Source organism: Roseateles sp. P2_H4, assembly GCF_056403315.1.
Genome location: NZ_JBFUFR010000005.1, coordinates 1 through 53,017, shown reverse-complemented (window position 1 = coordinate 53,017; position 53,017 = coordinate 1). Strand labels below are relative to the sequence as shown.

General features: G+C 69.4%; 56 protein-coding genes. 28 read left to right on the top strand and 28 right to left on the bottom strand.

Going from position 1 to position 53,017, the window contains the following annotated elements:
* Positions 1–143 precede the first annotated feature (143 nt).
* Entirely contained in the window at positions 144–344 is a 201-nt protein-coding gene (locus AC1DW3_RS05275; protein ID WP_477929279.1) for a hypothetical protein, read from the bottom strand.
* Between the two features lie 308 nt (positions 345–652).
* Here AC1DW3_RS05275 and AC1DW3_RS05270 point away from each other — a divergent pair, with 308 nt between their 5' ends.
* Genes AC1DW3_RS05270 through AC1DW3_RS05260 form a run of 3 tightly spaced genes read left to right on the top strand, consistent with a single transcriptional unit; the run spans position 653 to position 3,475 of the window.
* The gene (locus AC1DW3_RS05270; protein ID WP_477929277.1) at positions 653–1,441 is read left to right on the top strand and encodes a MipA/OmpV family protein; all 789 of its coding nucleotides are present in this window, start codon (positions 653–655) and stop codon (positions 1,439–1,441) included.
* Positions 1,441–2,127, top strand: a complete 687-nt coding sequence (locus AC1DW3_RS05265) for a response regulator transcription factor (protein WP_477929275.1) — start codon at positions 1,441–1,443, stop codon at positions 2,125–2,127. The genes AC1DW3_RS05270 and AC1DW3_RS05265 overlap by 1 nt, the downstream gene beginning before the upstream one ends.
* Positions 2,096–3,475: a sensor histidine kinase gene (locus AC1DW3_RS05260; RefSeq protein WP_477929273.1), complete on the top strand. Its 1,380-nt coding sequence runs from the start codon at positions 2,096–2,098 to the stop codon at positions 3,473–3,475. Before AC1DW3_RS05265 ends, AC1DW3_RS05260 begins: the two co-directional genes overlap by 32 nt.
* A gap of 22 nt (positions 3,476–3,497) precedes the next feature.
* Here the strand turns inward: AC1DW3_RS05260 and AC1DW3_RS05255 are convergent, their stop codons facing one another.
* The gene (locus tag AC1DW3_RS05255) at positions 3,498–3,710 is read right to left on the bottom strand and encodes a hypothetical protein (RefSeq protein WP_477929271.1); all 213 of its coding nucleotides are present in this window, start codon (positions 3,708–3,710) and stop codon (positions 3,498–3,500) included.
* Between the two features lie 232 nt (positions 3,711–3,942).
* On the opposite strand from AC1DW3_RS05255, the gene AC1DW3_RS05250 reads away from it, so the two are divergent.
* Positions 3,943–4,401, top strand: coding sequence for a phage tail protein (locus tag AC1DW3_RS05250; RefSeq protein WP_477929269.1), 459 nt, complete (start codon positions 3,943–3,945; stop codon positions 4,399–4,401).
* Between the two features lies 1 nt (position 4,402).
* Here AC1DW3_RS05250 and AC1DW3_RS05245 read toward each other — a convergent pair whose 3' ends face one another.
* Positions 4,403–5,692: an MFS transporter gene (locus AC1DW3_RS05245; RefSeq protein WP_477929267.1), complete on the bottom strand. Its 1,290-nt coding sequence runs from the start codon at positions 5,690–5,692 to the stop codon at positions 4,403–4,405.
* 93 nt (positions 5,693–5,785) lie between these two features.
* Between AC1DW3_RS05245 and AC1DW3_RS05240 the strand changes: the two genes are divergently transcribed.
* The 3 genes from AC1DW3_RS05240 to AC1DW3_RS05230 all read left to right on the top strand — a co-directional run bounded on the left by AC1DW3_RS05240 (position 5,786) and on the right by AC1DW3_RS05230 (position 8,587).
* Positions 5,786–6,358, top strand: a complete 573-nt coding sequence (locus AC1DW3_RS05240) for a TetR/AcrR family transcriptional regulator (RefSeq protein ID WP_477929265.1) — start codon at positions 5,786–5,788, stop codon at positions 6,356–6,358.
* 83 nt (positions 6,359–6,441) lie between these two features.
* Positions 6,442–6,864: a thioredoxin TrxC gene (gene trxC, locus AC1DW3_RS05235; RefSeq protein ID WP_477929263.1), complete on the top strand. Its 423-nt coding sequence runs from the start codon at positions 6,442–6,444 to the stop codon at positions 6,862–6,864.
* A 172-nt stretch (positions 6,865–7,036) separates the two neighbouring features.
* Positions 7,037–8,587, top strand: coding sequence for a PEP-CTERM sorting domain-containing protein (locus AC1DW3_RS05230; protein WP_477929261.1), 1,551 nt, complete (start codon positions 7,037–7,039; stop codon positions 8,585–8,587).
* 51 nt (positions 8,588–8,638) lie between these two features.
* Here the strand turns inward: AC1DW3_RS05230 and AC1DW3_RS05225 are convergent, their stop codons facing one another.
* The 4 genes from AC1DW3_RS05225 to AC1DW3_RS05210 form a co-directional block, all read right to left on the bottom strand.
* Positions 8,639–9,706 carry an alpha/beta hydrolase family protein gene (locus AC1DW3_RS05225; protein WP_477929259.1) on the bottom strand — a complete coding sequence of 356 codons (1,068 nt, stop codon included), beginning with the start codon at positions 9,704–9,706 and terminating at the stop codon, positions 8,639–8,641.
* Between the two features lie 94 nt (positions 9,707–9,800).
* A complete protein-coding gene (locus AC1DW3_RS05220; protein WP_477929257.1) occupies positions 9,801–10,847 on the bottom strand; it encodes an AraC family transcriptional regulator in 1,047 nt (348 codons plus the stop codon).
* Entirely contained in the window at positions 10,834–11,616 is a 783-nt protein-coding gene (locus AC1DW3_RS05215) for a ZIP family metal transporter (RefSeq protein ID WP_477929255.1), read from the bottom strand. The genes AC1DW3_RS05220 and AC1DW3_RS05215 overlap by 14 nt, the downstream gene beginning before the upstream one ends.
* A 69-nt stretch (positions 11,617–11,685) precedes the next feature.
* Positions 11,686–12,549 (bottom strand): dienelactone hydrolase family protein, encoded by an 864-nt coding sequence (locus tag AC1DW3_RS05210; RefSeq protein WP_477929253.1) that lies wholly within the window; start codon positions 12,547–12,549, stop codon positions 11,686–11,688.
* Positions 12,550–12,609: 60 nt separating this feature from the next.
* On the opposite strand from AC1DW3_RS05210, the gene AC1DW3_RS05205 reads away from it, so the two are divergent.
* Together AC1DW3_RS05205 and AC1DW3_RS05200 are read left to right on the top strand one after the other, a co-directional pair.
* Positions 12,610–14,103 (top strand): Ppx/GppA phosphatase family protein, encoded by a 1,494-nt coding sequence (locus tag AC1DW3_RS05205; RefSeq protein ID WP_477929251.1) that lies wholly within the window; start codon positions 12,610–12,612, stop codon positions 14,101–14,103.
* A 112-nt stretch (positions 14,104–14,215) separates the two neighbouring features.
* Positions 14,216–14,620, top strand: coding sequence for a GFA family protein (locus AC1DW3_RS05200; RefSeq protein ID WP_477929249.1), 405 nt, complete (start codon positions 14,216–14,218; stop codon positions 14,618–14,620).
* Between the two features lie 143 nt (positions 14,621–14,763).
* Here AC1DW3_RS05200 and AC1DW3_RS05195 read toward each other — a convergent pair whose 3' ends face one another.
* Positions 14,764–15,225, bottom strand: coding sequence for a SixA phosphatase family protein (locus tag AC1DW3_RS05195; protein ID WP_477929247.1), 462 nt, complete (start codon positions 15,223–15,225; stop codon positions 14,764–14,766).
* 82 nt (positions 15,226–15,307) lie between these two features.
* The gene (gene ppk1, locus AC1DW3_RS05190; protein ID WP_477929246.1) at positions 15,308–17,359 is read right to left on the bottom strand and encodes a polyphosphate kinase 1; all 2,052 of its coding nucleotides are present in this window, start codon (positions 17,357–17,359) and stop codon (positions 15,308–15,310) included.
* Positions 17,360–17,422: 63 nt separating this feature from the next.
* On the opposite strand from ppk1, the gene AC1DW3_RS05185 reads away from it, so the two are divergent.
* From AC1DW3_RS05185 to AC1DW3_RS05155, 7 genes are all read left to right on the top strand, one after another.
* A complete protein-coding gene (locus AC1DW3_RS05185) occupies positions 17,423–18,298 on the top strand; it encodes a hypothetical protein (protein ID WP_477929245.1) in 876 nt (291 codons plus the stop codon).
* A complete protein-coding gene (recJ, locus tag AC1DW3_RS05180; protein ID WP_477929243.1) occupies positions 18,295–20,022 on the top strand; it encodes a single-stranded-DNA-specific exonuclease RecJ in 1,728 nt (575 codons plus the stop codon). Before AC1DW3_RS05185 ends, recJ begins: the two co-directional genes overlap by 4 nt.
* A gap of 98 nt (positions 20,023–20,120) precedes the next feature.
* The gene (locus AC1DW3_RS05175) at positions 20,121–21,680 is read left to right on the top strand and encodes a methyl-accepting chemotaxis protein (RefSeq protein WP_477929241.1); all 1,560 of its coding nucleotides are present in this window, start codon (positions 20,121–20,123) and stop codon (positions 21,678–21,680) included.
* A gap of 29 nt (positions 21,681–21,709) precedes the next feature.
* Positions 21,710–22,573 carry a 3',5'-nucleoside bisphosphate phosphatase gene (locus AC1DW3_RS05170; protein WP_477929239.1) on the top strand — a complete coding sequence of 288 codons (864 nt, stop codon included), beginning with the start codon at positions 21,710–21,712 and terminating at the stop codon, positions 22,571–22,573.
* A complete protein-coding gene (locus tag AC1DW3_RS05165; RefSeq protein WP_477929237.1) occupies positions 22,573–23,208 on the top strand; it encodes an L-threonylcarbamoyladenylate synthase in 636 nt (211 codons plus the stop codon). The genes AC1DW3_RS05170 and AC1DW3_RS05165 overlap by 1 nt, the downstream gene beginning before the upstream one ends.
* 174 nt (positions 23,209–23,382) lie before the next feature.
* Entirely contained in the window at positions 23,383–23,664 is a 282-nt protein-coding gene (locus AC1DW3_RS05160; RefSeq protein ID WP_477929235.1) for a hypothetical protein, read from the top strand.
* 343 nt (positions 23,665–24,007) lie between these two features.
* Positions 24,008–24,232: a hypothetical protein gene (locus AC1DW3_RS05155; protein WP_477929234.1), complete on the top strand. Its 225-nt coding sequence runs from the start codon at positions 24,008–24,010 to the stop codon at positions 24,230–24,232.
* 96 nt (positions 24,233–24,328) lie between these two features.
* Here the strand turns inward: AC1DW3_RS05155 and AC1DW3_RS05150 are convergent, their stop codons facing one another.
* A complete protein-coding gene (locus AC1DW3_RS05150; protein WP_477929232.1) occupies positions 24,329–24,673 on the bottom strand; it encodes a glutaredoxin family protein in 345 nt (114 codons plus the stop codon).
* A 61-nt stretch (positions 24,674–24,734) separates the two neighbouring features.
* A complete protein-coding gene (gene ppk2, locus AC1DW3_RS05145) occupies positions 24,735–25,640 on the bottom strand; it encodes a polyphosphate kinase 2 (protein ID WP_477929230.1) in 906 nt (301 codons plus the stop codon).
* Between the two features lie 128 nt (positions 25,641–25,768).
* Here ppk2 and AC1DW3_RS05140 point away from each other — a divergent pair, with 128 nt between their 5' ends.
* Genes AC1DW3_RS05140 through AC1DW3_RS05130 form a run of 3 tightly spaced genes read left to right on the top strand, consistent with a single transcriptional unit; the run spans position 25,769 to position 29,495 of the window.
* A complete protein-coding gene (locus tag AC1DW3_RS05140; RefSeq protein WP_477929228.1) occupies positions 25,769–26,149 on the top strand; it encodes a BlaI/MecI/CopY family transcriptional regulator in 381 nt (126 codons plus the stop codon).
* Entirely contained in the window at positions 26,142–27,425 is a 1,284-nt protein-coding gene (locus AC1DW3_RS05135; protein WP_477929226.1) for a M56 family metallopeptidase, read from the top strand. The genes AC1DW3_RS05140 and AC1DW3_RS05135 overlap by 8 nt, the downstream gene beginning before the upstream one ends.
* A 51-nt stretch (positions 27,426–27,476) precedes the next feature.
* Positions 27,477–29,495: a DEAD/DEAH box helicase gene (locus AC1DW3_RS05130; RefSeq protein ID WP_477929224.1), complete on the top strand. Its 2,019-nt coding sequence runs from the start codon at positions 27,477–27,479 to the stop codon at positions 29,493–29,495.
* On the opposite strand, the gene AC1DW3_RS05125 is transcribed toward AC1DW3_RS05130, so the two are convergent.
* From AC1DW3_RS05125 to ybaK, 4 genes are all read right to left on the bottom strand, one after another.
* Entirely contained in the window at positions 29,492–29,851 is a 360-nt protein-coding gene (locus AC1DW3_RS05125; RefSeq protein ID WP_477929222.1) for a RidA family protein, read from the bottom strand. The two genes, AC1DW3_RS05130 and AC1DW3_RS05125, sit on opposite strands and share 4 nt — an antisense overlap.
* Positions 29,848–30,528, bottom strand: coding sequence for a glycerol-3-phosphate 1-O-acyltransferase PlsY (gene plsY, locus AC1DW3_RS05120; RefSeq protein WP_477929220.1), 681 nt, complete (start codon positions 30,526–30,528; stop codon positions 29,848–29,850). Before plsY ends, AC1DW3_RS05125 begins: the two co-directional genes overlap by 4 nt.
* 118 nt (positions 30,529–30,646) lie before the next feature.
* Complete coding sequence (locus AC1DW3_RS05115) at positions 30,647–31,648, bottom strand: PEP-CTERM sorting domain-containing protein (protein ID WP_477929218.1); 1,002 nt, start codon at positions 31,646–31,648, stop codon at positions 30,647–30,649.
* 214 nt (positions 31,649–31,862) lie between these two features.
* On the bottom strand, positions 31,863–32,351 hold the full coding sequence (gene ybaK, locus AC1DW3_RS05110) for a Cys-tRNA(Pro) deacylase (protein WP_477929216.1): 489 nt from the start codon (positions 32,349–32,351) through the stop codon (positions 31,863–31,865).
* Positions 32,352–32,441: 90 nt separating this feature from the next.
* Between ybaK and AC1DW3_RS05105 the strand changes: the two genes are divergently transcribed.
* Genes AC1DW3_RS05105 through AC1DW3_RS05090 form a run of 4 tightly spaced genes read left to right on the top strand, consistent with a single transcriptional unit; the run spans position 32,442 to position 34,607 of the window.
* A complete protein-coding gene (locus AC1DW3_RS05105) occupies positions 32,442–32,990 on the top strand; it encodes a DUF2975 domain-containing protein (RefSeq protein WP_477929214.1) in 549 nt (182 codons plus the stop codon).
* A gap of 4 nt (positions 32,991–32,994) precedes the next feature.
* Positions 32,995–33,225: a helix-turn-helix domain-containing protein gene (locus tag AC1DW3_RS05100; protein WP_477929212.1), complete on the top strand. Its 231-nt coding sequence runs from the start codon at positions 32,995–32,997 to the stop codon at positions 33,223–33,225.
* Positions 33,226–33,228: 3 nt separating this feature from the next.
* Positions 33,229–33,948 carry a hypothetical protein gene (locus AC1DW3_RS05095; protein WP_477929210.1) on the top strand — a complete coding sequence of 240 codons (720 nt, stop codon included), beginning with the start codon at positions 33,229–33,231 and terminating at the stop codon, positions 33,946–33,948.
* A 5-nt stretch (positions 33,949–33,953) separates the two neighbouring features.
* Positions 33,954–34,607 (top strand): hypothetical protein, encoded by a 654-nt coding sequence (locus AC1DW3_RS05090; protein WP_477929208.1) that lies wholly within the window; start codon positions 33,954–33,956, stop codon positions 34,605–34,607.
* Here AC1DW3_RS05090 and AC1DW3_RS05085 read toward each other — a convergent pair.
* The 10 genes from AC1DW3_RS05085 to AC1DW3_RS05040 all read right to left on the bottom strand — a co-directional run bounded on the left by AC1DW3_RS05085 (position 34,592) and on the right by AC1DW3_RS05040 (position 46,044).
* Positions 34,592–35,572 (bottom strand): AraC family transcriptional regulator, encoded by a 981-nt coding sequence (locus AC1DW3_RS05085; protein ID WP_477929206.1) that lies wholly within the window; start codon positions 35,570–35,572, stop codon positions 34,592–34,594. The two genes, AC1DW3_RS05090 and AC1DW3_RS05085, sit on opposite strands and share 16 nt — an antisense overlap.
* Positions 35,573–35,590: 18 nt before the next feature.
* The gene (locus AC1DW3_RS05080) at positions 35,591–35,872 is read right to left on the bottom strand and encodes a hypothetical protein (protein WP_477929204.1); all 282 of its coding nucleotides are present in this window, start codon (positions 35,870–35,872) and stop codon (positions 35,591–35,593) included.
* 73 nt (positions 35,873–35,945) lie between these two features.
* A complete protein-coding gene (locus AC1DW3_RS05075) occupies positions 35,946–37,295 on the bottom strand; it encodes a mannitol dehydrogenase family protein (protein ID WP_477929202.1) in 1,350 nt (449 codons plus the stop codon).
* A complete protein-coding gene (locus AC1DW3_RS05070) occupies positions 37,292–38,575 on the bottom strand; it encodes an MFS transporter (protein WP_477929200.1) in 1,284 nt (427 codons plus the stop codon). The genes AC1DW3_RS05075 and AC1DW3_RS05070 overlap by 4 nt, the downstream gene beginning before the upstream one ends.
* Positions 38,572–39,471: an alpha/beta hydrolase gene (locus AC1DW3_RS05065; RefSeq protein ID WP_477929198.1), complete on the bottom strand. Its 900-nt coding sequence runs from the start codon at positions 39,469–39,471 to the stop codon at positions 38,572–38,574. The genes AC1DW3_RS05070 and AC1DW3_RS05065 overlap by 4 nt, the downstream gene beginning before the upstream one ends.
* Positions 39,468–40,343, bottom strand: a complete 876-nt coding sequence (locus AC1DW3_RS05060; RefSeq protein WP_477929196.1) for an alpha/beta fold hydrolase — start codon at positions 40,341–40,343, stop codon at positions 39,468–39,470. Before AC1DW3_RS05060 ends, AC1DW3_RS05065 begins: the two co-directional genes overlap by 4 nt.
* A gap of 1 nt (position 40,344) precedes the next feature.
* Complete coding sequence (locus AC1DW3_RS05055; protein WP_477929194.1) at positions 40,345–41,361, bottom strand: alpha/beta fold hydrolase; 1,017 nt, start codon at positions 41,359–41,361, stop codon at positions 40,345–40,347.
* A gap of 164 nt (positions 41,362–41,525) precedes the next feature.
* On the bottom strand, positions 41,526–43,796 hold the full coding sequence (locus AC1DW3_RS05050; protein WP_477929192.1) for a TonB-dependent receptor: 2,271 nt from the start codon (positions 43,794–43,796) through the stop codon (positions 41,526–41,528).
* Between the two features lie 29 nt (positions 43,797–43,825).
* Positions 43,826–45,223, bottom strand: a complete 1,398-nt coding sequence (locus AC1DW3_RS05045) for an FAD-binding oxidoreductase (RefSeq protein WP_477929190.1) — start codon at positions 45,221–45,223, stop codon at positions 43,826–43,828.
* 44 nt (positions 45,224–45,267) lie between these two features.
* Positions 45,268–46,044 (bottom strand): FadR/GntR family transcriptional regulator, encoded by a 777-nt coding sequence (locus tag AC1DW3_RS05040; protein WP_477929188.1) that lies wholly within the window; start codon positions 46,042–46,044, stop codon positions 45,268–45,270.
* Between the two features lie 235 nt (positions 46,045–46,279).
* Here AC1DW3_RS05040 and AC1DW3_RS05035 point away from each other — a divergent pair, with 235 nt between their 5' ends.
* Positions 46,280–47,080, top strand: a complete 801-nt coding sequence (locus AC1DW3_RS05035; protein ID WP_477929186.1) for an alpha/beta fold hydrolase — start codon at positions 46,280–46,282, stop codon at positions 47,078–47,080.
* Here AC1DW3_RS05035 and AC1DW3_RS05030 read toward each other — a convergent pair.
* Positions 47,002–47,463 carry a GyrI-like domain-containing protein gene (locus AC1DW3_RS05030; protein WP_477929184.1) on the bottom strand — a complete coding sequence of 154 codons (462 nt, stop codon included), beginning with the start codon at positions 47,461–47,463 and terminating at the stop codon, positions 47,002–47,004. The genes AC1DW3_RS05035 and AC1DW3_RS05030 overlap by 79 nt on opposite strands.
* A 131-nt stretch (positions 47,464–47,594) precedes the next feature.
* On the opposite strand from AC1DW3_RS05030, the gene AC1DW3_RS05025 reads away from it, so the two are divergent.
* Positions 47,595–48,101 (top strand): hypothetical protein, encoded by a 507-nt coding sequence (locus tag AC1DW3_RS05025; protein WP_477929182.1) that lies wholly within the window; start codon positions 47,595–47,597, stop codon positions 48,099–48,101.
* A gap of 50 nt (positions 48,102–48,151) precedes the next feature.
* Positions 48,152–48,784 (top strand): LysE family translocator, encoded by a 633-nt coding sequence (locus AC1DW3_RS05020; RefSeq protein WP_477929180.1) that lies wholly within the window; start codon positions 48,152–48,154, stop codon positions 48,782–48,784.
* On the opposite strand, the gene AC1DW3_RS05015 is transcribed toward AC1DW3_RS05020, so the two are convergent.
* Together AC1DW3_RS05015 and AC1DW3_RS05010 are read right to left on the bottom strand one after the other, a co-directional pair.
* Complete coding sequence (locus AC1DW3_RS05015; RefSeq protein ID WP_477929179.1) at positions 48,764–50,452, bottom strand: acetate--CoA ligase; 1,689 nt, start codon at positions 50,450–50,452, stop codon at positions 48,764–48,766. The genes AC1DW3_RS05020 and AC1DW3_RS05015 overlap by 21 nt on opposite strands.
* 211 nt (positions 50,453–50,663) lie before the next feature.
* Positions 50,664–51,194 carry an N-acetyltransferase family protein gene (locus AC1DW3_RS05010; protein WP_477929177.1) on the bottom strand — a complete coding sequence of 177 codons (531 nt, stop codon included), beginning with the start codon at positions 51,192–51,194 and terminating at the stop codon, positions 50,664–50,666.
* A gap of 44 nt (positions 51,195–51,238) precedes the next feature.
* On the opposite strand from AC1DW3_RS05010, the gene AC1DW3_RS05005 reads away from it, so the two are divergent.
* Together AC1DW3_RS05005 and AC1DW3_RS05000 are read left to right on the top strand one after the other, a co-directional pair.
* On the top strand, positions 51,239–52,138 hold the full coding sequence (locus AC1DW3_RS05005; RefSeq protein ID WP_477929175.1) for an alpha/beta fold hydrolase: 900 nt from the start codon (positions 51,239–51,241) through the stop codon (positions 52,136–52,138).
* Positions 52,135–52,926, top strand: a complete 792-nt coding sequence (locus AC1DW3_RS05000) for a substrate-binding periplasmic protein (RefSeq protein ID WP_477929173.1) — start codon at positions 52,135–52,137, stop codon at positions 52,924–52,926. Before AC1DW3_RS05005 ends, AC1DW3_RS05000 begins: the two co-directional genes overlap by 4 nt.
* Positions 52,927–53,017: the final 91 nt, after the last annotated feature.

Below are 53,017 nucleotides of genomic sequence, written 5' to 3'. Positions count from 1 at the left end.
TCGTTGAAGGCCAAGGTCTTTCGGTTGACCGACTCCAGGGGTCGGGGTTCCGCGTCGTGGCGCAGCCCGACAGCTGTGCGGCGGCGCCCAGCAGCAGGCCGGGCAGGTGGGCTTTGAAAGGCGGATGCGAGATCTCGCTTCATTCATCGTGACCCGGGCCTCGTGGCCAGGGTCTTCTTGCTGGGAACTTGCCGCGGCGCCAGGCTGACCTGGGCCAGCAGGCCGCAAGCCACGGGCGCGTGCTGCTCCGGCAGCGGCGCATGCACTACACCGACGAGCGAGAAGGCCGCGCCGGCAATGGCGATGAAGAAGGTCGACAGGAGTCGCTGGGTGGAGGCTTGCATGTCGTGTCCTCGGTGAAATGCGTGGGGCAGTCGTTCGCGGCGCATGGCGCTGCACAGGCGCCCTGCGATGGCTTGGCGGCGGCCGCACGCAACAGGCCGGCAGCGGCCCAGGCCATGCGGGAAGGGGGTGCGAATCTCATGGCGCCGACTGTTCGGCCGCCTGACTTTCCTGGCACTTACCGCGCCATGCCCTGCAGCACGGCTGCCCGGTAAGGACACGGTAAGACGGCCGCGTCGACGATGGGCGCCCCTTCACCCTGCCCGCCCCTGGAATGCTCATGCGACAGCTGTACCTCTCTCCCTCCCGATTGCCTGCGACCCTGCTGCGCCTGGCCCTGGCCAGTGCGGCGTTGGCACCGCTGGCTGCCGCGGCAGCTCCCGCAGACAACGGTGGCAAGGACGGCGAAGCCTCGTCCTGGGGCCTCGGGCTCGCGGCGATCTCCAAGCAACAGCCCTATGCCGGCATGGACCGCGAGACCCGCGTGTTGCCCATGCTGAGCTACGAGAACGCATGGTTCAAGTTCAGCGGACTGAGCGCCGAGGTCAAGCTGCCGCGCCTGGGCCTCAACGAAAGGCAATCCATCGATGTCCGCCTGGTGGGCCGCTTCGACATGGGCGGCTACGAGGCCGACGATGCCCCCATCCTGAACGGCATGGATGAGCGCAAGGGCGGCTTCTGGCTTGGGGCCAAGGCCACCTGGCGCAACGACATCGCCCACCTGAGCGCCGACTGGTCGACGGACGCCTCGGGCCACAGCAAGGGCCAGCGTTTCGGCCTGAGCCTGGAGAAGAACTTCCGCCTCGGCCAGCAGCTGATGCTGACGCCGCGCCTGGGCGCCGTGTGGCTGGACAAGAAGTACGTCGACTACTATTTCGGCGTTCGCGCCCATGAGGTCCAGGCGGGCCGCGCGGCGTACTCGGGCAAGGCCGGCATCAACACCGAGCTGGGCCTGCGCGGCGCCTATCTGTTCGACCGCCACCACTCCATGTTCGTCGACGTCGGCGTCACCAGCCTGGCCAAGGAAATCAAGAACAGTCCGCTGGTGGACCGCTCGACCGAGAACCGCGTGCTGCTGGGCTATCTCTACCGCTTCTGATGAATCGCATTCTCCTGGTCGAGGATCACGAACGACTGGCACAGCTGATCAGCAAGGGGCTGGCGAATGCCGGCGTCGCCGTCGATGTGGTCGACCGGGTGAGCGCGGCCTGGGCAGCGCTGCAGCAGATTCCCTACCGCGCACTGGTGCTCGACCGCGGCCTGCCCGGCGGTGATGGCCTGGAGCTGCTGAAGCGGCTGCGCGACGCAGGGCTGGGCACGCCCTGCCTCGTGCTGACCGCCCGCGACGCGCTGCATGACCGCGTCGAAGGGCTGGAGGCCGGCGCCGACGACTACCTCGCCAAGCCCTTCGCGATGGACGAGATGGTGGCGCGCGTGCGGGCGCTGCTGCGCCGGCCGATGCAGAGCCGCACGCTCGCGCCTCAGCTCGGCGACCTGCAGTTGCGCCCGGATGCCGGCACGATCTGCTGCGGTGAGGAAGGCGTCACGCTGGCGGCGGCCGAGATGCAGATCATGCTGCTGCTGGTGGAGAAAGGCGGCGAGACCGTCAGGCGCGGCGCGCTGGAGGCGGCCGGCTGGGGGCTGGACGAGGCCGTGACGCCCAACGCGCTGGATGTGGCCCTGCACCGGCTGCGCCGCAAGCTGGGGGCCATCGGGTCGCGGCAACGCATCGTCAACGTGAGGAACCTGGGATATGCGCTTCGTGAATCGGGCGTGGACGAATAGCCTCAGCTTCAAGGTCATCCTGGCCTATGTGGCCGGTGTCGTCCTGAGCGTGCTGATCATCGTGCTGGTCATCAAGGGCCTGCTGGCCTTCAGAAGCCCCATCCTGCTGGAAGAAGACGTCAACCAGAACGCCGAAGGGTTGGGGAAGCACCTGAGGTTCGACGCGTCAGGGGCGCCCGTCGGTTTTGACGAGAAGCATTCCTGGGTCTTCGAGACCATGAGGGAAGAGGTTGCGTATCGCGTCCTGGACAGCTCGGGACGGGTCGTCCTGCAGTCGCAGGCGGGCGATGCCTTCTGGCCGTCGAGCAACGGCCAGGTGGGAGCGCCAAAGCCTGGACGCCTTGATTTCACCCGGACAGGCATCCCGTTCCAGGGCGCCACCGCAGTCCTGGAACACGGCGGTCGACAGTGGTTTTTTCAGATGGCCAACAGCGCGAGGCTGGCCGAGCTGATCAGGCTCGAGTTCGCGCTGCCCTTCATGGGCATAGGCATCGGCCTGTTCAGCGCGGTGCTGCTGTTCGTGTTCGGCGTCTGCGCCTTCATCACGATGCGCCACGTGCAAAAGCCCTTGCAGGCGCTGTCGGCCTCGGCCGCCGCCATCTCGCCGCGCTCGCTGCACGCCCGGCTGCAGAGCGAACGCGCGCCGACGGAGATCGCGCCGCTGGTGGAGAGCTTCAACCGCGTGCTGGAGCGCCTGGAGCGCGGCTATCGCGTGCAGCAGGAGTTCCTGGCCACGGCGGCCCACGAGCTGAAGACGCCGCTCGCCCTGATCCGCGCACAGATCGAGCTGACGAATGCAGGCGGGGAACGTGACGCGCTGCTGCGCGACGTGGCGCACATGACGCGGCAGGTACAGCAGCTCCTGCTGCTGGCCGAAGCCAGCGAAGCGAACAACTACGGCTTCGCGCCGACGAACGTCATGGACGTGGCCCGCGAGGCCGCCGACTACCTCGACCGCATGGCCCAGGCCGCCCAGATCCGCATCGAGCTGACTGGCCCGGACGATCCGGTCTCATGGAACGCTGACCGCGGCGCGCTCTTCACGCTGTTGAAAAACCTGCTGGAGAACGCCATCCAGCACGCGCCGGCCGGCACGCCTGTCTTCATCGAGGTGGACGCCGTGACCTTGTCGGTCCGGGACTTCGGCCCGGGCGTGACGCCCGATCAGCTCCCCAAGCTGTTCGCGAGGTTCTGGCGCGGCGCCCACAGGCGTGACCACGGCGCCGGCCTGGGTCTGGCCATCTGCCAGGAGATCACCCAGGCCCATGGCTGGTCGCTGGCCGCCCAGCGCGCCGAACCGGGACAGGGCTTGCGTCTGGTGGTGTCGAGCTCAGTGGCGGCGGCCTGATCGGGCGGCGGAAGGAACCAGCTCAGTCCTCGGCAGCAACCAGCAGCGTACTGGCCTCTACGGCCTGCCACGCCGGCATCGCCACATCGAACGACGCGGGCACCGGCTCGCTGCCCGCCACCAGCTCGGGCGGCATGGCGGCCACGACGACGGCGCAGCTCAGGGCGAAACACAGGGCAACGATCGACGTGTCGAACAGGGCGACGAAGAACTCGACGGCGGACAGGCTTTTCATGGGGGGCTTTCGGCGAGGCGCTCACGCAAGCGGCGCGGATGGAAAGCCGTCACTGTCGCCAGTGCAGGTATCAGCCTCGTTCCCTGGAGCGGCAGCCGCGTTTCAATTGTTCTTGCCGCGCTTGGACGGGGAGAGATCCTCAACCAAGCCTTACCCCGAAGTCTGTGGCGCCTGCCGGCCCGCAGTGACACAGGCCTAACATGGCACGGCTCTGACCTCGGAGAACACTGCCATGGCTGACGATGGATCCTCGCAAGGCGCGAACGCCTGGCCGATGCCGAAATTCTTCTTCCGGGTCCAGTGGGGCTCGCAGGCGCTGTCCTTCCAGGAGGTCAGCGGCCTGGACATCGAGGCCCAGGCCATCGAGTACCGGCATGGCGACAGCAAGCAGTTCTCGACCGTCAAGATGCCGGGGCTGACGAAGTTCGGCAACGTGACGATGAAGAAGGGCATCTTCAAGAACGACCCAGGCTACCTGAGTTGGTTGGACAAGCTCCGCGCCGGCACCGCTCAACGCGGGGTGGTCACGATCAGCCTGCTGGATGAGTCCGGCAGTCCGACCATGGTGTGGACGCTCACCAACGCCTGGCCCACCAAGATCACTGGCACCGATCTGAAGTCCGACGGCAACGAGGTCGCCGTCGAGTCCATCGAGGTGGCCCATGAAGGCATGAGCGTGGTCGCCGCCTAGCTCAGGAGGCCGTCGCCGCAACCACTCGCACCGGCGCCGAGCGCACGCCCATCACCGCCACCGCCGCGATGAGGCAAGCCCCGCCCGCCACGAACAGCGCCGGCGAGTAGGACAGGGTCACCGAACGCGCGAACCCGGCGCCGAAGGCTGCCGTGGCGGCGCCGAGCTGGTGGAAGGCGAACACCCAGCCGAACACCAGCCCCGCACGCGCCGGGCCGAAGACCTGGGCGGCGAGCTTGACCGTCGGCGGCACCGTGGCAATCCAGTCCAGGCCGTAGAACACCGCGAAGGTCGAGAGACCCGCGACCGTGAAGTCCGAGTACGGCAGCCAGAACAGCGACAGGCCGCGCAGGCCGTAGTACCAGAACAGCAGCTTGCGGTTGTCGAAACGGTCCGACAGCCAACCCGACAGCGTGGTGCCGACGAGGTCGAACACGCCCATCATGGCCAGCACCGACGCCGCCGGCACCGGCCCCAGGCCGCGGTCGCTGCACAGCGAAATGAAGTGGGTCTGCACCAGGCCGTTGGTGCTCAGGCCGCAGATGAAGAAACTGCCCGCCAGCACCCAGAAGGCGGGCACGCGCGCGGCGCTGGCCAGGGTCTCGAAGGGCAGCTTCCAGGTGGGCTTGGGCGCATTCGCGGCCACAGGCGTGTCCGCCGTGGCGCCATAGGGCGGCAAGCCCAGGTCGGACGGCGAGTTGCGCACCAGGAGCATCACCAGCGTGGCCACGACGCCGGTGGCGACGACGACAGGCCACAGCGCCGAGCGCCAGCCATGGTTCTCGATCAGCCAGGTGGCCAGCGGCAGGAAGACGAGCTGGCCGGTCGCGCTGCTGCCCGCGAGCAGGCCCATGACCAGGCCCTTGCGCTCGACGAACCAGCGGTTCACGACGGTGGCGCCCAGCACCATGGCCGTCATGCCTGTGCCCAGGCCCAGCACCACGCCCCACAGCACGAAGGCCTGCGTCAGGCTGTGCATGAACATGCCCAGCAGCAGCGTGCCGCCGATGGTCAACGAGGCCAGCGCGACGACGTGGCGCACACCGAAGCGCATCAGCACCACGGCCGCGAACGGTCCCAGCAGCCCGAAGAGGGCAAAGCGCGTCGCGAACACTGACGACAGCTCCGTCGTGCTCCAACCGAACTCCTTGGTCAGCGGCTGCAGCAGCGCGCCCGGCAGGCCGAGCGCCGCCGACGTGATCAGCATGGCCAAAAAGGTCAGGGCGGCAACGACCCAGGCGTAATGGATGCCGCGGCGCTGCAGCAACTGGGCAAGACGGGGAGCGAGCATCAGTTCACCTTTTGATTGCGAGTGATTTCATTAAAGCAATGATATCAACCATAATCAAAACCCCACAAGCACCTCTTCCCTTCAGGTGATTTGATGAAAGTGACCAAGGAACAGTCCGAACTGAACCGCCAGGCGCTGCTGGATGCGGCGGCGCGGCTGTTCAAGCAGCACGGCATCGACGGCGTGGGTGTGGCCGACATCTGCAAGGCCGCCGGCCTCACGCATGGCGCGCTGTACAAGCACTTCACCGACAAGCAGGACCTGGCGGCCCAGGCCTTCGCCCACAGCTTCCGCAAGGGTTTCGACAAGACGACCAAGGCCGACAGCGGCAAGACACCGACGCTGGCCACCTACCTCGACCAATACCTGAGCCGCCGCGTGCGCGACGACCAGGCGGCCGGCTGCCCGGTCGTCACGTCCGCCTGCGACACCGGCCGCCAGAGCGAGGCCGTGAGCCAGAGCTACACGGCCGGTTTCCTGGAACTGCGCGAGGGCCTGCAGGCCGTGCTGGACCCAGAAGGAAAAGACCCCGCCAAGGCCACGCTGGCCGTGGCCGCCCTCATCGGCGCCATGGCCATCTCGCGCGGCGTCGCCAAGACCGACGCGGCCCTGGCCAACGAGGTGCTGAAGCAGGTGCGCCAGCAGATCGAACAGCTGGCGGATTGAAAACATGCTGTCGGGCCCGACCTACGTCCGCATGCGGCGCCGCGCACGGCGCCGTCCCGCGACCCTTGCACTAAATTCCATTCATGATCCTCGTCTGCCCCCAATGCGGCACCCGCAACCGCGTGCCGGATGAGCGCCTCGCCGACGGCCCAACCTGCGGGCATTGCGGCGGCCCCGTCGCACCGCGCAAGCCCGTCGCTCTCGGCGATGCTGACCTCAGCGCCTATCTGCAAGGCACCGAGGCGCCGGTCCTCGTCGACTTCTGGGCGGCCTGGTGCGGCCCCTGCCGCTCGTATGCACCGCACTTCGAGCAGCTCGCCGCCAGCCGGCCGGACATCCGCTTTGTCAAGGTGGACAGCGATGCGGCCCAACACAGCAGCGCCAGCCTGCAGATCCGCAGCATTCCGACGACGGTGCTGTTCGTCGGTGGGCGTGAGGTCGCGCGGCAGAGTGGTGCGATGACGGCGGCGCAGCTTGGAGCTTGGGTGAACGGCGCGTTGCGCTGACCGACTCCGGTGTGTTGGCTGGTCCTGGGGCCAACTGGTTCGCCGTTCCCCGTCCTCGCTTGTATGCGCTCACCCCCGCGATCAGGTGATTCGGTCCTGCAGTGATCAGGGCGGAATGCAACTCCTGCTGGCTATATTTCGCGGACTTCTAAAAGTAGCAGGGAGAGGGGTCATGGGCGCGAACAAGAGTCTCAATAAATTCCGGTCGCCGGTCACGACTGCTGTCGCGGCATTGCTGCTCAGTGGCGCCGCGCAAGCTGATACCGTGAGCTGGCTTGGTAGCAATGGCTCCTGGCAGGACGCGTGGCATTGGACCAACTTCGGGCGCCCCGGTGCCAATGACGACGTTTCGCTGGCCTGGCCCTATGCCATGGGCGCGACCGCCTATCTGTCGAAAGGGTACTCGTCCTCCTACGGACCAGCGCAGATCGGCAGCTTGACGATTGGCGCCAGCAACCGCGTCCAGATCTGGGCCGAAACACTGCAGGTCAGCGGAGCCATCGTCAACGACGGCGAACTGTTGCTGGACACCAGCAACGGCGTCCCCAGTTCCCTGAAGATCGGGACAGACACGACGCTGGCCGGCACGGGCACGCTCACACTCAAATACGGCGGCTTGCTGGACCTCAATGCACGGACGCTGACGATAGGCAGCGCACAGACGGTCCACGGCACGGGCGGCGACATCGGCAACGGCAACCTCATCAACCAAGGCCACCTGATGGCCGATGGCGTCCTGAGCTTCTATCCCGGCGCCGGCTCGGTCGACAACAGCGCGGGCAGGATCAGCGTCGGCGCCCAGGGCATTCTTTCGGCCAACCAGGCCAGCTTCACGGGCGGCCGGATCACCACCGCAAGCGGCGGAGCCATCTACGGCTCGGGGGGAGCTGCCAGCGCGACCTTCTCGAAGCTGACTTTCGAAGGCGACGCGAGGTTCGGCGGCGCCATGACGCTTGTCGATGCGGCTAACAAGGGAACGCTTTCTATCAACGGCACTGCCGCAGTCACCTCGGTAAAGGGTGCACTCGTCAACGACGGCAGTATTTACGTAGAGAAGACGCTTGCCATCCAGGGCGACACGAGGCTCACGGGCAGCGGTACGGTATGGCTAAGGCGAGACAGCGGCCCGTTCCAGACGTTCATCGGATTTCTCGACGTAGCTGCGAACAGCACGCTCACGATCGACAGCACCCAGACCGTGCGCGGTGCCGGGCGCATCCGCGGCTCCGCCAACAGCCGCATCGTCAATCAAGGCTCTCTCATTGCCGAAGGCGGAACGCTGTCGCTGTTCGCAGGGGATGGCATCTTGGACAACAGCGCAGGGCACATCACCGTCGCGCACGATGCCGTGATCGGTAGCAACGGAACCCTGATCCTGGGCGACGCCTCGACGCTCGCCTTCGACGTAGGCAGCAGCGCCGCCGACCATGGCGCGCTGTACATCATGTCCAGCGCGCCGCAGGCTCTGGACGGCACCCTCCGGCTCAACATCGGCTACGGCGCCAAGGTCGGCGACAGCTTCACGCTGCTGTCTTACATCGGCGGCGAGACGGGTACCTTCGACCAGGTCATTGCCACGGGCTACACCCTCACCACGAGCTACAGCGCCAGCGACATGACCGTGACCATCTCCGGGATCACCGCGGTGCCAGAGCCGGCAAGCTGGCTGCTGGCCGGCGCGGGATTGGTCGTGGTTGGGCGCCGCGTGCGCAAGCAAGCCTGACACGGAGTGCAATCGCTGGAGACCAACGAGCAGGACGGCTGAACAGCAGTGCTAGCTCTGCGGGCTGGCGCGTGCCGCTGAATTGGCGCCTATCAGATGCATGCGAAAGAAGTCCACCGTGGCGCTCACCCACAGCGCCGTCGCTGCCGCCCGGTCAAAGCCCGGTGGGTCGCACAGCAGGTCGCATTCCAACCGGCCAAGATTGCTGGCCGGCGGGGACGGGGCGAGCAGCGCGCCATGACCGGCGCCGGGTAGCGCGGCGACGAGCTTGCAGCTCTGGCAGGCCGCCAGCAAGGGGTCGCTGTGGAAACGCGGCAGCAGCCAGCGGTCGCCGTCGGCGGTGATGAGGCCCAGCGGCACGCGGGGCCGGGCCAAGGTGGCGAGGTCGAAGTCGGCAGCGGCCGGCACGGCAGCGACGATGGCGGCAATGCGCGGGTCGGCGTGGGTCTGGGGCGCGGCGTCGCCGCGGAACTTCCAGTCGAGCACGTGGCGGGCCACCCAGAGCTTGAGGCCGTCCAGCGAGCCACCGGTCAGGCGGGTGGCCAGGCCGACGCAGCTGTAGAAGTCTTCCGCCAGGTCTTTCTCGCAATGCGCCCGGAAACGCTCGGGCGACCAGGCACCACCCGCCAGGCTCAGCATGGTGTGCCCGCCGGCCGACATGCCGAAGCCGCCGACGCGGTCCAGCTTCAGGTGGGCAAAGCGTGGGTCGGCGGCGACGCGGTCGATGGCGTGGCTGATCTCGGCGGGGCGCTGCTTCCAGCTCTCGGGGCCCGGGCGGCCGGGGTCGGTCCAGTTGTCGCCGCGGTGCAGGGGCAGCACGACGGTGAAGCCGGCCTCGACCAGGGCCTTGGCCAGCGTCGTGTGCACCCAGGGCCCACCGCCCGAGCCGTGGGAGATGGCGATGAGGCGGCGGTTGCCTTCAGCGGGCGCGGCGCCCGGCGCCAGCATCAGTTGCAGGTCGCCACGCGTCTCGGGCCGGCCGGCGGCGGCGGTGGGATAGAACAGCGTGACGGTGCCGCCCGCGTCGTCGGCGGGCAAGGTCAGCGTGCCGACCGTGGCGGCGTGGGCGGCGGCAGCGGCGCTCAAGGCCAGGCTGGCGAGCAGGGTTCTGAAGAACATCGAGGGCTCCTCGGGTTGAGAAGCCCACAGGCTCGACCGCGGCGGCCGTGGCGTCTGGCCGAAACCTCGGCTTTGCAGGTTTCGGCGCTGGTTTTCAGGAATCGGCCAGCTGTTTCTGCCGGAATTCCGTCGGTGTGAGGCCGGTGTCGGCCTTGAAGGCACGGTTGAAGGGCCCGATGGAACCGAAGCCCACGTCCAGCGCGATGCTCAGCACCGGCAGGCCGCGCTCGGCCGGGTCGGCCAGGCGGCGCTTGGCCTCAGCCAGGCGCAGGCCGTTCACATAGGCGTTGAAGTTGCGATGCCCCAGGCCCTGGTTGATGACGCGGCGCAGCCGGTATTCCGGCGTGCCCAGTTGCCCGGCCAGGCCGGCCAGGCTCAGGCCCTCCTGCGCATAGCCGCGGCGCTCGGCCATCAGCCTGGCGAGTTCGGCGGCCACGGCCTGGTCCTGCGGGTCGTCGGCGGGTGGCGCGGGCGCCGGCATCGGCGCGGCGGGCTCGCCCCACAGGCCATGGGCGCGCGGCGCGAGCAGCTGGCCGGCGATGACGGCGGTCAGCGTCAGCAGCATGGCGACATCGACCAGGGCCGCGCCGTGGCTGAGGCTGCCGTCCGCCGAGCTGACGCGCAGGGCCACCAGCACCAGGGCATAGAGGGCGCCGCCGCCCACGACGACGCCACGCAGCCGGCGCCGCGCTTCGATGAGGTCCACCCGCCAGGGCCCGACGACGGCGGCCAGGCCCAGCAGCGCGAAGACGACGGGGATGGCCCGCATCACCACCCAGCCCGGCCCCCAGGCGGCCCACTGGCAGAGGGCGGCACCGAACAGCACGACGGCCGCCCACAGCCCGCCATGCCAGGCGCGCAGCTTGAAGCCGTCCTCGAAGACGGCGCGCGCGAACAGCCAGAACACCACGGCCGAGCCCAGCGAGATGCCGATGCCGGGCGCCTGGGGCTGGCAGCGCAGTTCATGCTCGACCCAGGGCGAGGCCGACAGCGTCTGCACGATGAGGGAAGCCGACAGCGCGATGCCGATTCGCACCAGCTCGGCATGCCGGGCATGGCGCCAGTGCGGCAGCAGCGCGGCGATGACGAGGGCCAGCAGCGCGATCAGCGCGCCGCGCAGCCCCGCGTCAATGAGTGCCATGCAGCAGCTGGGACACCGCGAAGGCCACGCCCAGACCCACGCCCAGCCACGCGACCTGGGCAAAGGTCTCGCGCCAGGCCAGGCGCTGCTGCAGCTGGGGCAGCAGGTCGGCCACCGAGATGTAGATGAAGCTGCTGGAGGCCAGCACCAGCAGATAGGGCAGCACGCCCTCGAAGCCGCCAATCAGGAAGTAGCCCAGCACGCCGCCCACCACCGCCGCCATGCCCGAGATGGCGTTGAACAGCAGCGCCTTGCCGCGGCTGAAGCCAGCGTTCAGCAGCACGATGTAGTCGCCCACCTCCTGCGGAATCTCGTGGGCCACGATGGCCAGGGCGGTCGCGAAACCCAGGCGCGTGTCGGCCAGGAAGGCGGCCGCGATGATGGCGCCGTCGCAGAAGTTGTGGATGCTGTCGCCCACCAGCACGGTCAGCCCGCCGCGCCCGGCCTGCTCGGCGTCGAAGTGGTGATGGTGGTGGTGGCCGTCGCCCTCGTGGTGGTGCACATGGCGGTAGAGCTCCACCTTCTCCAGCAGCCAGAAGAACAGCAGGCCGCCCAGCAGCACGGCGAACAGCGTCTGGGGCTGGGCGGTGTGGCTTTCGAAGGCCTCGGGCAGCACGTTCAGCAGCGAGGTGCCCAGCAGAATGCCGGCCGACAGGCTGACGAGGCTCTTCACGAGGCGGGTCAGCACGCCGACGGTCAGGCTCGCGGCGACGAGCACCGACAGCAGGCCGCCCGCGAAGGTGGCGAGCACGATGTAGATCAGGGTCATGGATGGCAGCAAAAGCAACGGGCCACAGCCATGGACTGCGGCCCGAAGGCGGTCAGCGTAGCAGAGGCGTCAAGCCACACCGTTTTTGCGGAACCAGGCCAGGGCCCGCGCCCAGGCATCGTCGGCCGCGGCCTTGCGGTAGCTGGGGCGGTAGTCGGCATAGAAGCCATGCGGCGTGTCGGGGTAGACGACGAACTCGCATCGGGTGTTGCCGGCGGCCTTCAGCGCGGCTTCCAGCTGGGCCAGCGTGTCGACCGGGATGCCGCCGTCCGCCGCGCCATACAGCGCCAGCACCGGCGCCTTGATGCTGGCGGCGCGTTCAATGACGGTCTTGTCGCCGGCGTGGTAGTTGCGCGCCACCGGGCCGTACCAGGCGGCGGCCGCCGTCAGCTTGGGGTTGTGGGCGGCATAGGACCAGGTGGTGCGCCCGCCCCAGCAAAAACCCGTGATGGCCAGCCTGGCCGTGTCGCCACCATTCGCCGCGGCCCAGGCCACGGCGGCGTCGAGGTCGGCATTGACCTGGGCGTCGCCCGCCTTGGCCACGACCTCGTTGATGAGCTTGGGGATCTCGGTGTAGGCGCCGGCATTGCCGTGGCGCGCGAACAGCTCGGGCGCGATGGCCAGATAGCCCTGCTTGGCAAGGCGCCGGCAGACGTCGGCGATGTGCTCGTGCACACCGAAGATCTCGCAGGCCACCAGCACGACGGGCAGGTTCTTCTTGCCCGCGGGTGCAGCGCGGTAGGCCGGCATCTGGAAGTCGCCCATGGGGATGGTCACGGGGCCGGCCTCCAGGCCCGCGGCGTCGGTCGTGACCGTCTGCGCCGTCACGGGCAGCACGGCGGCCGCGAAGCCGCTGCCCACGGTCGTCTGCACAAAGCTGCGGCGGCTGAAGTCGCGGGACGGCGCGAGGCTGTCGATCTCGTCTTCCAACATGAGGCTCCTGGCTTGGGGGTTACGGAGGAGCGTCAAATTTTGCCCCGACAATCCCCCGCCATGACGACGCGCCCCGACCCAGCCGGCCAAATCTGGGCCTCCATCGACATCGGCTCCAACAGCTTCCGGTTGGAGCTGGCCCGGCTAGCCGGCGACCGCTACCAGCGTGTCAGCTACATCAAGGAGAGCGTGCGCCTGGGCGCCGGCCTCGACGCGCAAGGCATGCTGACCGAAGAGGCCATGCAGCGCGGCCTCACCTGCCTGAAGGGCTTTGGCGAGCAACTCGTCGGCATCCCGGCCGAGCGCATCCGCGCCGTCGCGACGCAGACGCTGCGCGAGGCCCGCAACCGCAACGCCTTCCTGGCCCGCGCGCAGGCCGTGCTCGGCCATCCCGTCGAGGTGATCGCCGGCCGTGAAGAGGCGCGCCTGATCTTTGCCGGCGTGGCGCGCCTGCAGCCGTCCAACAAGCCCCGCCTGGTCATCGACATCGGCGGTCGCTCCACCGAGATGATCCTGGGCAGCGGCCGCAAGCCGCTGCTGGCCGAGTCCTTCGGCGTCGGCAGTGTCGGCCTGTCGATGCGCTTCTTTGCGGATGGGCGCTACACGGCCGAGGCCTTCCGTGCTGCCCAGGTCGCCGCCGGTGCCGAGCTTGAAGAAGCGCTGACGCTGTTCCGCCCCGAGCTCTGGCAGGAGGCCCTCGGCTCCTCCGGCACGGTGGGCGCCGTGTCGCAGATCCTCGCGGCCTCGGGCCAGACCGATGGCCGCATCACGCCCGCGGCGCTGCGCTGGTGCATCGAGCAATGCCTGGCCGCCGGCTCGCAGGAAAAGCTGCAGATACCCGGCCTGAAGGACGACCGCCGCCCCGTCGTGGCTGGCGGCCTGTGCATCCTCTACACGCTGCTCAACCAGTTCGGCATCGCCGAGCTGCTGCCCACCAAGGGCGCACTGCGCCAGGGCGTCATCTTCGACCTGGTCGAACGCCTGCAGCCCAGCGGTGCGCGCGACCCGCGCGCCGACGCCGTCGCCGATCTGCAGGAGCGCTTCGCCGTCGACACCGCGCAGGCCGGGCGCGTGGCCAACCAGGCGGAGCAGCTCTACCACCAGCTGAGCGCCAAGCCCACACCCGAGTTGCTGCGCGAGCTGGTCTGGGCCACGGCCCTGCACGAGGTCGGCATGCTGATCTCCCATCACGACCACCACCGCCACAGCGCCTACGTCATCGGCCACGCCGACGCGGCCGGCTTCTCCACCAACCAGCTGCAGCGCCTGGCGGCCCTGGCCCTGGGCCAGCGCGGCGGCCTGCGCAAGCTCGAAGCCCAGCTGAGCGACGCCAGCCTGCTGGACCAGCTCATCGTGCTGCGCCTGGCCGTCATCCTCTGCCATGCGCGCACGCCGGTGGCCGTGGCGACGCCCAAGCTCGAGCGCGATGGCAAGAAGCTGACGCTGCGCTGCCCCACCGGCTGGTCGACCGAGCAGGCGCGCACGCGCTTCCTGCTGAAGGAAGAGGCCGAGGCCTGGGGACGGACCGGCGTGCTGGAGCTGGTGGTCGTCTGAACTTCGGCAAGCTTGGGATGTCGGAGCGTCACCCGGCCACGGACACTGCTGCCAAGGCCTGACAGCACCGTCGGTGAGCATGCGGGCCTGCACCACGACAGGAGATCCCGACATGCTCAAGACCTACACCGGCAGCTGCCATTGCAAGGCCGTCCGCTTCGAAGTCGACCTTGATCTGGCTGCCGGCACCGGCCGCTGCAACTGCTCCATCTGCTTCAAGACACGCAACTGGAGCGCCAGCGTCAAGCCCGACGCCTTCCGCCTGCTGGCCGGCGCGGATGCGCAGAGCGACTACCAGTTCGGCTCCAACAGCGTGCACAACCTGTTCTGCAAGACCTGCGGCGTGCGTTCCTACGGCCATGGCTACATCGAACAGGTCGGCGGCGCCTTCGTGTCGGTCAAGCTCAACTGCCTGGATGACGTGACGCCCGAGGAGTTGGTGGCCGCACCGGTGCAGTACTACGACGGCCTGCACAACAACTGGTGGAACAAGCCCGAAGAGACACGACACCTGTGAGCCCCTCGTCCAGCCCGGCCCCGCTGAACGCGAGCCGGTCTGGCCGGTCCCCCGAGGGGACAGCGATGCTCGCGGCATTGAGCCACGAGCACATCGCTCAAGGCGGGCCGGCTAGGGAGCGGCCCGGCGCTCGGCCCGCAAGACTAAAGCGCGTCAGGTCCTTGCACGGCGTGCAGCGTCACCTCGGGCTCGCCATCGCGCTGGCGCCAGCGCAGCCACCAGACGGCGCCCTTCTTGACGGCCCATTCCTGGTCGACGCCGGCCAGCAGCCTGGCAGCCAGCAGGCCCAGCGTCGGTTGGTGGCCGCAGATCAGCACGGGTTCGCTGGCCTTGGGCCAACGAGAGGCTTCGATGAGCGCCTCGACGGCGGCATCCGGTGCGATAGCCGGCACGATGCGCGCTTCACGCCCCAGCGCCTCGGCCGTCTGGCGGCAGCGCAGCGCCGGGCTGACCAGCACGCGTGTCGACGCCGCCAGCCGGTGGTTCAGCCAGGCCGCCATGCGCCGGGCCTGGCGCTCACCCTTGGGCGTCAGCGCGCGCTGCAAGTCGTCCTGGCCGGGGGCGATGACCTCGGCTTCGGCGTGGCGCCAGAGGATCAGGTCCATCAATGACCGCCCGGCCGCCCGAAGGGCATTGACGCCCCCTGGGGGGGCAGAGAGCGAAGCGAACGTGGGGGCTTCATTTCGTTCAGCCTTCGGAGTAACGCCGCATCAAGGCCTGCTGGGCGCTGATGCCGTGATCGCTGATGCGCACCGAGCGGCCGTCGGGGCCGAGCTGCCAGGCGTCCATGCTGTCGTGCAGATAGGGCTGCAGGGCCTCGTCGACGACGCGCTGGCGCAGCCTGGCGTCCTGCACCGGCCAGGCCACCTCGATGCGACGGAACATATTGCGGCTCATCCAGTCGGCGCTGGACAGGAAGAGGGCTTCGCCCTCATCGGCATCGGCCCAGCGGAAATACAGCACCCGCGTGTGCTCCAGGAAGCGCCCGACGACGGAGCGCACGACGATGTTGTCGCTGACACCCGGCAACCCCGGCGGCAGCATGCAGGCCCCCCGCACGATGAGATCGACCTTGGCGCCGGCCTTGGCCGCGCGCAGCAGGCCGTGGATGAGCTCGGCATCGGTCAGCGCATTGATCTTCACGACGATGCGCGCGCCCTTGTAGCCGGCCAGGGCCGCGGCCTCCACCTGGGCCAGCAGCTCCAGCATGCGGCTGTGCATATTGAAGGGCGCCAGCAGCATGCGGCGCAGCGGCTTGAACTTGCCCAGAGAGGCGAGCTGGCGGAACACCGAGTCGGCATCGGCCGTCAGGTCGGCGTCGGCCGTCAGCAGGCCGAGGTCGGTGTACAGGCGCGCCGTCTTGGGGTTGTAGTTGCCGGTGGAGATGTGGGCATAGCGGCGCAGCTTGCCGTTCTCGCGCCGCGTGATCATCAGCAACTTGGCGTGGGTCTTGTAGCCAACGATGCCGTAGACGACCTGGGCGCCGACGGCCTCCAGCCGCTCGGCCCAGTTGATGTTGGCCTCCTCGTCGAAGCGCGCCTTCAGCTCGACGACGGCCATGACCTCCTTGCCACGCCGCGCGGCCTCGATGAGCAGGTCCATCAGCTCGGACTTGGCGCCGGTTCGGTAGATGGTCTGCTTGATGGCCAGCACGTCGGGGTCCAGCACCGCCTCGCGCAGCATCTGCACGACCGGCTCGAAGCTCTCGAAGGGATGGTGCAGCAGGACATCGCCCTTCTTCAGCTTCTCGAAGATGGACTTGTGGCGCGGCAGGCGGCCCGACGGCCAGGCCGGCTCGAAGGGCGTGAAGCGCAGGGCCGGCGCATCGGTCTGGTCGATGAGCTCGTTCAGGCGCACCAGGTTGACGGGGCCGTTGACGCGGTAGAGGGCCGCATTCGGCAGACCGAACTGCTCGAGCAGGAACTCCGACAACTCGGCCGGGCAGGTGTTGACGACCTCCAGCCGCACGGCGCGGCCGAAATGGCGCGTCGTCAGCCCCGAGCGCAGCGCATGGCGCAGGTTGGCGATCTCTTCCTCATCGACTTCCAGGTCGGAGTCGCGCGTGACGCGGAACTGCGAGAAGGCCTCGACCTTGCGGCCGGGGAAGAGCTCCTCGAGGTGGGCGCGAATGACGCTGGTCAGCAGCACGAAGGCCTGGCGGCCGTCGCTCAGGTTGGACGGCAGCTTGATGACGCGCGGCAGCACGCGCGGCACCTTGACGATGGCGATGCGGTTGTCGCGCCCGAAGGCGTCCTTGCCCGACAGCCGCGCGATGAAGTGCAGCGACTTGTTGGCCACCTGCGGGAAGGGGTGGGCCGGATCCAGACCCACGGGCACCAGCAGGGGCTTCACTTCACGCTCGAAATACTTGGCCACCCATTGGCGCTGCGGCGCGTCGCGATCGGCGTGGTTGAGGACGACGATGCGCTGCTTGCGCAACAGCGGCGTCAGCTGCTCGTTGAAGATCAGGTACTGCTCGTCGATCAGCGCATGGGCCGCGCGGCCCACCCGGTCGACGTCCTGGCCGGTCACGCTGCTGAGCGGATCGCGCGCTGCCTCCAGCATGTCGGCGAAGCGCACCTCGAAGAACTCATCCAGGTTGCTCGACACGATGCAGATATAGCGCAGCCGCTCCAGCAGCGGCACGTCTTCGCGTTGGGCCTGGGCGAGCACGCGCCGGTTGAACTCAAGGATGGCGGTTTCGCGGTTGATCAGCTTCAACGGGGTCGGGTCGGTCATGAAGAAAAGTGTATGAAGCTTGTGTGACAACGCGTTGAAAGGCCCCCGGGATAATCCCGTCCCATGCATCTGATGATCCCCCATGCCGGCGCGCTCGACGAGGCCGCGCGGCATGCCTTCTCCAGCCTGGCCCTGCCCAACCTGGCGGCCCAGCTGGGCCGGCTCAGCCCGGCCGACACCTGGGGCAGCGACGAATACGCGCCCCACCCCCCCAACCACCTGGCCCTGGCGGCCCTGCGTGGCCAGGCCGAACCCAGCGCGGCCGCCTGGGCCGTGGACGCGGGGGGCGAGCTCGCCTGGGCGCTGATGACGCCAGTGCATCTGGCCGTCGGAACGGATGGCGTCGACGTGCTGCCGCCGGCGGCGCTGCAGCTTTCGGAATCGGAGGCGGCCCGTTTCGTCGCCCTGCTGAAGGAACTCTGGCCCGAGTCCGAAGGCTGGCAATGGCGGCTGCTGGATTCGACACGCTGGGCCATCGGCCATGCCAGCCTGCTGGAGGGCCTGCAGGCCGCCAGCATCGAACGCGCAGCCGGCCGCTCCATCGAACCCTGGCTGCCGCAGAGCCGCGTGCTGCGCCGCTGGCAGAACGAGGCCCAGATGCTGATGCATGGCCATGCGCTGAACGAGGAGCGCGAGGCGCGCGGGGACTATGCGATCAACTCCGTCTGGATCAGCGACATCGGCCGCTCGAGCGGCCGGCCGGCCGACGTGACCGTCGACGCGCGCCTGACCGGGCCGCTGCTCAACGGTGACCTCGCTGCCTGGGCCGAGGCCTGGCAGCGCCTGGACGCCGGGCCGCTGGCCCAAGAGCTGGCCAGCCTGACGCTGTGCGGCGAACGCTTCGCGCGCCGCTTCACGGCCCAGCCGCTCTCGCTGGTCGAGAAGCTCAAGCGCCGGTTCAAGGCGCCCGACCTGGCTGCCGTCATGGAGGCGCTGTGAACTCGCCCCGCCTCATCGAACGCGATGTGCCACCGCGCACCGCCTGGGCGCTGGAGCAGGCCGGCGTCGCGCCGCTGCTGGCCCGCCTGCTGGCCTCCCGCGGCGTGCGTGAGGCCGCCGAGCTGGACGAGAGCCTGGCGCAGTTGCTGCCGCCCACCGACCTCAAAGGCCTGGCCGAAGCCGGTCGCCTGCTGGCCGATGCCATCCAGGGCGGCGAGCGCCTGGTCATCGTGGCCGACTACGACTGCGACGGCGCCACCGCCTGCGCCGTCATGCTGCGCGGCCTGCGTCTGCTGGGTGCGCGGCCCGAGCAGCTCGGCTATGTCGTGCCCGACCGCGCCGTGCATGGCTATGGCCTGACGCCCACCATCGTCGACCTGGCGCTGGCGCAGCGACCCACCCTCCTCGTCACCGTCGACAACGGCATCGCCAGCCTCGCCGGCGTGGCCCATGCCCGCGCGCATGGGCTGAAGGTGCTGGTCACCGACCACCACCTGCCAGCCCTGGTCGAGGGCGCCATCGTCGTCCCCGATGCCGATGCAATCGTCAACCCCAACCAGCCGGGCTGCACTTTCGCCAGCAAGTCGCTGGCCGGCGTCGGTGTCGCCTTCTACGTGCTGATGGGCCTGCGCGCCGAGCTGCGTTCGCGTGGTGCATTCACGGAAGTGCCGCGCCTGGACGGCCTGCTGGACCTGGTGGCCCTGGGCACCGTGGCCGACGTCGTCAAGCTCGACGCCAACAACCGCCGCCTTGTTGCCCAAGGGCTCAAGCGCATGCGCGCCGGCCGGGCACAGCCGGGCGTCATGGCCCTGTTCAGCGCGGCCAAGCGCGATGCGTCCAAGGCCCAGGGCTTCGACCTCGGCTTCGCTTTGGGCCCGCGCATCAACGCCGCCGGCCGCCTGGCCGACATGACGCTGGGCATCGAAACACTGACGACCGACGACCCGGAGCGAGCGCTCGAACTCGCCACCCAACTCGACGCCATCAACCGCGAGCGCCGCGAGATCGAAAGCGGCATGCGCGAGATGGCCGAGGCGCGGCTGGAGGCCCTGGTGGAGGCGCTGCAGGGCGCCCTGCCGCCGGCGGTGGCGCTGTTCGATGCCGACTTCCATGAAGGCGTCGTCGGCATCGTCGCCTCGCGCATCAAGGACCGCGTGCACCGCCCCACCTTCGTCTTCGCGCGTGGCGCCGATGGCCAGCTGAAGGGTTCGGGGCGCTCCATCCCGGGCTTCCATCTGCGCGACGCGCTGGACCTCGTCAGCAAACGCGAGCCCGAGCTGCTGGCCAAGTTCGGCGGCCATGCGATGGCGGCCGGCGCGACGCTGGCGATCGACGACGTGGCCCGCTTCGCGCTGGCCTTCGCGCGCGTCGCCGAGGAATGGCTGAACGAGCAGGACCTGACCCGCACGCTGCGCCACGACGGCATGCTGCCGGTGGAGGCCGCCACGGCCGAGACGGCGCGACTGCTGGACGCCCAGGTCTGGGGCCAGGGCTTCGAGGCGCCGGTGTTCTGCGACCGCTTCGAGCTGATCTCGCAGCGCCTGGTCGGCGAGAAGCATCTCAAGCTGCGCCTGCGCCGGGGCGGCCAGCTCATCGACGGCATCTGGTTCAACCGCGTCGACATGCTGCCCGAGCGCGTCACGCTGGCCTACCGGCTCAGCCTGGACGAATGGCAGGGCCAGCAGCGCGTGCAGTACGTCATCGAGGCTTGCGCCGAAGTCTGAGGCCCACCGCACCCTGCTGGCGGCCTGAGTTTTCCGCCTTTCGCCCGGGCCGCGTCTGCGGCATGCTGCACCTCACCAATTCAATGACGAGGTGGGACATGCTCAGACAGATGACGATCAAGCTGCGCCTGGCCGTGGCCTTCGGTGTGATGCTGCTGTTGATGCTGGTGCTGGGCCTGGGCGGGCGCTTCGCCACCGGGGCGATGTACGGCGCCTTCGAGCAGTTCAACGAGAACGTCGTCGGCTCGCTGCGCAGCGTGGACCAGCTGCGCGCCGGCCTGCTGACCGCGCGCCGCTACGAGAAGGACATGATCTTCGCCGCCATCGGCGTGGCCGACTTCAAGCGCGCCAGCACGCGCTGGGAGGAGTCCATGGCCGAGGCCGACAAGGGGCTCATGGACCTGGAGCAGCGCGTCAAGCGCGAGGAGGTACGCAAGAGCCTGGCCCAGGTGCGCCAGAACTTCGACGCCTACCGCGGCGCGATGAAGCCCGTCATGGAAAAACTGTCGCAGGGCGACATGGCGGGCGACCTGAAGGCGGCCTGGGACACGCCGCGTGACGCCAAGAAGCATGTCGACGAGGCCGAGAAGATTCTCGAAGGCGCCATTCAGCGCGTCGATGAGGCCGTGAAGGAGGCCCAGCAGAAGCTGGCCGGCGTCTACGCGACGATTTCCATGGTCATCTGGGCCGCCCTGGGGGCCGGCGCCCTGCTGGCCGTGCTGATCGGCTGGCGCATCACGCTGTCGGTGCTGGAGCCGGTGGAAGGCAGCATCCGCTTCGCAGCCGCCGTGGAAGGCGGCTCGCTGGACGAGGAACTGAGCACCGAGGGCCGCGACGAGCTGAGCCGGCTGTCCAGCAGCCTGGTGCAGATGCAGGCCGGCCTGCGCGGCATCGTGCTGCGCGTGCGCGAGGGCTCCGAATCCATCCAGCTCGCCGCGGCCGAAGTGGCCACCGGCAACCTCGACCTGTCCAGCCGCACCGAGCAGGCCGCGGCCAGCCTTCAGCAGACGGCTTCTTCCATGGAGCACCTGACCGAGAACGTGCGCCACAACGCCGACTCGGCCCGCCAGGCCAACCAGCTGGCGGCCAACGCGTCGGAAGTGGCGACGCGCGGCGGCAACGTGGTGGCCCAGGTCGTCACCACCATGGACGACATCAGCGCCAGCGCCAGGAAGATCGCCGACATCATCGGCACCATCGATGGCATTGCCTTCCAGACCAACATCCTGGCACTGAATGCCGCCGTGGAGGCGGCACGTGCCGGCGAGCAGGGTCGCGGCTTTGCCGTCGTGGCGGGTGAGGTGCGCCTGCTGGCCCAGCGCAGCGCCGAGGCGGCCAAGGAGATCAAGTCGCTGATCACCGCCTCCGTCGAGAAGACGGGTGCCGGCGCGGCCCTGGTGCAGCAGGCCGGCACGACGATGACCGAGATCGTCGCCTCGGTGCGGCGCGTGACCGACATCATGGGCGAGATCAGCGCGTCGACGACCGAGCAGAGCCAGAGCATCGGCGAGGTCGGCCAGGCCATCACCAACCTGGACCAGATGACCCAGCAGAATGCCGCCCTCGTCGAGGAAGGTGCCGCGGCCGCGGCCAGCCTCAAGGAACAGGCCGTGGGGTTGACACAGGCCATCAGCAGCTTCCGCGTGCGCTCGCGTTAGGGCTTTCATGCCCTTCCTACAATGGGGCCGTGAACCTCGACCCCACGCTCAACGCCGATCTGCACTGCCACTCGGTCGTCTCCGACGGCACACTGACCCCCGAGGCCCTGGCCGAACGCGCCAAGGCCGGTGGCGTGCAGCTCTGGTCACTGACCGACCATGACGAGATCGGCGGCCAGGCACGCGCCATCGCCGCGGCCCGTGCCAACGGCCTGGCCTATCTGACCGGCACCGAGATCTCGGTCAGCTTCGCCGGCCGCGTCGTGCACATCGTCGGCCTGGGCTTCGACCATGAAGCGCCCGAGATCATCGAAGGCCTGCGCGCCACGCGCGGTGGCCGCGAGGCCCGCGCCCGCGAGATGGCGGCCAGCCTGGCCCAGGTCGGCATCCACGGCGCCTTCGAGGGCGCGCTGAAATACGTCGGCAACCCCGACCTGATCTCGCGCACCCACTTCGCCCGCTTCCTCGTCGACGCCGGCCATTGCAACGACATCCCCGAGGTCTTCCGCCGCTTCCTGACCGAGGGCAAGCCCGGTTTCGTGCCGCACAAGTGGGCGTCGCTGAAGGACGCCGTCGGCTGGATCACGCGCGCCGGGGGCATCGCCGTCATCGCGCATCCGGGCCGCTATGGCTTCACGCCGACGGAAGAGTACGCATTGATCACCGAGTTCATGGCCCATGGCGGCCGTGGCATCGAGGTCGTCACCGGCAGCCACACGACGGCCGAGTTCGAGCAGTACGCCAACACCGCCCAGGAGTTCGGCCTGCTGGCCTCACGCGGCTCGGACTTCCACTGCCCGGAAGAAAGCCGCATCGACCTGGGCGCCCTGCCGGCGCTGCAGGGCCGGCTGACACCGGTCTGGTCGGCCCTCGAAAGCCGGATCCATCACTGATGGCCCAGCTCTTCGAAGTCCACCCCGACAACCCGCAGCCGCGCTTTCTGCGCCAGTGCGCGCAGATGCTGCAGGCCGGCGGCATTGGCGCCGTGCCGACGGACTCCAGCTACGCCTTCGTCTGCCACCTGAACGACAAGTCCGCCGCCGAGGCGCTGCGCCGGGTGCGCGGCGTGGACGACAAGCACCACCTGACGCTGCTGTGCCGCGACCTGTCGGCGCTGGCCACCTATGCAATGGTGGACAACCGCCAGTACCGGCTGCTGAAGCTGGCCACGCCGGGCGCCTACACCTTCATCCTGCCGGCCACCAAGGAAGTGCCGCGCCGCCTGTCCCACCCCAGCCGGCGCACCATCGGCCTGCGGGTGCCGGAGCACAAGGTCCTGCAGGAGCTGCTGGCCTTGTTCGGCGAGCCCCTGCTGTCGACGACGCTGATCCCGCCCGGCGACACCGAGCCAATGAACGATGCCGCCGACGTCTGCGAGCGGCTGGACCGTCAGCTGCAGTTCGTGCTGGACGCCGGCGCCTGCCCGGCCCAGCCGACGACGGTGCTGGACCTGAGCCAGGGTGACGAGCCGGTACTGGTGCGCCAGGGGCGAGGCGATCTGAGCCGGCTGGGCCTGCAGTTCGACTGAGGCGTCATGCCTCGCCGCTGGCGGGCCGGCGGCGGTTCATCCGCCGCGCTTGCAGTTCGTCCAGCCCCGCCGGCGCTTGATCGCAGGCGCCTGGAAGCGTCGCCATCCATTGCCGAAACTGACTCCATCGAACAAGCAATCAAGCAGTTCGAAACCCACCGAACGGAGTCCATCATGAGCCTGCAAACTGTCTTCACCGCCGCCGTCCTGGCCTTCTCTGCGGTCGCCGCCCAGGCCGCCACGCAAGAGGTCGTCAAGCTGGAGCGCGTCGTCATCACCGGCAAGGCCGTCCGCGAAGTCGCACAACTGCCGCGTGTCGTCGTGACCGGCTACGCCCAGCGCGCTGATTCTCAAGTCGTGGCCCAGTTGCCGCGCGTCGTCATCGTCGGCTACAGCGAAGCCACGCTGGCCCGCCAGACCCTGGCCGCCGCCAAGACCAGCGCCAAGCGCGGCTGAACCAGGCGTCGAATCGATATGCATCTGACGCCTTTTTGCACCACCGCCGAGTCGAGTCGCCAGCGCTGCTGAGCAGCGTTGCCGACTCGGCTCGGTCTTGCCGTTCTGCCGACCTCACGAAGCCGCCCACGGGCGGCTTCGCCATGCTATGGCCACAGGGACTGGTCCGTGCCCGTGGGCCTGGACACGCCGGGTTCACTGCAGTTTGTCAGCCGCGCCTGCAGTTCATCCACCGCCGCCGGCGCTTGATCGCAGGCCCCTGGAAGCGACGCCATCCATTGCCGAAACTGACTCCATCGACAAGCAATCACGCTTCTCGAACCCCAAGCAAACGGAGTCCATCATGAGCCTGCAAACCACCCTCTTCGCCGCCGCCCTGGCCCTGTCCGCCGTCGCCGCCCAGGCCGCCCCGCAAGCCACCGTCAAGCTCGAACGTGTCGTCGTCACCGGCAAGGCCACCCGCGAAGTCGCGCAACTGCCGCGCGTCGTCATCGTCGGCTACAGCCAAGCCACCGCCCTGGCCCGCCAGACGCTGGCCGCTGCCAAGAGCAATGTGAAGCGCGGCTGAAGCAGGCGTCGAATCGATATGCATCTGACGCCTTTTTGCACCACCGCCGAGCCGAGTCGCCAGCGCTGCTGAGCAGCGTTGCCGACTCGGTTCGGTCTATTTCAGGATGTCGAGCAGGCGCGCACGGTCAAAGCCGATGACCGGCTGGCCGCGAACGAGCAAGGTCGGCGTCCCCAGGCCGCCCAAGGCCTGGTAGTCCGCCAGGCATTGCGCGTCGCGCTCGATCAGGCATTCCTCGAAGGGAATGCCTTCCTGCTTCATCCAGCGCCTTGCGGCCAGGCAATACGGGCAGGTCTCGGACGAGATCATGCGGATGTCGCCCGGCTTCACGCGCTGCACCAGCAGCGCGCCGTCCTGATCGGCCACGTGGCCGCGCCAGGCGGCCGACGCCAGCCAGGCCAGGCCGGCAACCACGAGCAATGACATCGGAGGCCACTTCATGCCCCGATGCTAGGACGCTCTCAGAAAGGTTTCACCGGTTCGGCCGTAAGACGGTCGCGACTCAATAGACCTCGGGCACGAGGATGTCGTCGGGCACCGGGTGGCGGATGTAGTCCTCGCGGCGCTCGCGCGCGGGCAGCTCGATGTCGGCGTGCGGCACTTCCTGGTAGGGCATCTGGCCCAGCAGGTGGCTGATGCAGTTCAGCCGCGCACGCTTCTTGTCGTCGGCCTTGACGACCCACCACGGCGACTCCGGCGTGTGGGTGCGCTCCAGCATCACCTCCTTGGCCCGGGTGTACTCCTCCCAGCGGCGGCGCGACTCCAGGTCCATGGGGCTGAGCTTCCACTGCTTGAGCGGGTCATGGATGCGGCCCAGGAAGCGCACGCGCTGCTCGTCGTCGCTGATCGAGAACCAGTACTTGATGAGCTGGATGCCCGAACGCTGCAGCATGCGTTCGAACTCGGGCGCGGAGCGAAAGAACTCCTCGTACTGGTCGTCGGTGCAGAAGCCCATGACGCGCTCGACGCCGGCGCGGTTGTACCAACTGCGGTCGAACAGCACGATCTCACCGGCCGCCGGCAGGTGCGACACATAGCGCTGGAAATACCACTGGGTGCGCTCGCGGTCGTTGGGCGCCGGCAGCGCGGCGACGCGGCAGACGCGCGGGTTCAGCCGCTGCGTGATGCGCTTGATGACGCCGCCCTTGCCCGCCGCGTCGCGGCCCTCGAACAGGATGACGACCTTGTGGCCGGTGTGCTGCACCCAGTCCTGCAGCTTGACGAGCTCGCTCTGCAGGCGGAACAGCTCGCGGAAATAGCGCTTGCGCTCGGTCGAGGCGTCGGCGGGCGCATCGCTGGGCATGGCGCCGTAGTCGCGGTCCTCCAGTTCGAGCTCCAGCTCCTCGTCGAAATCGTCCTGCAGGTCCCGGTGAATGCGCTTCACCAGTTCGTCATCGATGTGGCTCACAAGGGCTCCCAGCCGCGACAGCGGCTCCGGCCGCCAGCCTAGGCAGCGGACATGGCGAGGGTGTGACACCGGGGCTTGACGAACGCGATTACACGCGTAATCATTCGCCATCGTTTACGCACGTAATCATGAACAAGCCGCCCCCACCCATCAGCGACGCCGAGGCCCAGGTCATGCGCCAACTCTGGCAGCGGTCTCCGCAGGCAGCCGACGAGATCGCCGCGGCCCTCGGCCCCCAGCAAGGCTGGGCCATGGCGACGGTCAAGACGCTGCTGAACCGCCTGCTGAAGAAGGGCGCCGTGACTGCGGAGCGCGATGGCCGGCGCTTTCTGTACGCACCCGCCATTCCTGAGGACGCCTGGGTGGCCGACACCGGCCTGTCGCTGATCGACCGACTGTTCGGTGGGCGCCTGGCGCCGCTGGTGGCGCAGTTCGCGTCGGAGCGCAAGCTGAACGCGGACGACATCGCGGCGCTGAGAGCGCTGCTGAAGGAGCAGGATCATGGCTGAGGCACTGCTCACCGGCCTGCTGCTGCAGGCATTGCTGCTGAGCCTGGCCGTCACGCTGCTGTGGGCCCTGCGTCCGCTGCTGAAGCGGCTGGGCGCCAGCGCCGTCTACGCGGCCTGGCTGCTCGTGCCGGCCCTGCTGCTGACGCCCGCCCTGCCGCGCCCGCAGCAGGAACCGCTGACCCTGATGTTGAAGGCGACGGTCGCAACCCCGCTCGTTGCCCTGCCCGCGCTGCCGACGCCGCCAGCCACGCAAAAGCCGCTCTGGTTGCTGCTGTGGCTGGGCGGCAGCGCCGTCTTCATCGCCCTCCAGGCCCGCCGCCAGTGGCGGCTCGCCCGCCTGGGCAAGCAGTTGCCGGCGGGCAGCAGTCCGGCACTCGTCGGCCTGCTGCGCCCGCAGGTCGCGCTGCCGGTGGACTTCGAGCAGCGCTTTTCGCCCGCCGAGCAGCAGCTCATCCTGGCCCACGAGCAGGTGCACCGCGAGCGCCTGGACAACCTCTGGAACCTGCTGGCCTGCGCGCTGACGGCCCTGCACTGGTGGAACCCGCTGGCCTGGTGGGCGCTGGCCCGGCTGCGGGTCGACCAGGAGCTGTCCTGCGACGCCACCGTGCTGCGTGCCCGGCCCCAGGCCCGCGCGGACTACACCCAAGCCCTGCTGGCCGCTCATGGCCTGAAGGCGACTGCCGCCCCACTCGCCAGCCGCTGGGGCTCTGTTCATCCCCTGGTTGAAAGGATCGCGATGCTGAACCACCCACACCCACCCAAACGCCGTCACCTGCTCATGCTGGGCATCGCGATGCTGGCCACCGCAGGCGCCAGCTACGCGCTGCAGGCTGCCAAGGCCGAGCCTGCCGTGGCGGAAGGCTTTCTGCAGCTGCGCTTCGACATCCGGCTCAGCATCGACGGCAAGGAGATTGCGCATCCCCGGCTGCACACTTTCCCGGCGAAGTCAGCCTCCATCCTCTTCAACGAGCCGAATGCACCGCGGCTGTGGAGTCTGGCGCTGAATGGCCGCTTCACCGACTCGCAGCATGTGATGGTCGAGACCGAACTGGGCATGAACGATGACGAACCGGCCATCCTGGCCTGGCGCTGGGCCAAGGGCCAGTCGACACCGCCACCGGTGCGCCAACTGGCCGCACCTCGACTGCTGATCCAGGACGGCAGCAGCGGCCGCGTCGAAACGACCACGCCGGACGGCCAACACCGCCTGACGATGGAGATCCAGGTCAGCTCGTTCCGCAGTGCGACGCCGGATTACAGCAACCCCAAGTTCTGAGACGCACCGCGAGGCCTTTACAGTCGCGCCCTCCCGACCCTTGCCTGAGACATGAGCCTTGCCGACGTGCGCGCGGCGCTGGATGCCGAGCTGTCGGCCACGCCCGAGTATTACGACTTCAAGGTGCTGAGGAGCGAGCGCGAGGGCGCGCTGTGGCGCGTGACGCTGGAGGCCGGCTATGTGTTTGCCGAGGGACAGCGCCCCGGAAGCGCGTCGGCGCAGGCACTGCTGGACGACAGCCTGGACGGCGCCAGCGCCTGGTGGGGTGCGCCGGTCAAGGGCGGCGCCAGCGTGCTGGCCGTCGTCGCCGAGGACGATCAACTGGTGCTGCAGAACGCCAGCAGCGCGCCGCCGCCGGCGGCCAGCCTGATCCGCCTCTACCCAACCCGATTCCTGAATGCCGTGGCCGACGCCTGGTGGGACACGTCCTGGGCCGAGCGCGCCCTGGCCTGCCTGCCCGATCTGAGCCAGCCGCAAACCGTCGATGCGATCCCGGCATTGACCGGTGCGCCCTTTCGCTGGCTGCGCAAGGCCCAGCGCGAGGCCCTCGCCCTGGTCGGCCATAGCAGCGCCTTCCTGTGGGGGCCACCGGGCACGGGCAAGACGACGACCCTCGGCGTGCTGCTGGCCGAGTACCTGGACAGCCGGCCGGCGGCGCGTGTGCTGCTGCTGTCGACCACCAACCACGCCGTCGACCTCGCAACGCTGGCCGTCGACAAAGCCTTGCAGAAGGGCCGCCGCGAGCATTGCCGCCCGCTGGTGCAACGCCTGGGCACGCGCTTCGACGCAGCAGCCTATGCGGGGCGCGAGCACCTCATCCCGACCGACGACGCGGACCTGATCGCTCGCCTGGCCCGCGCCGAAAGCGCGCGCCCATCCGCACGCGACGCCGTCGTCCTGAAGGCCTGGGCCGACCGTGTCGCAGCCCTGCGCGACGAGTTGCGTGCGGCCTCGCTGAAGGTGCTGAAGCGCTGCCGCCTGGCGGCGATGACCACGACACGGGCCGCCTTCACGCTGAAGTCGCTGCGTGAGCTGAGCGCCGGTGGAGAACCGCCCTTCGACCTGGTCGTGTTTGACGAGGCCAGTCAGGTCAGCCTCGCCCATGCGCTGGCACTGATGCCCCTGGGCCGCGCGCGGCTGTTTGCCGGCGACCCCCAACAGCTGTCGCCCGTGCTGCGCAGTGAAGACCGCGGCGCGCGCCGCTGGCTGGGCCGCTCAGCATTTGCCGGGATGCCGCGCGCAGGAGCCTCGGTCGCCCTGTTGGACGAGCAATCACGCATGGCGGCGCCGATCGGCGACCTGGTCAGCCAGCTTTTCTACGACGGCGCGTTGCGCGTGGCCGCCGACACCTCGGCCGATTGGCAGGCGGCACGCTGCCGCGTGCTGGGCGACATCGGGCCCGACGAGCATGTCCACCTGCGACGCATCCAGCGCGACGGCGGCTGGTCCGCGCACGAGCGCGGGCCGGTGCGGCGCGAGTCGGCAGAGGCCATCGCCGAACTCATCGTCAACGCTTTGAGCAGCGGCTCATGGCAGCCCGAGGAGCTGATCGTGTTGACGCCCTTCCGCGCCCAGCGGGCACTGATCCGGCAAGCCTTGCGGGCGCGCGGCCTGCCCGAATCGCTGCGGGTCAGCACGGTGCACCGCGCCCAGGGCAGCGAGGCACCGGTCGTGTTGTTCGATCCGGCCGATGGCGCCCAGCCCTTTCTGCAGGGCGAGGAGGCGCAGCGCCTGCTCAACGTCGCGCTGAGCCGCGCCCAGGCCAAGCTGGTGGTGTTCGTGTCAGCCGCCGATGCGGCCAGCCCGTTCCTCGCGCCGCTGGTTCAGAAACTGCGGCTGGCGGCCGACGATCGCGCCGCCCAGCCCTTGATCGAGCTGGCGCGTCTACCGGGCTTCCCGGCCAACGCCGTCGGCCGGCGCGTCACGGCGGGCCGGCACAGCGGCGAAGTGGCGCGCATCAGCGCCGACGGCAGCCAGTTCTGGTTGATCAACGCGAACACCGGCCTGCAGCAGGTGTTCGACGCCGAGTTCTGGCGCCAACGGGCCAGGGAGGGTGCCCGGGGCGCTTAGACCGCAGCGGTGACGACGATCTCGACCTTCCACTCCGGCCGCGCCAGGCCGGCGATGACGGTGGCGCGCGGCGGCGTGTGGCCGGCCGACACCCAGGCATCCCAGGCGGCGTTCATGCCGGGGAAATCGGCGCGGTCGGCGAGGTAGATCTGGGCGCGCAGGATGCGGCTCTTGTCGGTACCGGCGCGCTGCAGCAGCTTGTCGATGGCGGCCAGCACCTGGGCCGTCTGGCCGGTGATGTCGGCGCTGGCGTCCTCGGGCACCTGGCCGGCCAGGTAGGCGACGCCGTTGTACACGGCCATCTCGGACAGGCGGGCGCCGATGTCGAAGCGTTCAACGGGGGTGGAGGCAGTCATGGTTTCTTCCGGGCGGTTTTCGATCGGGGGGCTTTGGCGGGTGCTGCGGCGGCGCCAGCCTTTGCCCCAAGCTTGCTCTCGGTGCCGGCCAGCAGCTTCTTGATGTTGGCCGAGTGGCGCCACACCAGCAGCAAGCCCATGATGATCAGGGCCAACGCGATGGGGCCGGCTTCCCAAATGAGCAACTGATACATCGGCGCGAAGGCGGCCGACACGATGGCGGCCAGGGACGAGTAGCGGCTGAACCAGGCAATGATGAGCCAGGTCGCCAGCGTTGCAACCCCCAGCAGCGGGTTGAAGGCAAAGATGACGCCGGCTGCGGTGGCCACGCCCTTGCCGCCCTGGAAGCGGAAGAACACCGGCCACAGATGGCCCAGGAAAGCGGCCAGGCCGACCAGTGCGGCCGTGCCCTCACCCAGGCCGTGGCGCGGCCCCCAGATCACGACGGCCAGCACCGGCAGGTAGCCCTTGAGGGCGTCGAACACCAGCGTCAGGATGGCCGCGGCCTTGTTGYCCGAGCGCAGCACATTGGTGGCGCCGGGGTTGCCCGAGCCATAGGAGCGTGGGTCCGACAGGCCCATGGCGCGGCTGACGATGACGGCGAAAGACAGCGAGCCGATCAGGTAGGCGGCCACGGCGGCGAGCAGTGGGAAGAGAGTCTCTTGCATGGCCGTCATTGTGCTTTGGCGGCGCTCGGCGTTCGCCAGCCACGACCCGGTAAGTACCCCAATCAAAAAATGAAAAGGCCCCGCATGGCGGGGCCTTGGCCGACGGGCGTCGATGGGGCCGACGGCCTCAGGCGCGGCGGCGGCGTGCGGCGGCGCCCAGGCCCAGCAGCGCAGTGCCTACGAGCAAGGCCGAGGCGGGCTCGGGCACGCTGCCATTGGGGTCACCGATGCTCGCACCAGCCAGGCACAGCCGGTCGACGCGGTTGCCCTCGTCGAGCAGCAGGCAGCCCTTGGTGTCGATGGCCACGTAGTCACCGCGGTCGGCGCCGAAGGGTGACGAGCCGGTGGCCAGCGTGATCATCGTGCTGGTGGCGAAGTGCCACAGGTCAACATCACCGTTGTTGTTGTTGATGATCAGGTCGCCGTTCAAGGCCCCGCCGGTGATCACGCCCGTGCCGTCGGCACTGCTGCCCGGCACCGCGATGAAGGGGCCCGCCGCGGCACCCGTGGCGATGTTGTAGCCCTGGATGCCGCCCGACACTTCGACATAGGCGGTCAGGCCGTCGGGCGAGACGGTCACGCCGTCGCCGAAGACGCCGTTGATGATGCGATAGGTCCCCGCGCCACCGGCACCCAGCGGGTCGATGTCGATCAGGCCCGCGCCGCTGGTGGCGATGATGTGCCCGTTCGGCGCGCCCCACATGCCCAGGTAGGGGCTGGGCACACCGGTCAACGCATGGTTGACGGTGCCGTCGTTGTTGAACTGGACGAAGTTGCCACCGTTGCCACCGTAGGCGAGACCGCCGGCCCGGGCATAGGCCTGGGTGCCCGAGCTGCTCCCGGTGGAGCTGATCGCCGAGCCGGGCGTCTGGCCATCGGTATTGCTGAACACGTAACGCGTGCCGCTGACCGACACCAGCACATTGCCGTCCGCCGCGACCGCCAGGCCGAAGGGGCCGCTGCAGCAACCGCCGCCGGTGATGGTGCTGAAGTCGGCAAAGGTGGTCAGGCTGAAGCCGTTGCTGGTGCCAGCGGCAGTCAGCGTCAACGAGGCCTGTGCCGGCGTTGCCAAGGCGAAGGCAGCGGCTGCCAAGCTCCAGATCGCTGCAATGCGGGTGAGATGTCTCATGGTGTTCTCCTCAGGGTGACTGATCGCACCAAACTCACTGCATATTTCGGGCCACGCCCCATATGTGATTGATTGAAATCATTTTCTTCAAACTAGGGGGGCGCTTATCGATGCCACCTGTAACGTTGGCCGACATGAAAGGCTTGCTGGAAGCCTTCGCCAAGGGTTCAGGCGTGGCCCCACGCCACCTGGCCACGCCGATGCAGCGCCCGTTTCAGTTCGCGCAGTTCACGGACCTGGCGCCCAGCAACTCGGTCAGCACCTGCGGCTCTATGCCCACCAGGTAGCCACGCCGGCCGCCGTTGATGCAGATCCTGGGCAACTCGAGGATGCTGGCCTCGACAAACACCGGCATGGCCTTGCGCACGCCGAAGGGCGACGTCCCGCCGACCTGGTAGCCGCTGTGGCGCTGGGCCACCTCGGGCTTGCAGGGCTCGACCTTCTTGCAGGGAATCTGCCGCGCCAGCTCCTTCAGGCTGACCGTGCGATCGCCATGCATCAGCACGATCAGCGGCTCGGCCTTCTCGTCCTGCATGACCAGCGTCTTCACGACGGCGTGCTCCTCGACGCCCAACTGCTTGGACGACTCGGCCGTGCCGCCGTGCTCGACGTAGTCATAGACATGCTCGGTGAAGGCGACACCGGCGCGCTTCAGGGCCTGGGTGGCGGGCGTCTCGCTGACATGGACGGTCTTCTTGCTCATCCCCTCATTTTCGGGGTCCCGCACGATTCTGTTTCTCGGCAATGAATTATTGTTTTACAGTAAGTTTTCATCGTTTCCCCCAAGGCCCTCATGCCCGACTCCTTCTCCGCCGACGGCCTGCGACGCATCCGCCGCCTGGCCTGGGTCGTGCGGTTGCTCTGCCTGCTCGGCGTCGTGGTCATCGGCACCCTGCCCTTCATCTTCTGGGCCGATGCGATCTGGGTCGCCGAGGTGGCCGCACGCACCTGGAGCCTTGGCAAGGTCCAGCTCGACCTGGGCTCGCGGCTCTGGGGACTGGCGGCATCGATGCTGCCGACCTCGGTGAGCCTGTTCGCGCTGTGGCAGATGTGGTCGCTGTTCGGCTGCTTCGCCGAAGGCGAACTGCTGGCGCGCCGCCCCGCCCAGCATTTGCGCCGCCTGGGCCTGGGCCTGTGCGCACTGGCCGCCGCCCAACCGCTCAGCCACACGCTGGCCATCCTCGCGCTGACCTGGGGCAACCCCGTCGGCGAACGCCAGTTCTGGTTCGGCCTGTCCGGCGACCACTACCTTGCGCTGCTCTTCGGCCTGCTGCTGCTGGCGCTGGCGCAAGTGCTGCATGAAGCCGTGCGCGTCGCCGACGAAAACGCTGAATTCATCTAAGCCCATGCCCATCGTCGTCACCCTCGACGTCATGCTCGCGCGCCGCAAGATGCGTTCGCGCGAGCTGGCCGAGCGCGTGGGCATCACCGAGGCCAATCTGTCGCTGCTGAAGAGCGGCAAGGTGCGCGGCGTGCGCTTTGACACCCTGGCGCGCATCTGCGAAGTCCTGCAATGCCAGCCCGGCGACCTGCTCGCCTGGGAACCCGGCCCCCAACCTCCCGAAGACCTCCCCTGACCCATGCGAATCCTGCTCGCCTGCCTGCTGGCCACGGCCACGGCCGCCCACGCCCAGACCGAAGTGCTGCCCACCGTGAAGACCGAGCTCAAGCGCGACGGCGGCGTGCTGCCCTATGCGCAGATCAACAGCCTGCTGACCAAGCTCAAGCAGCATGGCGAGGGCCTGTTCCGCATGGACTTCAAGGTCGATGTCGAGAAGACCAAGATGCCGCTGCCCGACATCCGCATGGCCGTGCGCAGCGACGAAGCGGACTACCCGCTCAAGATCGACGGCGAGGGTCGCTTCGAGCTGCCGCTGCTGGCCGAGGCCGAAGCCAAGACGGCCGACCTGGCCACCAACGCCGCCAAGGGCCAGATGGCCGTGCGCGGCACCATCGAGCTGACCACGCCACCCGAGCAGCTGACCATGGCCAAGGTGCGTCAGCTCATGCGTGTGGCCCGCACCCTGCGCGAGGAGCTGCTGCCCTGGTATCTGCGCTGGCTGTTCCCGCGCATCGAGGCCGTGCGCGTGTGCTCGGCCACGCCGACCTGGGAGCTGGAATGGCGCGAGAACGGCCAGTTGCTCGGCCTGCCGCTGCCGCAAGCGACGGGCGAGCGTGATCCCGACGCCAAGCCCGGCGAGAAAGGCCGCCCCTGCACATTGCTGACCGGCCAGGAGAACTGGCCCGACGCGGCCCGCCTGCTGCCGCCGGCCGGCAGCAAGCTCAGCGTCAAGCTCTAGCCGCCATGGACCACCGCTGGATCGCGCGCATTGCCGTCGCGGCCCTGCACCTCGGGCTGTTCGCGGCGCTGTGGGCGCACCGCCCGCCCCCGTTCGGCGAGCACGCCGACAGGCGGCTGACGACGGTGCGCCTCATCGCGCCACCGCCGCCTCGGCTGCCGCCACCACCCGCAGCGCCCAAGCTGGCGGCGCCCCGCGACGCCGAACGCCGCATCATCCCGCCGCCCAGCATCAACATCGCGCCGCAGACGGCGCCCGAAACCGCCGCCACACCGGTGACGATCACCCCACCGGCAGGCACGCCTGCCGCGGAGCCACCACGCACGGCGCTGCGCCTGACGCTGCCGCCCGGCTATGCCGCCTCCAGCGCCGCGGCGCGCAACCCGGCGTTGAGCGACCCGCGCAGCAACACGGCACGCCCGACGTTCGAGGACCGCATCGCCGACGCCACCGGTGGCGCCGGCGCCTGGGTCGAGGAAAGCACCAGCGACAACCGCTCCCAGGAGGTCGGCGCACTGGGTGGCCGCCGTACCGTCATGCGCCGCGGCAACACCTGCGTCGAGATCTTCCGCTCGCGCATCGCCGACACGGACAGCTTCAACGGCAGCGTCGCCCCTCGGGCGGTCAGCATGGTGGGCAAGCCCTACAAGTGCAAATGAGCGCTCTGCGCCGCCAGCCGCTCGCGCAGCGCCTGCCCGCCCGCGCCGCCAAGGCGCTTGAGCTGGCGGAACAGCGTCTGGCGTGAGCCCAGGCCGCTGCGGGCGGCGACCTCGTCCAGCGACAGCGCCGCATCGCGCAGCAGGCGCTCGGCATGCTCGGCGCGCAGCCGCCCAAGCCACGCCATCGGCGTGCAGCCCTGCAGCGCGCGGAAGCAACGCACGAAGTGGTATTTGGACAGCCGCGCCACGGCGGCGATCTCGTCCAGCGTCAGCGGCTCGGCATGGCAACTCAGCATGAAGTCCGTGGCGCGGTCCAGGCGGGCGAGCAGTTCGGCATGCTGGCTTTGGCTCAGCGCTGCCAGGCGGTCGCTGCGCGAACGCCAACCGGGCTCGGCCTCCAGCATGCGCCACAGCAGGGACTGCAGCCTCTCCTCCAGCCAGGCTTCGTCGCCCGCATCGCCGAGCGCCGCGCCGCGGCCGGCGAGGACGGCATCGCGCAATGTGGTCAGCTCCCCGTTCAACGCGCCTTCGGCCGGGCGCAGATGCTCGGCAAAGCCCGCCGACAGGCGGCCGTCCTGACCGCCGGCGGCCAAGGCCTCTGGCAGGGTCTGGCGCGCCGCGTGAGCGATCTCCTCGGCCATGCCGGGCCGGAAGAAGACGCCAAAGCTCAGCACCGGCTCGCTGCTGCGGATGCGCGCGCCGTAGTGGCCGCCCTGGTTGAGGATCAGGCAGCGGCCGGCATCCACGCGCAGCCGCCGGCCGGGCAGCAGATAGTCCTCGCCCTCGCCGCCCCAGGCGCGCTTGATGGACAGCGTCTGCGTGTGCGGCGGGAATTCCACGTCGCGGCTCAGACCCATGACGATGGCGTTCTCGCGCCCCCAGTGCTCGGCAAACCACTGGCGGAAGCCCGCGTTCGCGGCCGTCAGCGGCCGCGGCGCCAGGTCGGGCAACTCGCGCAGGATCATGCGCGCAAGTCTAGGGGCCTAGCGCGGCGCGCTCGCGGCAGAGGCGGCCGGCGTGCCATCGCCGCCGCTGGGCTGGATCGGACGCGAGCGCGCGCCGCCCGCGTCCTGCCCGGCCGTCATCGCGCCCACGGCGGGCGGCGCCTGCTGGTGATCGGAGGCACCGCGCAGGTCGGTGCTGGGCGCCACCTTGGGCAGCGGCTCGGCCGGCGGTACGGGCGGCGGCGGCACCTCGCGCCGGCAGGCGGCCAGCAGGGCCAGCAAGACCGGCGTGACGCGGAACAGGATGGGACGGCTGTGCATGACGCGCTCCTGGCAGGCGGGGCCTGATCCCACCCCACCGGCAATCAGCGTGCCCTCGCGACGCGAGGCCGCGCTAACTCTTGACCGCCCAGCCATCGCCGGCGGCCCGCACGGCCGCCGTGAAGCCGGGAACCGCTGCAAGCTCACCCCACAACTGAGGCAGCGCGCAGAAGGCCGCGACCGGATCCGGCGCAGCCAGCACGGCGCGCATCTGCGCCGGCACCAGCGCCTGGTCCTGGTAGTCGAAGGGCAGCCTGCCGGCCTGCCACTGGCGCAGGAAGTCCAGGTACAGCGCCGGCAACCGTGCGCCCGCCTCGAGCGTGCCGCCCTGGGCCATGCGCTCGCGCAGCGTCGGCAGGATGAAGCCGGGGATCTTGGCCATGGAGTCGGCCGCGACGCGCTGGCAGGTGTCGGCCAGGGCCTCATTCGCAAAGCGGTCCAGCACGGCGTCGCGGTAGGCCGGCAGGTCCAGCGGGCTGGGCTGCAGGCAGGGAACGACCTCGTCGGTGATGAAGCCATGCGCCATGCCGCGCACTTCGAGGATGGTCACGGCCTCGTGGATGAAGCGGCAGCCGCGCAGCGCGCCGGCCCAGGCCAGCAGACTGTGCGTCGCGTTGAGGATGCGGATCTTGGCCTCCTCGAAGGGCTGCACATCGTCGACCAGCTGGGCACCGACTGTTTCCCACGCCGGCCGCCCGTCCGCGAAACCGTCGCGCTGGAGAACCCATTGCAGCCAGTGCTCGGCCATCAGCTCGGCCGTGCCGGGCGCGGGGCGCGGCGTGATGCGGTCCACCATGCTGTCGGGCTGGGTGGTGTGCAGCCGCACCCAGCTCAAAAGGCCGGCGTCACCGACGGCTTCCAGGAACTGCAGCAGGCCGGAGCGCGAACGTTGGCCGTTGTGGCGCAGGTTGTCGCAGCACAGCAGCGTCAGCGGTCCGCTGCCGGCCGCGCGGCGGGCGCGCAGCAGCGCGGTCAACGCGCCGTAGAGCGTCGGCGCATGCGCATGGACATGACCTTCTCTGGCCTCTGCCAGGTCAGCGCGCAGCTCGACGTGATCCAGGTCCAGCACGTCGCCGGGACCGAGGTAGTAGCCCGCCTCGGTGACGGTGAAGGAGACGATGCGCGTGGCCGCGTCGGCACCCAGCTCGACGAGGCGGGCGAGGCCCGACGACCAGGGCACGACCTCTTCGAGCGCGTGGATGCTCTGGCGGTGGCGTTCCCCCGCGGGCGTGACGGTCTCCAGCGTATAGCGGCCTTGGCTGGCGACCAGCGCGGCCTCGCTGCCCGTCGTGTCGGCCCTCAAGTTGCCCGCGGCCAGGCACCAGCGCTTGTCACCGACGTCGTGCAGGCGCTGCAGGTAGACGGCCTGGTGGGCGCGGTGGAAGGCGCCCAGGCCCAGATGCAGCTGGCGCAGCCGCGTCATGCCGGGTGCAGCGTGCGGATGCGCCGGGCGAGTTGCCAGAAGCAGACGATGGTCAGCACATTGACGCAGGCCACCACCGTCATCGCGTCGCGCAGGCCCGAGGCCGACGCGCCACCCAGGCGGTCGCTGAGCGCGCCCACCAGCACGGGGCCTAGGCCCTGGCCGAACACGACGCCGGCCACGCTGACGATGGCCACGGCCGTGGCGCGGGCGTTGGGGTGAACAAGGTCCTGCAGCGTCGCGAACACGGGGCCCAGCAGGTTGCCGGCGACGAGGAAGGCCAGGAACAGCAGGCCGAAGGCCAGCAGCGGCACCGGGGCATGGAAGCTCGCGATGTAGAGCGGTGTGACGATGGCGCACACGGCGGCGGCAAAGGCCGCGCCCCAGGCGCGCGAGCGGGCGGCGTAGCGCACCGACAGCTGGCCGCCCGTGATGGCGCCGATGGCCGTCGCCACGCCCAGGCACAGGCCCAGGCCGCCGCCGATCTGCACGGGCGTCAGCGTCGGGAAGGCGCGCGCGAAGTAGCTGGGCAGCCAGGACATGACGGCCGCACCCGCCAGCGAGGTGGTGGAGAAGGCGCCCACCAGCAGCAGGAAGCTGCGCGCATCACCCAGTTGCTGGAAGAGGCTGCCGCTCGGGGTCGCGGCCTGGGCCATCGCGTCGGCGCGGGCCGGCTCGCGCACGGTCAGGTGGAAGACCGCCGCGACCACCAGGCCCAGCACGCCCAGCACCATGAAGCCGTAGCGCCAGCCAATCGTCTGCACCAGGATGCCGCCACCCAGCAGTCCGCCCAGCATGCCCAGATACGTCATGGCGCTGTGGATGCCCAGGGCGCGGCCGCGCAGGTCGCGCGGGTAGTAGTCGCCCAGCATGGAGTGCGTGGCCGGGATGCAGCCGGCTTCGCCGATGCCCACGCCCACGCGGGCCAGCAGCATCTGCGTGAAGTTCATCGCCATGCCGGAGGCGGCCGTCATCAGCGTCCAGGCAATCAGGCTGCCGTTGATGATCCAGCGGCGGCTGCCCTTGTCGGCCCAGCGCGCCAGCGGGATGGCCGCGAGGCCGCCGAGCACCGAGAAGGCCAGGCCCGTCATCAGCCCGAGCTCGGTGTCGCTGAGGCCGAACTCCTTCTTGATGGGCTCCATGAACATGGAGATGACGACCTTGTCCACCGCGCACAAAAAACCCACGACGGACAGCATCACCAGCACATAGGTGCGGTAGCCGCGCCCTCGCACAGGGGTTTGCGCCAGATTGGCAAGCTCAGCTTGGCTCATGTTCATGTCTCACTCCAGATCCAGCGCAATGCGTCGGGAAAGATGGCGCCACCATGGCGAAGGGAATGGCCACCCTGGCCGACGACGAGCTGGTGCTCGTAGCCGCGGTAGGCCAGGGCCGCGGCGAGCTGGCGGTTGGCCAGCTCCCAGTGACCGAAGACGATGTCGAGGTCGTTCTCGCCCGTCTGCAGGAAGATGCGCAAGGCCTTGCCTTGCACGCGGCGCACCGCCGCGTGCAGCAAATGGCCGCCACGCAATGCAACAAAGCTGCCGCAATGGCTGATGACGCGACCAAAGGCGTCGGGCCGCTCCCAAGCTGCATTCAGCGCGGCATGGCCGCCGGAGCTGAGGCCGCAGATGGCGCGCCAGGCCGGGTCGCTGCGGATGGCCAGGCCCTCGATTGCGGCGGGCAGCAGCTCGTCGAGCAGGAAGCGGGCATAGGCGTCGCCGGTCGAGTCGTATTCGAGGCTGCGGTTGTCGGCGCCGCCGTAGATGGGCAGGCCGGGGCCGGTCGCGCCGGGTTCCACGAAAACGGCCACGACGGATGGCAGTTCACCGGCGGCGATGAGGTTGTCCAGCACCGTCGCCACGCGCGCCTCGGGGCCCAGGTAGCGGGTGCCGTCCAGGCAGACCAGCAGCGCGGCCGGCTCGCAGCACTGCGCCGGCACATAGACCTGGTAGTCGTGCGGCACGCCGGGGTAGACGCTGCCGGGCGGGCATTGGCCGGCGCGCAGGCTGCCCTGCGGCACGCCGTCGCGGGGCAACGAGTCAGGCCCCAGCACATAGGGCTCGGCGCAGGCGACATGGCGCGAGAAGCGCAGCGCCTCGTCGCGCGTGAGGCCGGGCAGCGCTGCCTGCAACTGGGCGGCGACGGCTTCGTTGGGCTGCAGCTCGGTGCTCATGGCTTGGCGAAGGCGCTGGCCGCGAAGCGGTTGAGCTGCTCGGCGAACTCGGCCGGGCGGCGCAGGCTGACACCGTGCTCGGTGTCCTTGAAGCGGTAGCGCTGCACATCCTTCAGCGCCGCGGCATAGCTGTCCTCGCCCTGGACCGAGCGCGTGTCCTTGTCGCCGTTGACGATGAGCACCGGCACCTTGACGGCGGCCAGGCGCGGAATGAAGTCCTCCAGCATCAGGCTGCGCAGCGCGTAGGGATAGGCCTTCAACGACCCACCTGCCGCGGCCATGGCCTGGTTGGTGGCGTCGTCGGCGCCGAACTTGGTCAGCGCCTTCTTGAAGATCACCTGCTCGTCATAGCGCAGCAGCAGGCCACGCAGCATCAGCACCTGGCCGGCATAGCCGGGCCAGTTGCTCCACTCGAAGTTGGCGCTGGCGCCGCCCACCATCAGGCCGCGCAGCTGCTGCGCCGGCACCGCGTCGGCGGCGGCCAGGGCCGAGTAGCCGCCCAGCGAGTCGCCCACCAGGATGACCGGCGCCGGCGAGACTGATTGCGCCGCGGCGGCGATGGTGGCGCGCGTGGCCTCCAGCGTGAAGACCTCGCCGCGGCGCGGGCCGTGGCCCGGCAGGTCGATGGCCATGACGCGGTAGTCGGGCGACACATGTTTCGCGACGGCGTCCCACATATGGCGGTTCAGGCCCGCGCCGTGCAGCAGGATGAGCACGGGGGCGCCAGCGGCACCGCTGACCTCGTAGTTCGTGGGCGGTGGGACCTGCTTGTAGGTCTGGTAGGTCCATTCCACCTGCAGCAGCACGGCCGCGCAGATCAGCAGCACGGCGACCAGCAGGCCCAGGAGGATGCGAAGGAGGATCTTGCGCATGTCAGCCGTTCATGAAGTCATGCAGCGAGGCTGCCCACAGGGCGGCGTCGGCACCGGATGCGAGATGGCCCTTGTCGCTGTGCAGCACCTGGGCGCGCCAGTCCACGCCGGCCGCGTCCAGCAGCGGGCGGGCGGCGTCCACAAGGACCGGCGAGAAGACGGCGTCGCTGCTGGACAGCACCCACAGCAACGGCGCCTTGAGCCGCGCGAGCTGGCCGCGCAGGTCGAAGCGCTCGGCGGCCTGCATCAGCACGAGTAGCGCACCGGGATCGAAGCCGCGCGCCCAGTCGTCCGCCATGCGCTCGAGGGCGGCGGCGCGCTCGGCTGCGTCGGGCAGGCGCGACGCCAGCTCGGCTTCCACGCCGTAGCGCTGCAGCGTCGCGATGCGCAGTGCGCGCAGGCCCTGCCGCATGGTCTCGACGTCATAGCGACCGTCGCGCCAGCCATCCATGGCCGCGAGCTGGGCGCGCACGGCCGCACTGCTGCCGGCGCCTTCCGGGTGCCAGGGCGCCGAGACGGCGGCGATGACACGCTCGACGAAGTCGGGGTATTGCACGCCCCACTGCAGCGCCTGGTAGCCACCGAAGGACGGCCCGACCACGGCGGCGAGGCGCTTCACGCCGAGTTCATCGAGCAGGCTTTTCTGCGAGCGCACGATGTCGGCCAGCGTGATCGCCGGGAAATCCAGGCCCCAGCGCCGGCCCGTCGCCTCGTTCACGCTGCCCGGGCCGCTGGAGCCGTAGCAGGAGCCCAGCATATTGGGGCAGACGATGAACCAGCGCTCGCTGTCGATCGCCTTGCCCGGCCCCACCAGCGCGCTCCACGAGCCCTCGGCCACGTTGGCGCCGGGCTCCAGCATGTCGGGGCCGGTCGTGTAGCCATGCAGCACAAGGACGGCGTTCGTGCCCTCGGCGTTCAGCTTACCGAGGCTGCGGTAGCCGATGACCGGCGCGGCCAGCGTCGCGCCGCTGTCGAGCGGCAGCGGCGGCAGGCGGTGCTCGTGAACGAGAGAACCCATCTCAGTTGTCCATTCCGCATTCGCGGCCGTAGTGCATGCCTGCGGGCCGAGCGCCGGGCCGCTCCCTAGCCGGCCCGCTCTGGCGATGTGCTTGCCGGTCGAGCCGGCAAGCATCGCCGTCCCCTCGGGGGACCGGCCAAGGTATTCCTTGGACGAGGGGCATTTCAATACCGCACGCTGGCTTCCAAGCCGATGGTGCGCGGCGTGACGATGCCGGCGGCCGTGGGCGAGTTCGGCGTCAGCGGCGGCAGGCCGCGGTCGGCCAGGAAAGTGATGCCCTTGGTGTCGCCGATGTTCTTCACATAGGTCGACAGCCGCCACGTCGCGTTCTCCAGCCCGGCGCCCAGGCTGGCCGTCGTGTAGGCCGGCACGGCGATGGGCGTCTTGCCGCTGTAGTCGCTCTGGCGCTCGCCGATGCGATTCACGCCGACATTGACCGAGGCCGCCCAGCCGCCGCCCACGGCCCAGCGGTAGTCGGCTGCCAGCGAGCCGGTGATCTTGGGCACGAAGGGCAGGCGGTCGCCGCTGCGGCCCAGCGGCTTCTCGGCCGGCGTGCCGGGGTTGAGCCGCACCTTGGTGGTGTCCTCGGTGAGCTTGGCGTCGGTGTAGCCGAGCGACGCGCGCAGGCTCAGGCCCGCGACCGGGTACCAGGCGAGCGTCGCCTCCAGGCCCTGGCTGCGCGCCTGGCCGCCGTTGACGAAGAAGTTGGCGCCCTGGGCGCTGGTCTGGATCTGGATGTCCTTCCAGTTGGTGCGGAAGACGGCGGCCTCGAAGGACAGCTTGCCACCCAGGCCCACCGTCTTCCAGCCGATCTCCACGCTGGTCAGCGAATCGGCGTCGACGACGGGCGGGCGGCCGGTGGTGGGCGGCGCGGCACTGGGGCCGCCGGGGCGGTAGCCGCTGGCGGCGCGGGCGTAGATCGCGTCGGTCGCCGTGGGCTTGAAGCGGCTCGTCAGCAGATAGGTGGTCTTGCTGTGCGTGGCCGACTGCGTGAACACGACGTTGGGCGTGAACAGCAGGCCGCTGTAGGCCTGGTCGTAGTCCTGGTTGTCGCGGGCGTAGCGCACGCCGGCCTGGAGGTCCCACTGCTCGGTCAACGCGTAGTTGGCGTTGGCGAACACCGAGGTCTCGTGGTACTTGGTGTCGATGCGGGCTTTGGCGGCGCCGTCGGGGAAGGGAATCTGCGTGCCGGGGATGTTGACCGGCTTGGCCGCGCCGGTGGCCAGCGAGAAGGTGTCGAAGCCGGGGATGCGGTTGGTGTCGTCCTCCTGCGTGTAGTACAGGCCCGCCTCCCAGTCCAGCTTGCCGACGGTGGACTGCAGGCGCAGCTCCTGCGACAGGCGCTTGGTGCTGGTGCTCTGCGCAAAGCCGACGCCGTAGTTCATGTCTCTGAGCACCACGCCCAGCAGCACACCGTAGGAGGTGGACATGTCCTGGTAGGTGCGCGAGGTCATGCGCTGCGAGGTCGTCGACGACACGAGGTTGAAGTCGCCGATGCGGCCCTTGAGGGTCACGTTGGCGAGGTCCAGGTCGGTGTCGCGCGACTCCGGCGTCAGCAGCGAGTGGTGGTAGTCCTCGGTCTTGGGCTGCAGCGTCTTGCCGTCCACGTCCACGGTGCTGGGGCCGCCGGAGCGCACCTGGTGCTGCAGCGCCATCGCGCTGAGCGTCCAGTCGGCGTTGATGAGCCAGGTGTAGGCCACGCGGGCGCCGCGCACCTTGGCGTCGTTGACGTCTTCCATGCCGGGCTTCACGTCGATGAAGCCGGCGTCCTTGCGGCTGTAGGCCGACACGCGCAGGCCCATGGTCTCGTTGGCGAACGGCAGGTTGGCCGAGGCGCGCACGATGCTGCCGTTGCCGCCGTGGGCGACGCTGTTCATGCCCAGCGTCAGGCGGGCGCTGACGTTGCGCGTGTCGGGCTGGGCCGTCACGAAGCGCACCAGGCCGCCCACGGCACCGGCGCCGAACAGCGTGCCCTGCGGGCCCTTGAGCACTTCCAGGCGGGTCAGCTCGGCGGGGTCGAAGTCCGGCGCGAGCTGGCTGCCCACCGTGTAGGCGTTGACGGAGCCGACGGGTGCCTCGTCGATGTAGATGGCCGTCGTCGGCGCGGCCTGGGCCAGGCCCGTGGACATGCCGCGCAACACGATCTGCATATTGCCCTGGCCGATGCTGCTGTACGACAGGCCCGGCACCTGGGCCGCGTAGTCCTCCAGCTTGGTGGCGCCGCTGCGCGTCAGGCGCTCGGCGCTGAGGGCCGTCACCGAGGCCGGCACGTCGAGAGCCGCCTGCTCGCGCTTCTGCGCGGTGACGACGACCTTGTCCAGGGTCTCGTTCTGCGGCGCCTTGGGGTCGTCGGCGGCCCAGGCCGCAGGGGCGAAGGTGGCGCAGGCGCACAGCAACTGGGCGGCGCGAGCGATGGGAGTGGTTCTGGTGCTCATGGCTTGTCTCTCTGTTGTGTGTTGTGGCTTCAGAAAATCTTCCCGGGGTTCAGGATCCCCTTGGGGTCCCAAGCGGTCTTGATGGCGCGCATCAGGCCGACGACATCGGGGCCGTACTCGGCCAGCAGCTTGGTTTTCTTGCCCAGGCCGATGCCGTGCTCGCCGGTGCAGGTGCCGCCGGCCGCGTGGGCGCGGTCCACCATGGCGGCGTAGACGCGCTCCACCGCGGCCTGTTCGTCGGCCCGGTCGGGCATGGGCATGAAGAGCACATGGAAGTTGCCATCGCCCACATGCCCCAGGATGGGCGCGACCAGGCCTTCGCGGTCGATGTCGCGGCGCGCCTGGCCCACGTTCTCGGCCAGGGCCGACATGGGCACGCAGACGTCGGCGACAACGCTCAGGCAGCCGGGCTTGAGCGCCAGCGCGGCGAAGTAGGCCGTGTGACGGGCGCGCCAGAGCTGGGTGCGGTCCTCGGGCCGCGTGGCCCAGGTGAAGCCCACGCCGCCGTTGCCGCCGCAGATTTCCTGGGCCATCTCGGCCTGTTCGCGCACGCCGCCCTCGGAGCCATGGAACTCCAGGAACAGCGTGGGCTGCTCGGACAGGCCCAGCGGCGAATACTGGTTGCAGGCGCGCACCTGGTGTTCGTCCAGGAACTCGATGCGCGCGAACGGCAGGCCGGTCATGGACATCTCGGTGACCGCGTCCACCGCGTCGGCCAGCGTCGGGAAGGCGCAGCTCGCCGCGGCGACCTCGACGGGCAGCGGGTGCAGCTTCAGCGTCAGCTCGGTGATGACGCCCAGCGTCCCCTCCGAGCCCGTCATCAGGTGCACGAGGTCCAGCCCCGCGGAGGACTTGCGGGCCCGCGTGCCCAGGCGCACGAGGCGGCCATCGGCCAGCGCCACTTCCATCGCCATCACGTTGTGCACCATGGAGCCGTAGCGCACCGTGGTCGTGCCCGAGGCGCGGGTGGACACCATGCCGCCCAGCGTCGCGTTGGCACCCGGGTCCACGGGGAAGAACAGGCCCGTGCCCTTCAGATGGGCGTTGAGGTCCTCACGGGTCACACCCGGCTGCACGGTGCAGTCGCCGTCCTCGGCGTGCACCTCCAGCACCTGGTTCATGCGCGACACGTCCAGGCAGATGCCGCCATAGGGCGCGCTGACGTGGCCCTCCAGCGAGCTGCCGGCGCCGAAGGCGATGACAGGCACGCCCAGTTCGTTGCACAGGGCCAGCACCTCGCAGACCTCTTGCTTGTTCTCGGGCCAGACCACGGCGTCGGGCGCCAGCCGCGTCGCCAGGCCTTCGCCACGGGCATGCTGTTCGCGGACCGCTGCGCTGGTGCTCAGCCGGTCGCCGAAGCGGTTTTTCAGGCGTGAGATCGCCCGCTCGGCTGCGCCAGGCACAACCGAGAACTCGGTGTTGGACATGTGGGGACCTTGCTGTCTTCAGGCCCCGAGAGGACGCTGGCCCCTCAGGTGCTGATGACGCCTGTTGGACCGGCCCCGGGGCCGGTGCCGCTTTCGGCGGAGTTGCGATCACCCTGGCGCTGCACGTGCACCATCGCCAGGTCGAAGTGGTAGGACATGGCCGATTGCGCGCCCATGGGGTCGGCGGCGCAGATGCGGTCGACGACCGCCTCGTGCGCATCGATGACCCGCAGCAGCTCGCTCTCGGGACGGGTTTCGGCCAGGTGCATGCGGGCGGAGGCCTTGACCGGCGTGCCCAGCGCGCCCAGCAGCAGCGCATGCAGCGGGTTGCCGCTGGCAGCCGCGATGAGGTGGTGGATGTCGGCGTCGGCCGCGATGCGGCGGGCATGGTCGTGGCCGGCCGTGCGCATCTGCGTGACCAGTTCGCGCAGGCGCTTGCGCTGCGCCTCGTCGGCGTAGCGGGCGGCGAGCTGGGCCGTCTGCAGCTCGATGGCGCGGCGCGTCTCCAGCACGTGGGCGATGTTCACCTGCGCCGTGTTCAGCGCGTAGTCGAACACCTGGCCGAGCACGCTGGCGTCGACGATGCGCAGCCGTGGCCGGCGGCCGCCTTCGATCTCCAGGATGCCCAGCGCCGCCAGCGACCGGTAGGCCTCGCGCACGCTGCCCCGACTGATCTGCAGCTCCTGGCTGATGCGCATCTCGCTGGGCACGCCGTCGCCCGGGCGGAGCTGCTCGCTGTTGATCAGGGCCAGCAGATGCCGGGCGACCTGGGCCGACAGCGTCGGTCGCTCGATGGGGCTGAGGGTGGGACTGGGCGTCATGGCTGGGTCCGTGTTGAGATGAAGATTAGGATAGCCCCATCCAACATGTCAAACAGGTTTACCCGTTTTCTGCACCAACCAAGGGCAATCCCCATGACATGGCGACGGCTGTTTGCAAGGTATCGCACAGATCTCCCCATTGCACGGGTGATTGATGCCCGCGACCAGGAAAACCCGGCGCGACCAGGCCTTCGCCATCCTGTAGGATAGGTTTCAGACTTTGGAGCTGTCCGACATGTCCAACCCAGCCCTCGTCCTGATCCACGGCGCGACGCTGAGCGGCGGCATGTGGGCGCCGCTGCGCCGGCACCTGGACCCGCAATTGCAATGGCTTGCGCCCGACCTGCCCGGCCATGGCTCGCGGCGCGGCGAGCGCTTCACGCTGGCGGGCGCGGTCGAGACGGTCAGGCAGGCCGTTGCGGCCCTGGCGCCTGCGCCGGTGCTGCTGGTGGGCGATTCCCTGGGCGGCTACACCGCGCTATCCGCCGCGGCCGCCCTGCCGCAGAACCGGTTGCAGGGGCTGATCGTCGGCGGCTGCACGGCCAATATCGAGCAGTGGCCCACCGCCCTGCACTTTCGGGCCAAGGCGGCCATGTTCAAGCTGTTGCTGGCCCTGGTCGGCGAGCCCCGCCTGCTGGCGCGCGCCGAGCCCAAGATCCGCAAGCTGCTGGCCGAAGAGGGCGGCGTCGCGCCGGCGGACATCGACGCCGTCGTGGCCGGCGGCATCAGCTTCAAGGTCTTCGCGGACTGCGTGGACGCCCTCTGGGGCGTGGACCACCTCGCCCGCCTGAAGGCCATCCCTCAGCCGGTCTGGCTGCTCAACGGCACGAAGGACCACGTCATGCTGCGCCAGGAGGCCCGTTTCCTGGCCGCCGGGCCCCATGTGCAGGGCCGGCACTACGACTGCGGCCATGGTGTCAGCCTGGAGCGCAGCCGCGAGTTCGCGGCCCTGGTCAATCAGGTGGCCTTGGGCGCGACCGGCAGCCAGACCTCCACGGCCGAGTTCGGGTCGTCCGGGCAGAAGGCCTCGTCGTAGCGCTCGAAGAGGGGGCCCGGTGCCTGCACATAGGCCGACTCGGGCAAGGCGCGCTGGAAGATCTCGCCAAAGCCCTCGCCCAGCTTCGACAGCGGGAAGCTGAAGCGGGCATAGGTGCCGGCGGGCAGCACCAGGCGGGTCATGCCTTCGGGCAAGGGGCCGTCGGCCGAGACGCTGACGGCGGCCAGGTAGTCCAACTGGTTCTTGTCACTGCCTGGGCCAATGACGCCATAGCTGACGCGGGGCTCGGCCGGATGCGGGATCTCGCCGATGCGGGCGACGAACCGGGGCCACAGTGCCGGGATCTCGGGCGACATGGGTTTCGTGCGGATCTGCAGGCCGACGACGAGGGTTGGCGGCCGCTGGACAAGGGTCAGGGTCATGGGGGCTCCTGGAGGTTGCATTCCTTCGACGAACGAGGTTGCCGGCTTTGGACAGCGCAGCGAGCAATTTCTGCAACACCGCGCGAACCGGCCGGGACCTAGGCTGGCGCATCACCATTCCCACCACCGCCATGCGCCAAATCATCGCCGGCCTGATGCTCGCCGCCTCATTGCAACCCGCCCTGTCGGCACCAGCTCCGGCCGAGCTGTTCGACTTCTGGGTTGGCGACTGGGTCGTCACCTGGAAGAAGCCCGACGGCAGCATGGCCCGGGCCCGCAACCGCATCACCAAGATCCTCGACGGCCAGGTCATCGAGGAGAACTTCGAGGGCGACCCGGCCGTCGCGCCGCGGCTGCTGGGCCGCTCGCTGTCGGTGCTGGACAAGGCCGGCGTCTGGCACCAGGCCTGGGCCGACAACCAGGGTGGCTTCTTTGCGCTGACCGGCGGCAGCTTGGGTGAGACGCGCTTCTTCGCGACCGACTTCAAGCCCGTGGGCGAGCAGCTCAAGGGCCAGCGCATGCGCTTCTACGACATCCAGCCCGGCGGCTTCATGTGGGACTGGGAAGGCAGCAACGACGGCGGCAAAACCTGGGCGCTGATCTGGCGCATCCAATACCAGCGCGCAACCGGGGGCTAAGGCCCAGCCCATAGACTCGGCCGAGTCGTCGATCTGACCCGGAAGTCTCCATGCCTTTCTCGACCTGGCTGCTGTTCTGCGGCGTGGCCCTGCTGACCTGTTTTTCGCCAGGCCCTGGCGTGCTGCTGGCGATCTCCAACGCGATGGCGGTGGGGCCGCGGCACACGGTGTTCAGCTCGCTGGGCAATGCGGCCGGCCTCCTCATCGTGTCGGGCGCCGCCACCGCCGGCATGGGCGCGCTGCTGGCCGTGTCGGCCTCGGCCTTCCTCGTCGTCAAGCTCGTCGGCGCGGGCTATCTGATCTATCTGGGCATCAAGCAGTGGCGCAGCGCGCCGCTGCGGCTGGATGCCCCGGCCTCTGCCAACCAGCCGCACACGCCGGGCAAGCTCTTCCTGCAGGGCATGGGCGTGGCCGTGACCAATCCCAAGGCCATCCTGTTCTTCACGGCGCTGTTCCCGCAGTTCCTGACGCCCGGCCATTCCCTGCTGCTGCAGACCCTGCTGCTGACGCTGACCTTCACCGCGCTGGCCCTGGTGTCGCACGCCTTCTATGTGGGGCTGTTCCGCACGCTGCGCCGCTTCCTGACCGAGGCGCGGCATCTGCGCCTTTTCAACCGCATCTCGGGCGGGCTGTTCGTGCTGCTGGGCCTGAGCCTGCTGAAACTACGCCACCGCGCAAGCTGAAGCAGCGCGTTCCTGCTCCTGGAGCCGCAGCACGCGGCGCTGCACCTTGCCGGTCGTCGTCATCGGCAGGGCGGCGATGAACTCGATCTCCTTGGGATATTCGTAGGGCGCCAGGCGCGCCTTCACATGGGCCTGCAGCGCTTCGATGAGCGCCGCCGTGCCGGCATGGCCCTCGGCCAGCACGACATAGGCCTTCACGACCGCACCGCGCTCGGCATCCGGCTTGGGCACGACCGCGGCATTGGCGACGGCGGCGTGCTTGAGCAGGCAGTTCTCGATCTCGCCGGGGCCGATGCGGTAGCCAGCCGCCTTGAAGACGTCGTCGGCACGGCCCTCGTACCAGAGCGTGCCGTCACGGTCACTGCGGGCCAGGTCGCCGGTGCGGCACCAATCACCGGTGAACTTGGCCTTGGTCGCGGCCTCGTTGTTCCAGTAGCCGAGGAAGAAGACCGGGTCGGGCACGCCATGGCGGTCACGTGCATTGACGGCGACTTCGCCCGTCTCGCCCGGCGCGCATTCACGGCCCTCGTCATCGATGACGGCCACGCGATGGCCCGGATAGGCCCGGCCCATGCTGCCCGGCTTGGCTGGCCACAGCGCCTGGCAGTTGCCGACGACGTAGTTCATTTCGGTCTGGCCGAACATCTCGTTGACGGGCACGCCCAGCGCGTCGCGACACCAGCTGAACACCGCGTCGCCGACCGCCTCGCCCGCGCTCATCAGCGCGCGCAGCTTCAGCGCATGGCGCTTGGGGCGCGGCTCGGCCTTCATCATGGCCTTCAGCGCCGTCGGGAACAGGAAGGCATGCGTGACGCCATAGGCCGCCATCAGTTCGAAGGCCTTGGCCGCCGAGAAGCGCCCTTGCCAGGCGACGATGGGGCGGCCGAAGTAGAGCGTGGGCAGCAGCGCATCCATCAAGCCGCCGGTCCAGGCCCAGTCGGCAGGGCTCCAGAACACGGCGTCGCTGGGCTTGCTCGCATCGAAGGGATCGAAGCCGAACCAGTTCTGGCTGGCGACAAAGCCCGTCAGGTTGCCGATCAGCGCGCGCTGCGGGATCAGCGCGCCCTTGGGATTGCCGGTGGTGCCGCTGGTGTAGATCAGGATGGCCGGGTCGTCGGCCTGGGTGGCCACCGGCTTGAAGCGCGCTTCCTCGGCCTGCAGGGCCTGCATCCAGGGCAGCTCATCGCAGTCCACCGGGCATTCGCCAACGACGAGGATGCGGCGCAGCGCCGGGCAGTGCGCCTTGACCTCGCGCAGCGCCGGCAGCGCCTCGCAGGCGGCGATGGCCAGCACGGCACCGCTGTCCTGCAGGCGGTATTCCAGCGCCTCGGCGCCGAACAGCATGGACAGCGGCATGGCGACCGCGCCGATCTGCTGGATGGCGATGTGGGCGACGGCCGTCTCGAAGCGCTGCGGCAGCACGATGGCCACGCGGTGGCCGCGGCGCACGCCCTGGTCCAGCAGCGCGTTGGAGAGCCGGTTGGCGGCCCGTTGCAGCTGGGCATAGCTGTAGTGGGCGCGGCAGCCGCTCTCGCTGTCGAAGTAGATCGCCGGGGCGTTGGGCGTGTCGCGCGCCCAGCGGCCGCAGCAGGCCTCGGCGATGTTGAAGTCCTTGGGCACCTGCCAGCGGAAGGCGCTGTGCAGCTGCTCGTATCGGTCTTCCGCCATGGGCCACCCCCGGTTGGGACAAGGGGGCGAATGCTAGCCAGCCATGCGGGCGCTGACCTAATGGATTGCCCGGACTCGGGCCGAGCGCCGGGCCGCTCCCTAGCCGGCCCGTTTGGCGATGTGCTGGCGGCTCGATGCCGCAAGCATCGCCGTCCCCTCGGGGGACCGACCAGTCTGGCCCGCGTTCAGCGCGGCCAGCTGGGCGAGGGGCTCACAACCCCAGCCAAGCCGACGGGGACCACATGCTCGGCCGGTCGCCGTCCGCATAGCGCTCCAGCGCTTCGCCGGTCAGGCGGCAGATGCGCCATTCGGGCATGACGTCGGCGCCCAGGCCTTCATAGAAGCGGATGGCGTCCTCGTTCCAGTCCAGCACCGTCCAGTCGAAGCGGCCATAGCCACGATCGCAGGCCGTCTGGGCCAGCTGGATGATCAGCGCCTTGCCCAGGCCGCTGCGGCGGTGGGCGGGGCGCACATAGAGGTCCTCCAGATAGAGGCCGGGCTTGGCGAGGAAGGTCGAGAAGTTGGTATAGAACAGCGCGAAGGCGACGACCTCGCCGTTCACCATGCCGACCAGGCACTCGGCCGCCGGCTCGTCGCCGAACAGATGAGGCTCGAGCTTCTCGGGCGTGACTTCGAGCAGATGGGTCAGGTTCTCGAACTCGGCGAGCTCGCTGATGAGCTGGACGATGGCTTTCAGATCGCGCGGCTCGGCGGCGCGAATGTCGTGACGGGGTGCGGGCATGATGGCCCCATTGTCAGTGCACTGCCGTGTCCTACAGTGCGGATATGCCCGATGTCTACACCCCGAGCCGCACCCATCGCAGCGAATTCCTGAGCCTGCGCGGCCTGCGCCACCACATCCTGCGCTGGGGTCAACCCTTGCCCGGTCGCCCGCCGCTGGTCATGGTGCATGGCTGGATGGATGTCGGCGCCTCCTTCCAGTTCGTCGTCGATGCCCTGCGGCAGGAGCGCGAGGTCGTCGCGCTGGACTGGCGTGGCTTCGGCCTCAGCGCGACGACGGGCGCCGACTGCTACTGGTTCCCCGACTACCTCGGCGACCTCGACGCCCTGCTCGACGCGCTGAGCCCGGACGCGCCGGTGGACCTGCTCGGCCACAGCATGGGCGGCAATGTGGCCATGAGCTATGCCGGGGTTCGTCCGCAGCGCATACGTCGCCTCGTCAATCTCGAAGGCTTCGGCATGCCCGACGTCGCGCCCGCCGCCGCGCCCGAGCGCCTGGCCAAATGGCTGGACGAGCTGAAGGACCCGCCCTCGCTGCGACCTTACGCCACGCTGTCCGACGTGGCCGAGCGCCTGCGCAAGAACAACCCCCGCTTGGCCGCCGACAAGGCCGCCTGGCTGGCCGACCACTGGTCCCGCGAAACACCCGAGGGCTTCCAGCTCAACGCCGACCCGGCCCACAAGCTCGCCAACCCCATGCTCTACCGCAAGGCCGAGGTACTGGCCTGTTGGCAGCGCATCGCCGCGCCCACGCTCTGGGTCGAGGGCAGCGACGACCAGCTGACGCGCTTCTGGGGCAAGCGCTACCCGCGCGAGGACTTCGAGGCCCGCTTGGCGCTGGTGCCCCAGTTGGAAAAGGCCGTGCTGCAGGACGCCGGCCACATGCTGCATCACGACCAGCCCGAGGCGCTGGCCGCCGTGCTCGAGCCCTTCCTGGCCGCATGAGGCATAAGGCCGTCGCGCTGTGGCTGGCGCTGGCTGCCGCAAGCGCCCAGGCCGCCTGCTCACGCGAGCTGCATGTCGGCGTGTCCGAGCTCGGCTACGGCGCCTATCAGCGCGACGGCCTGTGGATGGGCATCGTGCCAGAGCTGATCGGCGAGCTGTCGCAGCGAAGCGGCTGCCGGCTCAAGCTGGTCGGCCGGCCGCGCGCCCGCGTGCTGCTGGAGTTCGAGCAGGGTCAGCTCGACGTCATCACCTCGGTCATGCGCGCCCCCGACCGCGAACGCATCGGCCAGTTCCTGCCCTACGCCTACGCCGAACAGGACCTCATCGTCCTCGGCGAGCCGGTGCCGCACACGCTGGAAGAATTGCGGCGCATGCCCGACCTCAAGCTCGGCGTCGTGCGCGGCGTGCGCCTGAGCCCACGGCTCGACGACCTCATCAACGCCATGCTGGCGTCACGTCAGGCCGAGTACTCGCCCGACTTCGACAACCTCGCGGCCAAGCTGAATGCCGGCCGACTCCGGGCGGCGCTGATCCCCAGCGTCATCCACGTCAAGCAGCGCCATGACGGCCTGCTGCCGGCGCAGGTCACGATCGTCGACTTGCCGGAGTCCCAGCCCGAGCCCATCGGCATCTATGTGAACCGCCAGCAGGTCAGCGACGATGACCTGCAGCTGCTGGCGCGCCACCTGGAGATGCTCAAGCGCGAGGGCCGTGTGCTTGCGATCTACCAGCGCCATGTCGGCGAGGCCGAGACGCGCCGCCTGTTCAGGAGCGAGGCGGTTCGCTAATTTCCACGTGCGGCTCGGCGTCCAGCTTCGCCATCGCCCGCGCATAGACGATGACGATGGCGCAGAAGCCGAGCAGGGCGCCCTGCGAGGC

What these genes read in the sequence shown, in the direction of transcription:
- AC1DW3_RS05215 (WP_477929255.1), bottom strand. Translation starts at nt 11,616, where the DNA reads ATGACCCTGATCTACATCGTGCTCGCCACCTTCGCGGGCGGCCTGCTG.
- AC1DW3_RS05125 (WP_477929222.1), bottom strand. Translation starts at nt 29,851, where the DNA reads ATGACTGCCTCCACCCCCGTTGAACGCTTCGACATCGGCGCCCGCCTG.
- AC1DW3_RS05165 (WP_477929237.1), top strand. Translation starts at nt 22,573, where the DNA reads ATGGCCCAGCTCTTCGAAGTCCACCCCGACAACCCGCAGCCGCGCTTT.
- AC1DW3_RS05140 (WP_477929228.1), top strand. Translation starts at nt 25,769, where the DNA reads ATGAACAAGCCGCCCCCACCCATCAGCGACGCCGAGGCCCAGGTCATG.
- AC1DW3_RS05035 (WP_477929186.1), top strand. Translation starts at nt 46,280, where the DNA reads ATGTCCAACCCAGCCCTCGTCCTGATCCACGGCGCGACGCTGAGCGGC.
- AC1DW3_RS05260 (WP_477929273.1), top strand. Translation starts at nt 2,096, where the DNA reads ATGCGCTTCGTGAATCGGGCGTGGACGAATAGCCTCAGCTTCAAGGTC.
- AC1DW3_RS05265 (WP_477929275.1), top strand. Translation starts at nt 1,441, where the DNA reads ATGAATCGCATTCTCCTGGTCGAGGATCACGAACGACTGGCACAGCTG.
- AC1DW3_RS05015 (WP_477929179.1), bottom strand. Translation starts at nt 50,452, where the DNA reads ATGGCGGAAGACCGATACGAGCAGCTGCACAGCGCCTTCCGCTGGCAG.
- ybaK (WP_477929216.1), bottom strand. Translation starts at nt 32,351, where the DNA reads ATGAGCAAGAAGACCGTCCATGTCAGCGAGACGCCCGCCACCCAGGCC.
- AC1DW3_RS05255 (WP_477929271.1), bottom strand. Translation starts at nt 3,710, where the DNA reads ATGAAAAGCCTGTCCGCCGTCGAGTTCTTCGTCGCCCTGTTCGACACG.
- AC1DW3_RS05050 (WP_477929192.1), bottom strand. Translation starts at nt 43,796, where the DNA reads ATGAGCACCAGAACCACTCCCATCGCTCGCGCCGCCCAGTTGCTGTGC.
- AC1DW3_RS05160 (WP_477929235.1), top strand. Translation starts at nt 23,383, where the DNA reads ATGAGCCTGCAAACTGTCTTCACCGCCGCCGTCCTGGCCTTCTCTGCG.
- AC1DW3_RS05240 (WP_477929265.1), top strand. Translation starts at nt 5,786, where the DNA reads ATGAAAGTGACCAAGGAACAGTCCGAACTGAACCGCCAGGCGCTGCTG.
- AC1DW3_RS05065 (WP_477929198.1), bottom strand. Translation starts at nt 39,471, where the DNA reads ATGAGCACCGAGCTGCAGCCCAACGAAGCCGTCGCCGCCCAGTTGCAG.
- AC1DW3_RS05185 (WP_477929245.1), top strand. Translation starts at nt 17,423, where the DNA reads ATGCATCTGATGATCCCCCATGCCGGCGCGCTCGACGAGGCCGCGCGG.
- AC1DW3_RS05090 (WP_477929208.1), top strand. Translation starts at nt 33,954, where the DNA reads ATGGACCACCGCTGGATCGCGCGCATTGCCGTCGCGGCCCTGCACCTC.
- AC1DW3_RS05225 (WP_477929259.1), bottom strand. Translation starts at nt 9,706, where the DNA reads ATGTTCTTCAGAACCCTGCTCGCCAGCCTGGCCTTGAGCGCCGCTGCC.
- AC1DW3_RS05115 (WP_477929218.1), bottom strand. Translation starts at nt 31,648, where the DNA reads ATGAGACATCTCACCCGCATTGCAGCGATCTGGAGCTTGGCAGCCGCT.
- AC1DW3_RS05070 (WP_477929200.1), bottom strand. Translation starts at nt 38,575, where the DNA reads ATGAACATGAGCCAAGCTGAGCTTGCCAATCTGGCGCAAACCCCTGTG.
- AC1DW3_RS05245 (WP_477929267.1), bottom strand. Translation starts at nt 5,692, where the DNA reads ATGCTCGCTCCCCGTCTTGCCCAGTTGCTGCAGCGCCGCGGCATCCAT.
- AC1DW3_RS05195 (WP_477929247.1), bottom strand. Translation starts at nt 15,225, where the DNA reads ATGGACCTGATCCTCTGGCGCCACGCCGAAGCCGAGGTCATCGCCCCC.
- AC1DW3_RS05230 (WP_477929261.1), top strand. Translation starts at nt 7,037, where the DNA reads ATGGGCGCGAACAAGAGTCTCAATAAATTCCGGTCGCCGGTCACGACT.
- AC1DW3_RS05210 (WP_477929253.1), bottom strand. Translation starts at nt 12,549, where the DNA reads ATGTTGGAAGACGAGATCGACAGCCTCGCGCCGTCCCGCGACTTCAGC.
- AC1DW3_RS05130 (WP_477929224.1), top strand. Translation starts at nt 27,477, where the DNA reads ATGAGCCTTGCCGACGTGCGCGCGGCGCTGGATGCCGAGCTGTCGGCC.
- AC1DW3_RS05085 (WP_477929206.1), bottom strand. Translation starts at nt 35,572, where the DNA reads ATGATCCTGCGCGAGTTGCCCGACCTGGCGCCGCGGCCGCTGACGGCC.
- AC1DW3_RS05010 (WP_477929177.1), bottom strand. Translation starts at nt 51,194, where the DNA reads ATGCCCGCACCCCGTCACGACATTCGCGCCGCCGAGCCGCGCGATCTG.
- AC1DW3_RS05150 (WP_477929232.1), bottom strand. Translation starts at nt 24,673, where the DNA reads ATGAAGTGGCCTCCGATGTCATTGCTCGTGGTTGCCGGCCTGGCCTGG.
- AC1DW3_RS05250 (WP_477929269.1), top strand. Translation starts at nt 3,943, where the DNA reads ATGGCTGACGATGGATCCTCGCAAGGCGCGAACGCCTGGCCGATGCCG.
- AC1DW3_RS05220 (WP_477929257.1), bottom strand. Translation starts at nt 10,847, where the DNA reads ATGGCACTCATTGACGCGGGGCTGCGCGGCGCGCTGATCGCGCTGCTG.
- trxC (WP_477929263.1), top strand. Translation starts at nt 6,442, where the DNA reads ATGATCCTCGTCTGCCCCCAATGCGGCACCCGCAACCGCGTGCCGGAT.
- AC1DW3_RS05175 (WP_477929241.1), top strand. Translation starts at nt 20,121, where the DNA reads ATGCTCAGACAGATGACGATCAAGCTGCGCCTGGCCGTGGCCTTCGGT.
- AC1DW3_RS05155 (WP_477929234.1), top strand. Translation starts at nt 24,008, where the DNA reads ATGAGCCTGCAAACCACCCTCTTCGCCGCCGCCCTGGCCCTGTCCGCC.
- AC1DW3_RS05030 (WP_477929184.1), bottom strand. Translation starts at nt 47,463, where the DNA reads ATGACCCTGACCCTTGTCCAGCGGCCGCCAACCCTCGTCGTCGGCCTG.
- AC1DW3_RS05025 (WP_477929182.1), top strand. Translation starts at nt 47,595, where the DNA reads ATGCGCCAAATCATCGCCGGCCTGATGCTCGCCGCCTCATTGCAACCC.
- AC1DW3_RS05045 (WP_477929190.1), bottom strand. Translation starts at nt 45,223, where the DNA reads ATGTCCAACACCGAGTTCTCGGTTGTGCCTGGCGCAGCCGAGCGGGCG.
- AC1DW3_RS05135 (WP_477929226.1), top strand. Translation starts at nt 26,142, where the DNA reads ATGGCTGAGGCACTGCTCACCGGCCTGCTGCTGCAGGCATTGCTGCTG.
- AC1DW3_RS05205 (WP_477929251.1), top strand. Translation starts at nt 12,610, where the DNA reads ATGACGACGCGCCCCGACCCAGCCGGCCAAATCTGGGCCTCCATCGAC.
- AC1DW3_RS05000 (WP_477929173.1), top strand. Translation starts at nt 52,135, where the DNA reads ATGAGGCATAAGGCCGTCGCGCTGTGGCTGGCGCTGGCTGCCGCAAGC.
- AC1DW3_RS05055 (WP_477929194.1), bottom strand. Translation starts at nt 41,361, where the DNA reads ATGGGTTCTCTCGTTCACGAGCACCGCCTGCCGCCGCTGCCGCTCGAC.
- AC1DW3_RS05100 (WP_477929212.1), top strand. Translation starts at nt 32,995, where the DNA reads ATGCCCATCGTCGTCACCCTCGACGTCATGCTCGCGCGCCGCAAGATG.
- AC1DW3_RS05040 (WP_477929188.1), bottom strand. Translation starts at nt 46,044, where the DNA reads ATGACGCCCAGTCCCACCCTCAGCCCCATCGAGCGACCGACGCTGTCG.
- ppk1 (WP_477929246.1), bottom strand. Translation starts at nt 17,359, where the DNA reads ATGACCGACCCGACCCCGTTGAAGCTGATCAACCGCGAAACCGCCATC.
- AC1DW3_RS05275 (WP_477929279.1), bottom strand. Translation starts at nt 344, where the DNA reads ATGCAAGCCTCCACCCAGCGACTCCTGTCGACCTTCTTCATCGCCATT.
- AC1DW3_RS05080 (WP_477929204.1), bottom strand. Translation starts at nt 35,872, where the DNA reads ATGCACAGCCGTCCCATCCTGTTCCGCGTCACGCCGGTCTTGCTGGCC.
- AC1DW3_RS05020 (WP_477929180.1), top strand. Translation starts at nt 48,152, where the DNA reads ATGCCTTTCTCGACCTGGCTGCTGTTCTGCGGCGTGGCCCTGCTGACC.
- AC1DW3_RS05200 (WP_477929249.1), top strand. Translation starts at nt 14,216, where the DNA reads ATGCTCAAGACCTACACCGGCAGCTGCCATTGCAAGGCCGTCCGCTTC.
- AC1DW3_RS05105 (WP_477929214.1), top strand. Translation starts at nt 32,442, where the DNA reads ATGCCCGACTCCTTCTCCGCCGACGGCCTGCGACGCATCCGCCGCCTG.
- AC1DW3_RS05060 (WP_477929196.1), bottom strand. Translation starts at nt 40,343, where the DNA reads ATGCGCAAGATCCTCCTTCGCATCCTCCTGGGCCTGCTGGTCGCCGTG.
- AC1DW3_RS05095 (WP_477929210.1), top strand. Translation starts at nt 33,229, where the DNA reads ATGCGAATCCTGCTCGCCTGCCTGCTGGCCACGGCCACGGCCGCCCAC.
- AC1DW3_RS05075 (WP_477929202.1), bottom strand. Translation starts at nt 37,295, where the DNA reads ATGACGCGGCTGCGCCAGCTGCATCTGGGCCTGGGCGCCTTCCACCGC.
- AC1DW3_RS05005 (WP_477929175.1), top strand. Translation starts at nt 51,239, where the DNA reads ATGCCCGATGTCTACACCCCGAGCCGCACCCATCGCAGCGAATTCCTG.